Annotated in this window: 55 protein-coding genes and 2 pseudogenes; 6 read left to right on the top strand and 51 right to left on the bottom strand. The window is 33.5% G+C overall.

The genetic code is table 11. From position 1 onward, the window contains the following. Window positions 1-309 precede the first annotated feature (309 nt). The 16 genes from ACXY7N_RS28345 to ACXY7N_RS28420 all read right to left on the bottom strand — a co-directional run bounded on the left by ACXY7N_RS28345 (window position 310) and on the right by ACXY7N_RS28420 (window position 15,292). Window positions 310-1,065, bottom strand: a complete 756-nt coding sequence (locus ACXY7N_RS28345; RefSeq protein WP_488592827.1) for a sulfite exporter TauE/SafE family protein — start codon at window positions 1,063-1,065, stop codon at window positions 310-312. A 98-nt stretch (window positions 1,066-1,163) separates the two neighbouring features. Then, the gene (locus ACXY7N_RS28350) at window positions 1,164-1,310 is read right to left on the bottom strand and encodes a BC1881 family protein (RefSeq protein ID WP_000644411.1); all 147 of its coding nucleotides are present in this window, start codon (window positions 1,308-1,310) and stop codon (window positions 1,164-1,166) included. Window positions 1,311-1,529: 219 nt separating this feature from the next. Next, window positions 1,530-2,096 carry a hypothetical protein gene (locus ACXY7N_RS28355; protein WP_488592828.1) on the bottom strand — a complete coding sequence of 189 codons (567 nt, stop codon included), beginning with the start codon at window positions 2,094-2,096 and terminating at the stop codon, window positions 1,530-1,532. Window positions 2,097-2,102: 6 nt separating this feature from the next. Then, window positions 2,103-3,122 (bottom strand): nuclease-related domain-containing protein, encoded by a 1,020-nt coding sequence (locus ACXY7N_RS28360; RefSeq protein WP_016135170.1) that lies wholly within the window; start codon window positions 3,120-3,122, stop codon window positions 2,103-2,105. 128 nt (window positions 3,123-3,250) lie between these two features. Beyond that, on the bottom strand, window positions 3,251-4,294 hold the full coding sequence (locus ACXY7N_RS28365; RefSeq protein WP_016086762.1) for a GH25 family lysozyme: 1,044 nt from the start codon (window positions 4,292-4,294) through the stop codon (window positions 3,251-3,253). A 131-nt stretch (window positions 4,295-4,425) separates the two neighbouring features. Then, window positions 4,426-6,189 (bottom strand): ABC transporter ATP-binding protein, encoded by a 1,764-nt coding sequence (locus ACXY7N_RS28370; RefSeq protein ID WP_016086761.1) that lies wholly within the window; start codon window positions 6,187-6,189, stop codon window positions 4,426-4,428. Continuing rightward, the gene (locus tag ACXY7N_RS28375) at window positions 6,189-7,940 is read right to left on the bottom strand and encodes an ABC transporter ATP-binding protein (protein ID WP_098986561.1); all 1,752 of its coding nucleotides are present in this window, start codon (window positions 7,938-7,940) and stop codon (window positions 6,189-6,191) included. The genes ACXY7N_RS28370 and ACXY7N_RS28375 overlap by 1 nt, the downstream gene beginning before the upstream one ends. 124 nt (window positions 7,941-8,064) lie before the next feature. Continuing rightward, complete coding sequence (locus ACXY7N_RS28380) at window positions 8,065-8,286, bottom strand: YneF family protein (protein WP_001123315.1); 222 nt, start codon at window positions 8,284-8,286, stop codon at window positions 8,065-8,067. A gap of 78 nt (window positions 8,287-8,364) precedes the next feature. After that, window positions 8,365-8,805, bottom strand: coding sequence for a sporulation inhibitor of replication protein SirA (gene sirA, locus ACXY7N_RS28385; RefSeq protein ID WP_000860645.1), 441 nt, complete (start codon window positions 8,803-8,805; stop codon window positions 8,365-8,367). A gap of 156 nt (window positions 8,806-8,961) precedes the next feature. Beyond that, a complete protein-coding gene (gene tkt, locus ACXY7N_RS28390) occupies window positions 8,962-10,962 on the bottom strand; it encodes a transketolase (RefSeq protein WP_016086759.1) in 2,001 nt (666 codons plus the stop codon). A gap of 223 nt (window positions 10,963-11,185) precedes the next feature. Further along, window positions 11,186-11,461: a hypothetical protein gene (locus ACXY7N_RS28395; RefSeq protein ID WP_016135173.1), complete on the bottom strand. Its 276-nt coding sequence runs from the start codon at window positions 11,459-11,461 to the stop codon at window positions 11,186-11,188. A gap of 179 nt (window positions 11,462-11,640) precedes the next feature. Further along, window positions 11,641-11,814 (bottom strand): hypothetical protein, encoded by a 174-nt coding sequence (locus ACXY7N_RS28400; RefSeq protein ID WP_016086758.1) that lies wholly within the window; start codon window positions 11,812-11,814, stop codon window positions 11,641-11,643. An 87-nt stretch (window positions 11,815-11,901) separates the two neighbouring features. Then, the gene (phnE, locus tag ACXY7N_RS28405) at window positions 11,902-12,705 is read right to left on the bottom strand and encodes a phosphonate ABC transporter, permease protein PhnE (protein ID WP_016086757.1); all 804 of its coding nucleotides are present in this window, start codon (window positions 12,703-12,705) and stop codon (window positions 11,902-11,904) included. Then, entirely contained in the window at window positions 12,705-13,499 is a 795-nt protein-coding gene (phnE, locus tag ACXY7N_RS28410) for a phosphonate ABC transporter, permease protein PhnE (protein WP_016086756.1), read from the bottom strand. The genes phnE (ACXY7N_RS28405) and phnE (ACXY7N_RS28410) overlap by 1 nt, the downstream gene beginning before the upstream one ends. Next, window positions 13,496-14,269: a phosphonate ABC transporter ATP-binding protein gene (gene phnC, locus ACXY7N_RS28415; protein WP_016086755.1), complete on the bottom strand. Its 774-nt coding sequence runs from the start codon at window positions 14,267-14,269 to the stop codon at window positions 13,496-13,498. The genes phnE (ACXY7N_RS28410) and phnC overlap by 4 nt, the downstream gene beginning before the upstream one ends. Window positions 14,270-14,353: 84 nt before the next feature. Next, window positions 14,354-15,292 carry a phosphate/phosphite/phosphonate ABC transporter substrate-binding protein gene (locus ACXY7N_RS28420; RefSeq protein WP_000915052.1) on the bottom strand — a complete coding sequence of 313 codons (939 nt, stop codon included), beginning with the start codon at window positions 15,290-15,292 and terminating at the stop codon, window positions 14,354-14,356. Between the two features lie 185 nt (window positions 15,293-15,477). Here ACXY7N_RS28420 and ACXY7N_RS28425 point away from each other — a divergent pair, with 185 nt between their 5' ends. Beyond that, window positions 15,478-17,061 (top strand): bifunctional metallophosphatase/5'-nucleotidase, encoded by a 1,584-nt coding sequence (locus ACXY7N_RS28425; protein WP_033659750.1) that lies wholly within the window; start codon window positions 15,478-15,480, stop codon window positions 17,059-17,061. 41 nt (window positions 17,062-17,102) lie between these two features. Here ACXY7N_RS28425 and ACXY7N_RS28430 read toward each other — a convergent pair whose 3' ends face one another. Beyond that, window positions 17,103-17,342, bottom strand: coding sequence for a DUF896 domain-containing protein (locus ACXY7N_RS28430; protein ID WP_001190582.1), 240 nt, complete (start codon window positions 17,340-17,342; stop codon window positions 17,103-17,105). A 45-nt stretch (window positions 17,343-17,387) separates the two neighbouring features. Next, entirely contained in the window at window positions 17,388-18,044 is a 657-nt protein-coding gene (locus tag ACXY7N_RS28435; protein WP_016086753.1) for a YneB family resolvase-like protein, read from the bottom strand. Window positions 18,045-18,185: 141 nt separating this feature from the next. On the opposite strand from ACXY7N_RS28435, the gene lexA reads away from it, so the two are divergent. Beyond that, window positions 18,186-18,806, top strand: a complete 621-nt coding sequence (gene lexA, locus ACXY7N_RS28440; protein ID WP_016086752.1) for a transcriptional repressor LexA — start codon at window positions 18,186-18,188, stop codon at window positions 18,804-18,806. A gap of 88 nt (window positions 18,807-18,894) precedes the next feature. Here the strand turns inward: lexA and ACXY7N_RS28445 are convergent, their stop codons facing one another. From ACXY7N_RS28445 to ACXY7N_RS28595, 31 genes and pseudogenes are all read right to left on the bottom strand, one after another. Then, window positions 18,895-19,701 carry a DUF4097 family beta strand repeat-containing protein gene (locus tag ACXY7N_RS28445; protein WP_033659751.1) on the bottom strand — a complete coding sequence of 269 codons (807 nt, stop codon included), beginning with the start codon at window positions 19,699-19,701 and terminating at the stop codon, window positions 18,895-18,897. Beyond that, complete coding sequence (locus tag ACXY7N_RS28450; protein ID WP_016086750.1) at window positions 19,702-20,244, bottom strand: DUF1700 domain-containing protein; 543 nt, start codon at window positions 20,242-20,244, stop codon at window positions 19,702-19,704. Then, window positions 20,237-20,560: a PadR family transcriptional regulator gene (locus tag ACXY7N_RS28455; RefSeq protein WP_001102620.1), complete on the bottom strand. Its 324-nt coding sequence runs from the start codon at window positions 20,558-20,560 to the stop codon at window positions 20,237-20,239. The genes ACXY7N_RS28450 and ACXY7N_RS28455 overlap by 8 nt, the downstream gene beginning before the upstream one ends. A 229-nt stretch (window positions 20,561-20,789) precedes the next feature. Next, complete coding sequence (locus ACXY7N_RS28460) at window positions 20,790-22,589, bottom strand: ABC transporter ATP-binding protein (protein ID WP_016086749.1); 1,800 nt, start codon at window positions 22,587-22,589, stop codon at window positions 20,790-20,792. An 11-nt stretch (window positions 22,590-22,600) separates the two neighbouring features. Continuing rightward, entirely contained in the window at window positions 22,601-23,788 is a 1,188-nt protein-coding gene (locus tag ACXY7N_RS28465) for a nucleotidyltransferase domain-containing protein (protein ID WP_016135174.1), read from the bottom strand. Between the two features lies 1 nt (window position 23,789). Then, window positions 23,790-24,263 (bottom strand): lasso peptide biosynthesis B2 protein, encoded by a 474-nt coding sequence (locus tag ACXY7N_RS28470; protein WP_016086747.1) that lies wholly within the window; start codon window positions 24,261-24,263, stop codon window positions 23,790-23,792. A 36-nt stretch (window positions 24,264-24,299) separates the two neighbouring features. Next, the gene (locus tag ACXY7N_RS28475) at window positions 24,300-24,608 is read right to left on the bottom strand and encodes a lasso peptide biosynthesis PqqD family chaperone (protein WP_016086746.1); all 309 of its coding nucleotides are present in this window, start codon (window positions 24,606-24,608) and stop codon (window positions 24,300-24,302) included. Beyond that, the gene (locus ACXY7N_RS28480; protein WP_033659752.1) at window positions 24,571-25,542 is read right to left on the bottom strand and encodes an aldolase; all 972 of its coding nucleotides are present in this window, start codon (window positions 25,540-25,542) and stop codon (window positions 24,571-24,573) included. The genes ACXY7N_RS28475 and ACXY7N_RS28480 overlap by 38 nt, the downstream gene beginning before the upstream one ends. A 79-nt stretch (window positions 25,543-25,621) precedes the next feature. After that, window positions 25,622-25,747 carry a paeninodin family lasso peptide gene (locus ACXY7N_RS28485; RefSeq protein ID WP_016086744.1) on the bottom strand — a complete coding sequence of 42 codons (126 nt, stop codon included), beginning with the start codon at window positions 25,745-25,747 and terminating at the stop codon, window positions 25,622-25,624. 15 nt (window positions 25,748-25,762) lie between these two features. Beyond that, window positions 25,763-27,700 (bottom strand): asparagine synthase-related protein, encoded by a 1,938-nt coding sequence (locus ACXY7N_RS28490; protein ID WP_016086743.1) that lies wholly within the window; start codon window positions 27,698-27,700, stop codon window positions 25,763-25,765. Window positions 27,701-27,969: 269 nt separating this feature from the next. Next, window positions 27,970-29,133 carry an aminotransferase class I/II-fold pyridoxal phosphate-dependent enzyme gene (locus ACXY7N_RS28495; RefSeq protein WP_016086742.1) on the bottom strand — a complete coding sequence of 388 codons (1,164 nt, stop codon included), beginning with the start codon at window positions 29,131-29,133 and terminating at the stop codon, window positions 27,970-27,972. 30 nt (window positions 29,134-29,163) lie between these two features. Then, a complete protein-coding gene (locus ACXY7N_RS28500) occupies window positions 29,164-29,859 on the bottom strand; it encodes an HAD family hydrolase (protein WP_016086741.1) in 696 nt (231 codons plus the stop codon). 1 nt (window position 29,860) lies between these two features. Continuing rightward, window positions 29,861-30,838, bottom strand: coding sequence for an ATP-grasp domain-containing protein (locus ACXY7N_RS28505; RefSeq protein ID WP_016086740.1), 978 nt, complete (start codon window positions 30,836-30,838; stop codon window positions 29,861-29,863). Beyond that, window positions 30,825-31,430, bottom strand: coding sequence for a sugar transferase (locus ACXY7N_RS28510; RefSeq protein ID WP_016086739.1), 606 nt, complete (start codon window positions 31,428-31,430; stop codon window positions 30,825-30,827). The genes ACXY7N_RS28505 and ACXY7N_RS28510 overlap by 14 nt, the downstream gene beginning before the upstream one ends. 281 nt (window positions 31,431-31,711) lie before the next feature. Beyond that, window positions 31,712-32,788, bottom strand: a complete 1,077-nt coding sequence (locus ACXY7N_RS28515; protein ID WP_016086738.1) for an acyltransferase family protein — start codon at window positions 32,786-32,788, stop codon at window positions 31,712-31,714. A 206-nt stretch (window positions 32,789-32,994) separates the two neighbouring features. Next, complete coding sequence (locus tag ACXY7N_RS28520) at window positions 32,995-35,559, bottom strand: right-handed parallel beta-helix repeat-containing protein (RefSeq protein WP_016086737.1); 2,565 nt, start codon at window positions 35,557-35,559, stop codon at window positions 32,995-32,997. 231 nt (window positions 35,560-35,790) lie between these two features. Further along, window positions 35,791-36,851 (bottom strand): annotated as a pseudogene (locus ACXY7N_RS28525) (glycosyltransferase family 2 protein). Between the two features lie 85 nt (window positions 36,852-36,936). Beyond that, complete coding sequence (locus tag ACXY7N_RS28530) at window positions 36,937-38,496, bottom strand: lipopolysaccharide biosynthesis protein (RefSeq protein WP_016086734.1); 1,560 nt, start codon at window positions 38,494-38,496, stop codon at window positions 36,937-36,939. A gap of 17 nt (window positions 38,497-38,513) precedes the next feature. Continuing rightward, a complete protein-coding gene (locus ACXY7N_RS28535) occupies window positions 38,514-39,782 on the bottom strand; it encodes a hypothetical protein (protein ID WP_016135176.1) in 1,269 nt (422 codons plus the stop codon). Window positions 39,783-39,804: 22 nt separating this feature from the next. Further along, window positions 39,805-40,794, bottom strand: coding sequence for a polysaccharide pyruvyl transferase family protein (locus tag ACXY7N_RS28540; RefSeq protein WP_016086732.1), 990 nt, complete (start codon window positions 40,792-40,794; stop codon window positions 39,805-39,807). Between the two features lie 71 nt (window positions 40,795-40,865). Continuing rightward, window positions 40,866-42,065 carry a glycosyltransferase gene (locus ACXY7N_RS28545; protein WP_016086731.1) on the bottom strand — a complete coding sequence of 400 codons (1,200 nt, stop codon included), beginning with the start codon at window positions 42,063-42,065 and terminating at the stop codon, window positions 40,866-40,868. Window positions 42,066-42,182: 117 nt separating this feature from the next. Continuing rightward, complete coding sequence (locus ACXY7N_RS28550; protein ID WP_016086730.1) at window positions 42,183-43,340, bottom strand: glycosyltransferase family 1 protein; 1,158 nt, start codon at window positions 43,338-43,340, stop codon at window positions 42,183-42,185. 48 nt (window positions 43,341-43,388) lie between these two features. Then, window positions 43,389-44,453: an EpsG family protein gene (locus ACXY7N_RS28555; protein ID WP_016086729.1), complete on the bottom strand. Its 1,065-nt coding sequence runs from the start codon at window positions 44,451-44,453 to the stop codon at window positions 43,389-43,391. Between the two features lie 33 nt (window positions 44,454-44,486). Beyond that, entirely contained in the window at window positions 44,487-45,380 is an 894-nt protein-coding gene (locus ACXY7N_RS28560) for a glycosyltransferase family 2 protein (RefSeq protein ID WP_016086728.1), read from the bottom strand. A 5-nt stretch (window positions 45,381-45,385) separates the two neighbouring features. After that, window positions 45,386-46,495 (bottom strand): glycosyltransferase family 1 protein, encoded by a 1,110-nt coding sequence (locus ACXY7N_RS28565; RefSeq protein WP_016086727.1) that lies wholly within the window; start codon window positions 46,493-46,495, stop codon window positions 45,386-45,388. Continuing rightward, entirely contained in the window at window positions 46,480-47,637 is a 1,158-nt protein-coding gene (locus ACXY7N_RS28570; RefSeq protein ID WP_016086726.1) for a glycosyltransferase family 4 protein, read from the bottom strand. The genes ACXY7N_RS28565 and ACXY7N_RS28570 overlap by 16 nt, the downstream gene beginning before the upstream one ends. Before the next feature lie 33 nt (window positions 47,638-47,670). Further along, entirely contained in the window at window positions 47,671-49,497 is a 1,827-nt protein-coding gene (locus tag ACXY7N_RS28575; protein WP_016135177.1) for a polysaccharide biosynthesis protein, read from the bottom strand. A gap of 289 nt (window positions 49,498-49,786) precedes the next feature. Beyond that, the gene (locus ACXY7N_RS28580; RefSeq protein WP_016086724.1) at window positions 49,787-50,449 is read right to left on the bottom strand and encodes a CpsD/CapB family tyrosine-protein kinase; all 663 of its coding nucleotides are present in this window, start codon (window positions 50,447-50,449) and stop codon (window positions 49,787-49,789) included. Further along, the gene (locus tag ACXY7N_RS28585; RefSeq protein ID WP_016135178.1) at window positions 50,398-51,138 is read right to left on the bottom strand and encodes a YveK family protein; all 741 of its coding nucleotides are present in this window, start codon (window positions 51,136-51,138) and stop codon (window positions 50,398-50,400) included. The genes ACXY7N_RS28580 and ACXY7N_RS28585 overlap by 52 nt, the downstream gene beginning before the upstream one ends. A gap of 822 nt (window positions 51,139-51,960) precedes the next feature. Continuing rightward, window positions 51,961-52,242, bottom strand: coding sequence for a hypothetical protein (locus tag ACXY7N_RS28590; protein WP_016086722.1), 282 nt, complete (start codon window positions 52,240-52,242; stop codon window positions 51,961-51,963). Window positions 52,243-52,332: 90 nt separating this feature from the next. Beyond that, complete coding sequence (locus ACXY7N_RS28595; protein WP_016086721.1) at window positions 52,333-52,716, bottom strand: (deoxy)nucleoside triphosphate pyrophosphohydrolase; 384 nt, start codon at window positions 52,714-52,716, stop codon at window positions 52,333-52,335. Between the two features lie 945 nt (window positions 52,717-53,661). Here ACXY7N_RS28595 and ACXY7N_RS28600 point away from each other — a divergent pair. The 4 genes and pseudogenes from ACXY7N_RS28600 to ACXY7N_RS28615 form a co-directional block, all read left to right on the top strand. Continuing rightward, on the top strand, window positions 53,662-53,919 hold the full coding sequence (locus tag ACXY7N_RS28600) for a hypothetical protein (protein WP_016086720.1): 258 nt from the start codon (window positions 53,662-53,664) through the stop codon (window positions 53,917-53,919). A 190-nt stretch (window positions 53,920-54,109) separates the two neighbouring features. Beyond that, window positions 54,110-54,493, top strand: a complete 384-nt coding sequence (locus ACXY7N_RS28605; RefSeq protein ID WP_016086719.1) for a hypothetical protein — start codon at window positions 54,110-54,112, stop codon at window positions 54,491-54,493. A gap of 94 nt (window positions 54,494-54,587) precedes the next feature. Beyond that, window positions 54,588-54,845 carry a hypothetical protein gene (locus ACXY7N_RS28610; RefSeq protein WP_016086718.1) on the top strand — a complete coding sequence of 86 codons (258 nt, stop codon included), beginning with the start codon at window positions 54,588-54,590 and terminating at the stop codon, window positions 54,843-54,845. A 108-nt stretch (window positions 54,846-54,953) separates the two neighbouring features. Next, window positions 54,954-55,745 (top strand): annotated as a pseudogene (locus tag ACXY7N_RS28615) (site-specific integrase); the annotation flags it as partial. Between the two features lie 114 nt (window positions 55,746-55,859). On the opposite strand, the gene glnA reads toward ACXY7N_RS28615, so the two are convergent. Both glnA and glnR read right to left on the bottom strand, forming a co-directional pair. Next, a complete protein-coding gene (gene glnA, locus ACXY7N_RS28620) occupies window positions 55,860-57,194 on the bottom strand; it encodes a type I glutamate--ammonia ligase (RefSeq protein WP_000135339.1) in 1,335 nt (444 codons plus the stop codon). Window positions 57,195-57,242: 48 nt separating this feature from the next. Then, on the bottom strand, window positions 57,243-57,632 hold the full coding sequence (glnR, locus tag ACXY7N_RS28625; RefSeq protein ID WP_000656779.1) for a transcriptional repressor GlnR: 390 nt from the start codon (window positions 57,630-57,632) through the stop codon (window positions 57,243-57,245). Window positions 57,633-57,671 lie beyond the last annotated feature (39 nt).

The raw sequence follows: 57,671 nt of genomic DNA on the forward strand, positions 1-57,671 counted from the left end.
ATTGGTCAGCTTTCTTATCCGATCATATTTTCACATGAAGATTAGGGGCATCCTCTTTAAGGATCGGGATTTTCCCATTATGTACGTTCCACAATGGTCATCGAACAATATATTTCTATGCAATTAAATATTGAATAGAATAGGGCAAAACTTGTTCGCATTTTTAGAAAAGGGATAGGGATATAATTCAAGTAGTACTTCGAATACTCGAACTTTACACTCATTATATTAAAGCAAATCCTTTTATATGGGAAATATGAATTACTTACATAATTCATTCGTAAAACATATTAGTTTGCTATATTATTTTTATTCCATCAATAACATACATCCAGCTAAAACGGGTGTCATAATCATTGAAAACTTCAAAAGCATACGTGGTGCATAATTTGTAAACTTCGCCCCGATATACGCTCCTAACATCGTCCCAATTAATACTTGCAATAACAATATATAATCTAGATACCCTTCTGAACTATATCCTAGCCCACCTCCAATCGCAATCGGCAATATAACAAGCATTGTTGTTCCTACAGATTGCTGAATCGTTAGTCCTAATAGAACCATTAATCCAAGTTGAATAAACGGTGCAGAACCAATCCCGAATGAACCGGCCATCATTCCAGTGACTAATCCTAGACATATACATTTCATCATGTTCTCTTTTGAAAATTTTTTAACTTCTACTAAAAGTAATTCTTCCCTATTTTGAAACTTAATTAATTTAATAAACATAAAAATTGCCGATAAAAATAGCATACCCGCTGTAAACCAATGAAGAAGATGCGCTGGTATAAGAGCACCGAACTTAGAACCGATATAAGAACCAATCGCGCCAAACCCACCAACAATCCCGCCTATAATAAGCACAACATTTCCTTCCCTGTAATGACTTATAACCCCAGATAATGTCGTAAATGCCATTGCAGTTAAAGACGTTGCGAGCGCAACGTGAATAGGAATATGGAATATTAAAGTGAGCATCGCGATAATAAAACCAGCTCCCCCAGCTCCAACAAATCCTAATAAAATACCCATTACTAACATCGTTATAATAATTGCCACAGTCTTTCCCTCCAGTAAAGCAATTATCCATCATATTCTTCCTTGCATACAAATAAAAAGCATCCTAGATGGATGCTTTTTATTTCAATAATATGTACTTAATCTTGATTAATCAAAATAACCGCAGGGCCAGCGACTACTACTCCAGCTACTTCTATCTTTTCAAATTCTTTTACTGTAATAGATATAACTCCTTCTCTTTCCATTAATTCTTTACTCAGGACATCAGTCGGGATTGCTTTCACCGTCTTACCTCCTTTTCATTTATACAATATGATAAAGTGAAACTTTGAAGTGAGAATCTTATCGCCCGCAAATAGCGAGATAAAAACAACCCAATGCATCTATATATATGCATCACCTCCACTTTCATTCCTTATTCCACTCAAAATCCTTCTCTCCCTTCCGTAACATATTGAAAAATAAAAAAGAAGCTATAACATATAGCTTCTCTCTAAATTTATTTAGTCTCTTAGCACCTCATATTTCATAACTCTACCATCTCTATCAAATTGTAAAACAAGCTGTTCACTATCTATTGGAATAAAGCCACGTTCATTTCCAAGATAGTACGAAGTGATAACCCCGCTTTCTCCATTTCTTGTTTCAGTAGGTGCTCCTAATAATTGTGTAATTTCTTCATTTGATTTCCCTGTTAATTTATATTTTTGTAATAGATCATCTACCATATTTACCCGTTTCTCTTCAGCATGTAACCACCGATCTTGATTAAACTTAGAAGTGTATGTATTCATACTTAATTGCGCAGTGCACACCATTAACGGAATGAGTGCTACTATTAATACTCCCGACATTTGCTTCTTTTCTTCATTACGATTTTTAGAAACATATAAGATAGATTTTTGAATCATGATTAATAAAGCAAATGGCATGATTACTACAAACATACTCTTTACACTTAATGACGTATGAGCTATATCGATAATGTAAATAAACGCAAAATACATTAGTATATACAAACAAACATAAACATACAAAATACCCCTCAATATAGAACTCAGAAATCCCACCCCTTTTTAATTCCTTTTATAATTCATTCGGTTAATGATTTCTCGAAGTTTTTCTAACTCTTGATCTGTATATATTACTTTCCCTGTTAAGATCTCATTTCTGAAGAACGTTACAATTTGCTCTCTATCTTTTAATCTCGGCGTTTTTTCTTCAGAAAGATCTAGCACTTCTTTCCCACTTTCATTATAAAAATATACAATCGGTTTTACGTTTTCTTTAACAATATCAACCTGTATTTCATTCAAACAATTGTATAGAATATGAGATAGTTCTTTCGCTCTATATACTGGATTCCCTTCATTTTTCACTTGTATCGTTAATGAATCTTCACCTGTAATGCATTCAAACGTCTCTTCTTTCTCTACTTCTTGTTGATACTTGCCAATTTCATCAATCATAAATGAATATATACTAGCATTTCCTTTCGTTAAGCCATGAATTAATTTCCCTGTCCATTCTTTCGTCTCAAGTAGATACATACCCGTTTTACTTAAGACAAGATGATGAATTCGAAAATCATTTCCTCCGTGCTGATTTCCAATAAAAACATTCGGCATAATATGAAATTCATTATCTAGTATTATGCCTTGTTCTACGAAGCCTCGCTTCATATAATGTAATGTTTCGTGTGTATTCACTTCAGCTCCATTTTTCGTATACTCTCGCAAATTTGCAATTAACTTTTGAAACATATGTATTTCGTTACTATGTTTATCTTGCATTTCACTACGTTCTTTACTATGTTGCATAGCTAATTGATTCTTCATCATACGCATATTTTCAAGTTCTCTAGCTGCACTTATTTGTAAATCATTGTATTTCTTCTGTTCCATATTTTTCAATGTATTTTGTTGTTCTTTATGCTCTGTAACCGTAGCTGCAATTTCGTTTTCATACGTTTCAATTGCTTGTTTCTTTTCAAATTCTACTTGCTGACTCTCTGATTCTAGCTGTTTATTTTTATAGAACAGCACGAATACTACAGCTAATAATATTAAAACAACACCTATTAGCACATAATCCATATTTTTACTCCTTTATTTTATTTTTTATAAATATACATTATATTATACTATGCTTTCAATATACACTTTGTAAAAATTACATATTTATAATAAAAGGCATCTCAGGCGAGATACCTTCTGCGTTCATTTTATTGTACACCATAATGAATATAACTTGAATCATCGTATATCCATTGATTTCCACCTAGACCAAGCCATCCATCTTGCTTACACCATACTCGATATGCCTCACCATGATGTAATTGTCTTATAACATTTCCATTTAATGATGGAGCATCCCGCAGATTCACATTATCACCAGTAATAGTCGCCACATAATGTTTATACTGAACATAACTTGAATCATCGTATATCCATTCGTTTCCACCTAAAGCAAGCCAGCTACCTTGTTCACTCAAAACTTCATATGATTCGCCACGATTTAGCTGACGGATTACACTAGATTGTAAAGATGGTCCACTCCGTAAATTTACATTATCACCATTAATGACAGCAACACCGTAAACTGCAGTAGCATTAGTAGGAGGTGAAACATTTCCACCACTTGCTCCGCTCCCTTGTAAAGCTTCTATCGAGACGGCTGCTGATACGTCACAATTTCCTACACCTGAAATTTGACCAGAATCTGTGTATTGCCATGCTGTCCACTCTGTCCATCCACCAGCATCAGCAGGCGGTGTACTAGAATATCTAGAAATCCAAAGTGGAATATCACTTAATCCACTAATCCCAAACTCATTAATATACCAAACACCTGTATATAGCATGACATTTTTTCCAGTAGCTTGTTTCACATAATCTATAAAACTTCTTGCCCAATTAGATATAGCGGTACCTGTCAAATTACTATTACTCGGATCTGTTGGTGATTCTAAATCTAGAACTGGAATTAAGTCTGTCTGATTGCTTTGTAATATACTCACAAAATATTTTGCTTCTGAAATTGCATCATTTTGTTCTGGATGCGCAAAATGATATGCACCAATCAATACATTTGCATTTTTTGCAGCCTGTACATTTTGAACAAAAGTCGGATCAATGTAATTCACACCTTCTGTCGCTTTTGCATACGCCGCTTGAATACCTGATGCCTTCACAGCATTCCAATCAATACTTCCTTCCCAATGAGACACATCGATAAACGTAACATTTGAACTAGACCTATCTTGCATATGAAAGCTCCTATCAAATTTTTTCATTTCGTATACATACAATATGTACAACTTTTATAAAGGGTCACGACGTTTATACTATAGATATAAAGCGTCAACATATTTTATATGCAAAATAAAAAGCCTTGTAATTACAAGGCTTTTTGTAAACTTCCTTTATTTTGCAGTAAATACATATTATAATACAACCCTTGCTCACTCAGTAATTCTTGATGTGTTCCTCTTTCTACTATTTCTCCATCATGCATAACAAAGATTTGATCTGCATCTTGAATTGTAGATAATCTGTGCGCAATTGCTATAGTCGTTCTCCCTTTTCTCATTTGCTGTAAGGCTGTTTGAATCGCATCTTCTGTTTCTGTATCAATATTAGCTGTTGCTTCATCCAATACTAATACTTTCGGATTCGTTGCTATCGTTCTAGCAAAAGCAATTAATTGTCGTTGACCACTAGAAAATGCAGCTCCTCTTTCTACTACTTCCGTTTCATACTGCTCTGGTAATTTTTCAATAAACGTATTCGCTTGCACAAATTGTGCCGCTTCTTTTACTTCTTCATCCGTAATTTCTTCATTATACATACGAATATTTTGTTTTACATTTCCCGCAAATAAAAATGCATCTTGCAATACGAGTCCTATTTTCTTTCTAATTTCTCCTTCTTTAAATTTCTCTAAATCTACACCATCTATTACAATATTTCCGGACTTAATATTATAAAATCGCATTAACAAATTCATAATGGTACTTTTTCCGCTACCAGTGTGCCCAACGAAAGCAACTGTTTGCCCTTGTTTCACGTGAAAAGATACATTTTTTAAAACATCACGTTTCCCATCATAAGAAAAAGTAACATTTTTAAATTCAATATCTCCATTAACGACTTGAGGATTTCCATCCCCTTGTTGAACTGGCGCTAAATCTTTCTCATCCATTAAATGAAATACACGTGATGATGAAACAAGTGCCTGTTGGAAAAATGATAATTTCATCATCATCTCATTTACAGGCTGGAAGAAACGATGTATATAGTTAACAAATGCATATAGAACTCCTACTTCAACAGGACTCTTCAAAGCATCAATTCCAAATAAACCAAGTACTAACGCAATAGCCACAATATGAACTAAATCAGTTGCTGGACGTAAAAGTAACGCGTCTAACTTTAACGTCCGCCGCCCTGCACTATAATGTTTATTATTCACTTCTTCAAACTCTTTTCTCATACGCTTTTCTTGTCTGAACACTTGAACAATATTCATTCCTTGAATGGACTCATTTAACTTTGCATTTAACACGCTTAATTGATTACGTACTTCTAAATAAAAGGCTGCACTTTTCCGGCGATATAGCACCATAATCGCAAACATTATCGGAATTAATACGAGGGAAAATAGGGCTAGTTTTACATTTAATAAAAACATCGCTACTAAAATACCTATTAAAAAGACTACGTTTTTGACAAATGTGGATAATACACTGACATAAAAATCTTTAATAGCTTCCGTATCATTCGTTATGCGCGATACGAGCGTACCAATCGGCGTACGATCAAAGAAACTTAATGACAACTTTTGAACATGATCATATACTTCAACACGCATATCTTGAACAATTTTAAAAGCAATATTTTGAAAATACAACAAGTCTAAATAAGTAAATATTACTTTTAATAAGTGAGCAATAAGATACACTACAAATAGAGTAACAAGTGCTGATTGATCAAAGTTACGTGGTACTAAGTGTTCATCAAGAAATTGTTTAATTAAAAAAGGACCCATCATTTCAGTTACAGTTGCACCAACTAAAAAGATAAATGCTAAAGATAGCAACCCTTTATACGGCTTCATATAAGAAAGCAATCTACTTAAATCACTCCGCTTCTTCTCGGTCATCATACGCCTCCTTTCTCGACTAATGCTTCTAACTGCTGGCTCTCATACATTTCTTTATACCAACCGTTTTCTTCCATTAATTGCTCATGTGTACCTCGTTGCACAATTCTGCCTTCATCCACAACAAGTATAAGATTGGCATGTTGAATTGCACTTAAACGATGAGCAGTAATAATCGTTGTTTTTCCTGCTCTTTCCCTCTTTAATGCGTTTAAAATCGTTTCTTCTGTTTTTGCATCTACCGCTGATAAACAATCATCCAAAATTAAAATTTCCGCATCCGTTAATAAAGCACGGGCAATAGAGATTCTCTGTTTTTGGCCTCCAGATAACGAAACGCCTCTTTCTCCTACTACTGTTTCATACCCTTCTGAAAATTGGAGGATATCATTATGAATACAAGCAATCTCTGCAGCGCGGGTAATTTCATTATATGTAGCATCCGCCTTTCCAAAGGCAATATTCTCCCCAATACTCGCTGAAAATAAAAAATGGTCTTGCGGCACGTATGAAATGGCAGAACGGACACCATAAAGTGTTACATCGCGAATATCCCGCTCCCCAACTTTTAATTCACCATTAAAATGATCATACTCACGGATTAAGCATTTTAATAACGTCGTTTTCCCTGCACCCGTACGTCCGACAACTCCTAGTGTCTCACCCTTCTTTAAATCAAAGTGAACATCCACTAGCTGTAACACTTCTTTTTTCTTATATGAAAATGAATCGACCGCAAATGTAACATCACCGCTTGCTATTGTATGCACAGCATCTTCTCTATTTACTACATCTGATTTTTGCGAGAGAATTTTTTCTACACGGTCATACGAAGCACGCCCACGCTCCATAATGTTGAACAACCATCCAAACGCTAACATTGGCCAAACGAGGGTACCTAAATACGTTGTAAATGTAACAAGATCGCCAACAGTTAATTCACCTCTCACAACTAATACTGACCCGTAACATACTGCAATTAAAAAAGAAAATCCAACGATAAGAGAGATTGTCGGATCAAACAACGAATCAATACGTGCGACTAACATATTTTTATGTACGACATCTTCTGACTTTTTTCGAAATGCTTGTAAATCTTCTTTCTCTTGTCCAAGTGATCGAATTACCTTCATCCCACTCATACTCTCTTGTACTTTATCATTGATTTCCGAAAACGATTGCTGTGCTTTATGAAACCGTTTATGTAATAACGTTCCATAATAATTTGTCGAAATCGCTACAATCGGCATTGGAATTAAGCTTAACAATGTTAACTTCCAACTAATTGTAAAGCCCATTGCTACGAGTACACATCCCCCAACCGCTAATGAGTCAACAAGCGTTAAAACGCCCGATCCAGCAGTTTGTTGAATCGCCTGAATATCATTAGTCGCATGTGCCATCAAATCGCCCGTACGACGTGATTGATAGAAAGACGGGCTCATCTTTGTAAAATGCTCATATAGATTCTTTCGTAATTGACGGGCTAGTTTTAACGAAGATCCAAAAATCATAATACGCCATAAATAACGTAGTATGTACATAGTAATCCCTACAATTACTAACAGAATAACCCACTTCAACAATTTTTCAGATGTTAATGTTCCATTATTAATTTCATCTACTACAATACCTAGTACTTTCGGGGCTACAAGTTCAAGAAGCGCGACACCAAATAACATAATAATTCCGATTATGTACGCTCGTTTTTCTTGTTTAAAAAACCACGCTAAATTAATAAATACCTTCATTCTTCTCCTCCTCCCTTAAAATGAGCGATGTTTTCAGTTTACCAAAAATACAGAATTTTTAAAAGTTTTAAACGCTTTTAAAATCCAATAGGAAAGGGCACTCTTATCGAGTGCCCTTTAGCGCTTATTTTGTTTGTTGCTTGTTCATCGCGCTCATCATTTGATTGATTTTCTTTTGGGAAGGTTTTTGTCCCATTTGCATCATCATCATTTTTAACATTTGTTCATTAATTGGTGGATTTTTTTCTAAGTAGTTCATCATGTATTTGCGGGCAATGAAAAATCCTAACGCCACGCCTGCTACTAGTGCTACTACGCCCACTAGAATACCTAACCAAATTGGCATATATTTTCCTCCTTCATGTTGTCTACCTTACAGTGTACTAAAACCTTTTCAATAAGACAAGATAGAATTCGACATTTTTTACACATATGTTCGTACTTGTTTTAAAGGATTCAGCCATCCGTACTTTGTATTTTCATAATCCATAGCTAAAAATGTTAATTCACACTTTCTTAACACCTCAAAGAAAGTCGTTTCCATAGAAACGTTTCCAGAGGTATTCATGCGAATATAGTGCGGTTTCACCATTATTTCGCCGTATTCCGCTCCTGTATAAAGTGTATGTGTATGATGTGTTCGATCATATTTACCAAGAACGCGCAAAGCCTGTTCTAATTTATGATGAATTTTCATTACTTGTAATGGCATCGTTATATACATCATTTGTTTATATAACACTTTTTTCTCCGAAAGGGACCCAGATTCTGAAAATCGAGCAAATAAATCAAAAAACAAATATTCACGACCAAAGTAAGCTTTCGCAATATCCTCTTGAATTAAATACAATTCATACGTTTTCATCTTTCGCCTCCCAATCTGGACAACCTTTTCTCTTCATTATATAGAAGAAATTTTGCAATGATTGTCTGACTGCGGAGAGATAAAAAACTTTTTCTGTCGAAAAAACTCATTTACATAGAAAAATCTCTCCATGCCGGAGAGATTTTTCTAAAATCATTAAAGCATTTCTTTTACTTTACGAACAACGTTCTCTACAGTAAATCCATACTCTTCCATAATCTTCTCACCAGGAGCAGAAGCACCGAATGTATCGATACCTAACACATCTCCTTCAAGACCTACGTAACGGTGCCATCCGAATGTAGCACCCATTTCGATTGCGAAACGTTTTGTTACTGCTTTTGGTAATACAGATTCTTTGTACTCAGCAGTTTGAGCTTCAAAGCGATCCATAGATGGCATGCTGACAACAGATGCGTCAATGCCGTCTACTGCTAGAGCTTTTTGTGCTTCAATAGCTAGACTTACTTCAGATCCAGTTGCAAGTAAGATTACATCAGCTGTTTCTTTCTTGCTTGTAGAAACTACATATGCACCTTTTGCTACTTTTTCATACGTATCCTCTTTTGCACCTTCTAATGTTGGAAGGTCTTGACGAGTTAATACTAAAGCAGTTGGTTTATTTGTAGATTCTAGAGCTAGTCTCCAAGCTGCAACAGATTCGTTACCATCAGCTGGACGAATAACAGATACATTTGGCATTGCACGTAGCGCTGCTAATTGCTCGATTGGTTCATGTGTTGGACCATCTTCACCAACAGCGATACTGTCGTGTGTGAATACATACGTTACTGGCAATTGCATTAATGCTGCAAGACGAATTGCTGGACGTAAGTAGTCAGAGAATACGAAGAACGTACCACCGTAAGTTTTTAAACCGCCATGTAGTGCAATACCGTTCATTGCTGCACCCATTGCGAACTCACGTACACCGTACCAAATATTTTTACCGCTGTAATCATCTCTTGTAAAGTCTTTTTCGTTATTCATGTATGTTTTGTTAGAACCAGCAAGGTCAGCAGACCCACCGAAGAATGATGGCACAGACTCTGCAATTGCATTAATTACAGCACCTGAAGAATTACGAGTTGCTGCTTTTGATCCTAATTCATAAGTTGGTAATTTTTGCTCCCAACCTTCTGGAAGAAGACCGTTCATTGCTGCTTGTAATTCGTTTGCTAATTCTGGGTATGCTTGTGCATATTCACCTAGCATCGTATTCCACTCTGCTTGCGCCGTTTCACCAACATCTTGTACTGTTTTACGGAAGTTGTCATATACTTCTTCTGCTACATGGAAGTCTTGCTCAGCAGTCCAAGCATATGCTTCTTTCGTTAATTTTGTTTCGTCTACACCAAGTGGAGAACCATGTGAAGCTGATTTACCTGATTTGTTTGGAGAACCGAAACCAATTGTCGTTCTTACTTCAATTAGCGTTGGGCGTTTTTCGTCAGCTTTCGCTTCTTCAATTGCTTTTGCGATAGCTTCAATATCGTTTCCATCCTCAACACGGATTACTTGCCATCCGTATGCTTTGTAACGATCTTCTACACTTTCAGAGAATGAACGATTTAAATCGCCATCTAATGAAATATCATTTGAATCGTAAAGCACAACAAGACGACCTAATTGTAAATGAGCAGCTAATGAAGATGCTTCAGCAGAAACGCCTTCCATTAAATCTCCATCACCACAAATAGCGTATGTATAATGATCTACTACATTATACGCATCACGGTTATATTTAGCAGCTAAATGTCTTTCAGCCATTGCCATACCTACAGCAGTTGCAATACCTTGTCCAAGTGGACCAGTAGTTGCGTCTACCCCTGCTGTATGACCGTACTCAGGATGTCCTGGAGTTTTGCTTCCCCATTGACGGAAGTTCTTTAAGTCATCCATTGTTACATCATAACCAGATAGGTGAAGTAGGCTGTATAATAACATTGAACCATGACCTGCAGATAATACGAAACGATCACGGTTAAACCACGTTGGGTTATTTGGATTGTGTTTCATAAATTGAGTCCATAATGTATAAGCCATTGGTGCTGCACCCATTGGCATTCCTGGGTGACCAGAGTTTGCTTTTTCAATCGCATCGATGGATAATGTGCGAATCGTGTTGATAGAAAGTTGTTCGATTGAATGTGACATGCTATTCTTCCCTTCGCTTATATTAGTAAACGTTTTATACATTTATATGATAGCTTCCCACGCAAGATTATACAACATGTATCGACAAATATGTTGATATTTTTTTGGTTTTTTATAAAACAATCAATGATTTCGGGAATGTATGGGCATTCAATATGACATACTTTTTCATTATTTTTATTTTAAAAAGAAAGAGAATTATCTGTATATTTATTCATCATTTTCAAATTCCATAATGCAAAATATATCCTTCCCCATTTTTCACTCTCCTAAGCAAACGAATAAAAGACTTTAAATCTTGGCATAATTTATCTCGATCAAATACGTATCTTTCATATTCTCCATCAGTCTTACTATCATTTTCCCATTGAAACCGCCCTGTCAGTTCGATTGTTTCTGGCGCTAAAGAAAACATGCTAACTAGCGAACAAAATAACTGTTCTGCTATCACTGCCCCTTGTTGTTCAATTTTTGTAATACCATATAATAATGAATGCAAAACCCTTCTGCTCTTTTCGCTGGATAATAGACCGGAATCCAATGGGTAAAGTGAAACTTTAATCAGTGGGGGCATCCCCACTGATTATTAGTTGAACCAATCGGACGTTTACGGGCAGTTGATCTCCCACCTAACTTCTTTGCTCCAGCAGAATTTTGAGGTGGGAGTCTTACTGCCCGTTAATGTGGGGTAAAATCTAATAGATACACAATTAGCTCATCACTTAATACAACATATTCCTCTATCGTCGCCTCTTCTTTATACGAGAAACAATCTTCAATCCAATTCACACCTTCAAGATCCAATCCCTTTTTTTCAAATGAAACAAATACAAATTCATGCTGTAAAGCCAAAAGACCCCTCCTACTATCCAATAATATCCACATTGTTTATTCTCATTATATAAAAGAAGCACCTTTTATAGGTGCTTCTTTTATAAATCATACAATTTTCTTCCGAATCGAACTTGAAATTAAATCAATGATAATTACCATTAAAATGATACCCAATAAAATAATCCCTACACGAGACCAGTTGCGTGAACTCAGTGCAAAAATTAATGGTGTCCCGATACCACCTGCTCCAATAACACCTAAAATGGCAGCAGATCGTACATTAATTTCGAACCTGTATAACGTATACGATAGAAAATCCGGTAATACTTGTGGCAATACTGCATACCAAAGTATTTGAAACCGATTTGCGCCTGTTGCTATTAACGCTTCCGTCGGTCCCTTATCAATATTTTCAATTCCTTCTGCATACAGTTTCCCTAACATCCCGATAGAATGTAACCCTAAAGCTAGTACGCCCGCGAAAGAACCTGGACCGACAGCTTTTATAAATAAAAGTGCCATTACTAATTCGGGAAATGTACGGACAAAACTAAGTACAAATTTCCCAGTTCCTGAAGTTAATTTTCCACTACTCATATTTGTTGCTGCCCAAAAAGCAAATGGTATAGATAAAAAAGCGGAAATAAATGTACCTAATATTGCAATAGCCAACGTATCAATTAAACCATGTAATAAATCTTCTCCATCTGGCAAAGATACATACGACCAATCTGGGTTCAATACCCCTGTCATAATTGCCTTTGTAATTTCTCCTGCGGTATTCTTTATTCCTTCTAACGGAACTCCTGAAAAGGCCCATACATATATAACTGCAAGGGCTATAAAAATAATCCAGCGATATACACTTGGTTTCTTTCGTTTTGGCATGATCATCGTCGATTCACTCATTATAATTTCTCCCGCAACAACGTACTTATATAATCAATTAACAATACAACAACAAGAGTATAAATAATAATAGAAGCAGTTTGTTGATATTGTAAAAATCCAAGTGTACGATCATAATACAATCCAATGCCACCTGCTCCTACTAACCCTAAAACAGCTGCTGCACGTACATTCACCTCAAATGTATAAAGTACATAGGAGACAAAATGCGCTTTCACTTGTGGAATTACCCCATAAACAATCCACTGCACCTTATTAGCTCCTACAGCAGTCATCGCTTCTAACGGACCAGGGTCAATTGCTTCAATGGACTCATATAACAATTTCGCTACGAGCCCAACCGAAAAACAAGTAAGAGCCAAAATACCTGGAAGCGGTCCTATTCCAAAAATCGCCACAAAAATTGCCGCTAATAATAAATCTGGTATCGTCCGTATAAAATTTAAAATCAAACGCGCTGGACTATACAAAAACACGTTAGTAAATACATTACTTGCTGCAAATAATGCAAGTGGAATGGCTAAAATCGCCCCTAAAGTCGTCCCAATAATCGCCATACGTATCGTATCTAACATTGCTGTTGTAATAACTTTAAAATAACTCCAATCGGGTGGCACCATTTCCTTCAATAAATCCATCATATTAGGAAAACCGATTACTAGTTTTGAAAATGATGCGTCGACCTGCACACTACTGCCCCACAACAATATAATAACGAGAATAACCGTTAACATATGTTTCAATTTACTCGGTGGCTTCGGTATCGATTTCGAATATATCGTCACATCATTCATTTAACTGCCACCTCTAATAATTCACTTTTCTGCGCTACGTCTCCATAAATTTCAGCAAATTTTTCATCTGTTGCCTCTTCTACTAAACCATCAAAAACAACTTCACCTGCATGTAGTCCAATAATGCGTGTCGCATATTGCCTAGCTAAATCAATAGAATGTAAGTTTACAATCGTTGTAATTCCAAAATCTTCATTAATTTTTTTCAAATCATCTAATACTTGCTTTGTTGTCAGCGGATCCAAAGATGCAACAGGTTCGTCTGCCAATATAATTTTCGCTTCTTGCGCCAATGCTCTAGCAATCGATACACGTTGCTGTTGTCCTCCTGATAGTTCATCAGCCCGCGTATATGCTTTTTCTAAAATATTCACCCTTTTTAACGATTGAAAAGCAAGCTCCAAATCTTCTTTTGGAAATAGACCTAACGTTGTACGCAATGTCGAATGATACCCAACACGCCCAGCTAATACATTCTTCAATACCGTTGATCGTTTTACAAGATTAAAACTTTGAAAAATCATACCAATATCCCGGCGCATGCGGCGTAATTCTTTTCCTTTCGCAGCAGTAATAGACTCACCTTCAACCAAGATTTCCCCTTCTGTAATCTCATGAAGGCGATTTACCGATCTGAGAAGTGTAGACTTTCCAGCTCCGGATAGCCCTACCATTACAACAAACTCACCTTTTTGAACTTTTAAGTTTATATTATTCAATCCTTTTGTACCATTCGGATACACTTTGGAGACATTTCGAAACTCTATCACAAATCTTACCTACCTTCTATGTATTCAAAACGGCAAACTAACTGAAAACACATCCCTTCCAGTTAGCTGCCATTTCCATATGTATTATTGCGTTTTTACTTTCTTCCCATATTCACGAACGATATCAAATTTACTATCATCAGATTTAACATATCCTTCATGTGAATATACTTCTTTAATGATTTTATGACCTTCTTCATTTTTTCCTATCTCAATGAAAGCATCCTGTAATTTCTTGCTCCACTCTTCATCTAAATCAGAGCGTACCGAAATCGTATCGTTTGGAATTTTCTCCGTGAATTTCACTATTTTCGTTTGATCGAATATATTCGGATAATCTTTTTTCACAATATTACGAGCATCTTGGAATACAACAGCTGCATCTACATCACCATTTAAAAGCGCAATAAGCGACTGATCGTGACCTTTTAATGTAACAGGTTTCACATCTTTTAACGGATCAACGCCCTCTTTTAATAGTACAGCCGCAGGCCACACATATCCCGCTGATGACGTTACATCTTGATAACCAATTTTTTTACCTTTTAAATCTTTTACACTATTAATATTTGAATCTTTCTTAACTACAAACTCAGATTTATAAAAGTCTACTAAATCCTTTGTAGGAGCTCCCGTTTCATCATCTACTCCAAAACGTTGTGCTTGTAAAATTACGTTTGCAGCCTTTTTCTCATGTGCTAGCACATACGCTGTTGGGGGTAAAAATCCTACATCTACTTGCTTAGATGCCATCGCTTCTACAATTGTATTGTAATTCGTTGAAATACTAACTTTTACTGGAATATTTAACTTATCACTTAATAGCTTTTCCAATGGTTTTGCCTTCGCCTCTAACGTATCTGCATTTTGAGAAGGAACAAATTGAACATTTAAAGTCTTTGGTACATACCCTTTTTTCGTATCTTCATTTTTACTTGCACTTGATTCCTTCGTTCCACAGCCACTTAATAATCCCGCTGCTAGTACAACTGTTGTGCTCATTGCAAAAACTTTTTTCAACATGTTAATGCCTCCATTTTTCATTGTTATAAAATAATCTTTCATAAACATGAAGAAATATATCACACATTTTTACAAATAATTGATTATTTACAGAATCTTTACACATTCTATACACTCACATTAAAATTCTCTTCATATTTTTGATATGATTAACTTGAAGATAACAATAGAAAAGGTGAATGATGTTGAATCAAAATCAAATTGTAACTTTAAACATCTTATTAACAAGTGATATACATGGTACTGTTTATCCAATTCACTACCAAGACAATTCCAAAGCAGAAATTGGTTTAGCTAAAATTTCTACTCTTATAAAAAAAGAACGTTCTAAAAATAAAAACGTTCTTTTAATCGATAATGGGGACTTCATTCAAGGAACACCATTTACTTACCATTACGCTACATACGAAAAAGATAAGAAAAACCCAATGTCCTTATTAGCCAACTATATAAGTTACGATGCTGCAATTATCGGAAATCATGAATTTAATTATGGAATGGATATATTAAATCATGCTGTAGAAACTGCAAACTTCCCGTACTTATCAGCAAACATTTTAGATAAAAACATAAAAGAACCCTATTTCGGGAAACCTTACATCATCAAACATATTGAAGAGAATATAAAAATTGCGATTTTAGGAGTAACAACACATTACATCCCAAACTGGGAACAACCCCTTCATATTCAAGACTTACATTTTGAAGACGCACTGGAAACTACAAAAAAATGGGTTACTTACATCCACCAACACGAAAAACCTGATTTACTAGTCGTAGCCTATCACGGAGGATTTGAACGTGATTTACAGACCGGAGTACCAACTGAAGTGTTAACAGGCGAGAACCAAGGATATGCAATGTGTCATGAAATTGAAGGTATAGATATTTTATTAACAGGACACCAACACCGAGAAATTTCTCACACAATGGCTAACGGTGTAACAATTTTACAGACCGGATGTAATGGGCAATCAGTTGGAAAAATAACCGTAACCTTCGAAAGAATGGAACAGAAGTGGCTAAAAAAAGAAAGTTATTCAGAGTTGTTGACGGTGCAAGGAATTGAGGCAGATTCAGATGTTCTTTCCTTAGCATCTGATTATGAAGAGAATACACAAAAATGGCTTGATCAACCTATTGGAATCATTCATGGGGACATGCAAATTTCAGATGTTATGCAAACTCGTTTACAAGACCATCCTTTTATTGAATTCATAAATAAAATACAGATGGATATTGCCAATGTTTCCATTTCTTGTACAAGTTTGTTCCATAATACATCTCCAGGTTTCCCAAAATTTGTAACAATGCGTGACATCGTTTCTAATTATATTTATCCAAATACATTAAAAGTAATTAGAATAACTGGAGCAGATATAAAAGATGCTCTCGAACTCTCTGCTTCTTATTTCACATTAAAAGGAGATGGAACCATCATCGTAAACCCTAGCTACATAGAACCAAAACCGCAACACTATAATTACGATATGTGGGAAGGAATTTCGTACGTATTAAACATTTCCAAACCAATTGGCGAGAGAGTAGAATCTTTACAGTATAAAGGCGCTCCTCTAAATATGAAGGAAGAATATGACGTCGTTATGAATAATTATCGCGCAAGCGGCGGAGGGAACTTTTTTATGTTTCAAAATAAGCCCGTAATAAAAGACATACCAACAGATATGTCTGAACTTATCGCTAACTATATATGGAAACATAAAAAGATAGAAGCAACGCAAAATAATAACTGGAAAGTTATTAAATAACGAATTTAACAATAAAAAAGATGGGCAGCTATGCCCATCTTTTAATTTAATTTTGCATTATCTTGCTTTTTTAAAGCTTTTAATTTCGCCGGTGTAACATCAGTACCTTCTTCGTTAACAACTTTAATTCCTTTAAGTTCGTTTAACATATTTTGACGAAATCCTTTTAAATATTGTTCACGTAGCGATTGGCGCTCACGTTGTTCTTCTTCAGTTAAGCCTTCAGCTTTTGCTTTTTTCGCTAAGAAGTTAATGCGTTCAATGAGTTCGTGACTTTGCATCTCGAATCCCCCTTTTACTCAAAACTGATTATTATCATACAATAGTTAGTCCTCTTTATCAAGCAATTGCTTTGTATATTCTACATATCTTCGATGTACAGTTGCTTTTGAAACATTATGACCAAATCCACGAAGCGTGGCCGCAATTTCTTCGAAAGTAAGTTCACTTTTGCGTAAGCGCACAATTTCTTCAATTGGCACCTCTTTTTTCTCTCGGCCTACGCTTAAATTACGATTTTTTAAATTATTTTCGGGACGATAGCCCTTTTCTACTGCGCGTTGCATGCCACGTTTAATTTTCAAGTTATGAATCTTTCTTTGATACTCTTCAACAATGCCAATAATATCTAAAACCATCGAATCAGAATCCGACAATTGTAATTCTCCATTATGCGTATGCGTATATACTTTTATTCCCTCTTTATGTAAACAGTGCATTAATGCAATTTTCGCATTCCCCCTACCAAGGCGCGTTTCATCTTGTATGAGTAGCACATCGATTTGTTCGTCTCGAATTGTATCTAGCACTTCTAATATGCCGTCACGTTCAATTGTATAGCCACTAGCCTGCTCTTCAATCACCTTAATAACATTCATTTGATAGCGCTCAGCTAAATGCAATAATTCATCTTTTTGACGTAATAATGATGTTTCTTGTGCTTCTTTTGTTGTACTCACACGCGCATAAATAATTGCATTCATTATGAACCCCTCTTTCTCACTATTATTTCCCTCCAGTGTAACATAAATTCGCCTTTTGTTCGAACTTATGTTTGTAGAATGTTTTTTCGCATGTTATACTTATTAATAAGAAAAATGAAAGAAAACGAGGTGTTAGAAAACATGGAAAAGTTAACGAAACGCCAGCAAGACATTCTCGACTTTATTAAGCTAAAAGTACAAGAAAAAGGATATCCACCTTCCGTACGTGAAATCGGTCAAGCAGTCGGCCTCGCTTCTAGTTCTACAGTGCACGGACATTTATCACGACTAGAAGAAAAAGGATATATTCGACGCGATCCAACAAAACCACGAGCAATTGAAATTTTAGGTGACGATCGAATGGATGCAGAAACACAATCTGTTATTCAAGTTCCTATTATCGGAAAAGTTACTGCTGGATTACCGATTACAGCAGTTGAAAGTGTAGAAGATCACTTCCCACTTCCAGCTAGCATTGTTGCTGGAGCAGATCAAGTGTTCATGTTACGTATTTCTGGAGATAGTATGATTGAAGCTGGTATTTTCGACGGGGATTTAGTTGTTGTTCGCCAACAACAGTCTGCATATAACGGTGAAATTGTAGTAGCTTTAACAGAAGATAACGAAGCAACTGTTAAACGTTTCTATAAAGAAAAAGACCATTTCCGTCTACAACCGGAAAACTCTTCATTAGAGCCTATTATTTTAAAACAAGTGTCAGTTATCGGAAAAGTAATTGGTGTATATCGTGATTTACATTAAAAAATAATAAAAAGAAGATAATCACCTTATTTATATAGGTGACTATCTTCTTTTTTGTATTTTGATAGATTTTCATACATTCTATTTCTTATGAACGAATTTCAATCGTCACATCGCCAGCAGTTGTTTTACCACTAATCTTTTTACTACCATTGCCAATTGTTATATTTTTATTTTCTTCATTAAAAATCATCACGTCTCCAGCAGCGCTTTGCCCAGTTATAACTGCATCTTGTGGTTTTTCCAATAAAGTAATATCTACATCCCCAGCGGTTGAACTTGCCTCCACATCATATTTAGGATCATGATCCATAATATGCACTTCCCCACTAGCCGTCTTCGCTGTTACTTTCCCTATTACTTTTTTAAAGTTCAGCTCACCAGCTTTTGTAGATCCCTCCACACTCTTAGCTGTGACATGTTTCAAATCTACTTCTCCAGCAAGCGTTTCAACACTTACACGATCACTTTTCACATCACTTATTTCTATTTGTCCAGCAGATGAATTTACTTTTATCTCTTGGTAAGAACGTTCAGGCACTAGTATAGTCATTGTAGACGTTTGAAACTTGAAATTGTAAAAAGAAAAATCAAATGAAGCACCTTTTTCTCTTTCCCCAATAATTTTTAATGTGTCACCATCTTCGGCAATACGAATCTCTTGTTTACGTACAGCTCCTGATTGCTTTACATAAAAAGAAGAATCGGGAGATTTTTGGACAACAATATCCCCAGCATCTAACTTAACTTCTATATTTTTTAGTGTTTCGTTTTTTATTACGTCTTCTTTGTTTCCTTCTTCTGCAGTTTGTACTGCTTTTTCATATGTTTGTGAAATCCCTATTACTCCAATAATGATACAAGTGATTGCTACTAACAATATTTTTTTCATCATCTACTCCCCTTTTATCATTTTGAAGTTCCATACTACATAACGTACGCATAACCTTTTAAACCACTTCGTACTATAATAAGCGATAATACATAACAACAAACCTACTCCAACAAACGTTATACTAACGAATACATCCAACCATATAAAAGTACCCATAAATACTTTTGCAATAACGAAAAATGGTGTCACTACACTAGCAATCCCACCGACCCAAAAGGAAAATATAAAAGCGATAATTGCAACTAACGGGCCTAACACAATAATAAAATTAAACAAACTAAGTCCAATCGCTGCCATGACAGCCCTTGTTATATTCGAAGTAGATGGGTCCTTTTTCATTTCATCAAAGCGATACAAAGCAAGTAAATCTTTCGCAATTACTTTCGGAGAGCCAAGCCCCTTTATTATTTCCGATTCAGTTTTCCCCTCTTCTCTCCCAAACTGAAAATGCTCTTCATAATCAAATAAAATATCTTTCCTCTCTTCTTCCGGTAACTTTCTAAGATGACTTGATAATTCTTTAAGGAACTGTTCTTTACTCATCCCATTCCACCCCTTCAATAATTTCTTGTACGCCTTTTGCAAAATCACGCCACTCCGTTACTAACAAATTCAGTTGCGTCTCCCCTTGCTCAGTTAGTTGATAATATTTACGAGGTGGCCCCTCTGTAGATTCTTTTAAATACGTTTGAAAATATCCTTCTTTCGTTAAACGACGTAATAAAGGATACACTGACCCTTCCGATATTAAAAATTTATTTGAGATTTGCTGAACAAGTTCATAACCGTAACAATCCTTACGTTTCACAAGTGCCAAAACACACAGTTCTAACACACCTTTTTTAAACTGAACGTTCAAGGACAATCCCCCTTTCTCATTTCAGTACTGTTCAATACATGGTACCTGTTTTATCCATAATATACCACTTAGTATTGTTTATTGCAAGGTACTCATTTATATTTACTCCCTAAATGTAGAAACCGCACAAATAAAAGCCCGAATAATGTCCTATTATAACTGACCATTACTCAGGCTTTTATTCGATTCGAACTGCTTGAATACAAAACTTCATTCACTCTTTTCTCCTCTAAGAACCAACTTCCATTTGTGACCCTAATAAATTTCGAAATACACCTTTTCTCTCTTTAGCCAATTGATTAAATTCACCTTTTTGGACAATTTCACCTTTTCCTAAGACAATAACTTGATCTGCATTGCGTATAGTAGATAAACGATGTGCAATCACAACAATAGTCATTGTTCCTTTCAATCTTTCTATTGCTGATTGAATTTTCACTTCATTTTCAGTATCCAATGCACTCGTAGCTTCATCTAATACTAAAATCGACGGCTTTCTTAAAATAGCCCGGGCTAGTACAAGTCGCTGACGTTCACCACCTGAAAGCCTCACCCCACGATCTCCAATCAGTGTATCCAGCCCATTTGGAAACGTTTGTACAAATTCAGCGGCGGCCGCAAAATCTAATGCATCCCAAATTTGTTCTTCACTTGCATTTGGCTCAATCATCAATAAATTTTCCCTTATACTTGCATTAAACAAGAAGGGATCTTGTGGTACATAGCTAATAGCACGTCTTAATGGCAATAAATTATCTGTTGTAAGAGGCGTACCATCTATTAAAACTTGACCTTTTTCTGGCTGGATCAAGCCCATTAAAACATCAATTAATGTACTCTTCCCAGCACCAGAATGCCCCACAATAGCCGTCATACTATTTATTGGAATTTGCACATTAATATTTTGAAGTGCGTATAAAGATTCTTGCTTATTATAACGAAAGTAAACATCCTTACACTCAATACCTCGCTCTATACAAATCGGCGTTATATGTTTTTGCTGATGTATATCCTGCATTTCAATTGCTTCCTTACATTCCTCTTGTAATTCCCACAATGACTTAAAAGCAGGAATACTTGCAGCCAGTTGTTCTAAATTTGATTGAATTGTCATGAATCTCGGCCATAGTCTAGAAAAAATGAGAATGATTAATAGTAATTGGGTGGGTTGCGATTGAAACATACTTACTGACAATAATAAAAAAAATGCAATTAATATAGCCATTGAAACTTTATAAAACAATTGCGAGCTCGATCTTATTCTCATATACTCCATTTGCTCATTACTCATCTTTGTTGTTATAGATTGTAACCAGTCTAAACGTGATGCTTCCAAAGTATTACTCTTTATATCTTTAATTCCATTAAATTGATCTGTTATACCAGAAAGGTAGTCTTTTGCCAATTCTGAGGTCTTACCGCCTAGTATTCGGGCTTTTTTTATAAAAACACGAGAAGCTACCAAGAATAATAAGCCAAAGACCAAAACAAATATAGTTATTTGAGGAGATAATAAAAATGCAATTCCCACCTGTATAAATGTAAACAGAATAGCAGCTAACAATTGTAAAAATAAATTAACCCCATAACTTACACGAGCTAATTCTGTAGTTAATATATTTATTAGATTTGTTTTCCTTTTCTCTAAAAAAAAACTCCACTTTGCTTTTAAAATCACACTATATGTTTCTATTCTTAAGTCTCGTACAAAAGCTTGTTGCGTTCTCGCATCCCTTAGCGTTATATTTCTTTGTAGTAAATTTTGCCCTAACACTATTAGTATATATATACCTAAAATAGAAACTAGACTTGTTGTTTTAGGAAAATCCTGCAAAAATCTAGAGACAGGTGCAATAAAAGTAGTCTCCTCGCCTATATTCATTATTCCAGTCATACTTATCATAGGAATTAATAAAATAATACCTATCCCTTCAAGTAAACTTATTAAAACCATACCAAATAAATTCACATAGAGTATTTTTCCCGCTGAAGAATATAATTTCTTCATAAAATATATAATATGATTCATCGATGTTCCCCCTATAACAAAGCAAGCTTCTTTGTTTTCCTCCAAAGGCATAAAAACGGACGTAAAGGAAAATATAAAAAATGAAGAAATTTAGGTAACGGTAATGTTTTTGCATCAATTGGATAAGGATATAATTGGCTCATAATATATAAAATCTTTTGCTGATTAGACATTAGTGAAAATAAGTGTCGACTATGATAGATAAATACTTCTTCTGGGACAGGTTCGGTATGCAAATTTATCATTTGCTTGAAATAAAATAGTGCCTCTTGAGCTAACTGCTTTGAATGTTTTTTCTCTACTAATTCCATCATCCTTTCATCTAGTCGTACACCTAGCAATTGAGTTGCTAAAATTAGTGCTTGTCCTCCTAAATGAAGCACTTGATATTTTCCCATTAATTTATGAATCTCACTCCAATTAAGTTCTTGATCGACAATTTTTTTTATATCTACTAACCAACGTAATCTGGACCAACCATGTCTTGCACCATGAGATACAAGAAATAAAAATAAATCTTCCTTCCCTAACATATATACAGAATTACTCGTAAGGGTACTTTTTCTCTTTCGCTTCCAAAGCTCTTCAAACCCAGGTTCCTTACCAGGTCCGGGATTTAACCTCCAATGAATCTCAAGCTTAATCTGCTTTGTTGGATGAAAAAATGTTATATGATGATGCCTCCATTTCCAATCATTTAATATCGTTTGAATATAATCATCTTTTACATACCCCTGCTCTAAAAGTAGCATTTCTACTTTTTCTAAATTTTGCATCGGAATTAGAACGTCCAAATCACAGGATGTTCGTAAAGAAATATCCCCATATAAGTCCTGAGATAGTACAGGTCCTTTTAGAAAAATCATACGGATTTCATTTTCATTACATAGTTTATTTATTCGTTCCATTTCAGCACTTAAATACAGCATGTGAAATGTATTTTTTTTATATTTCCTATTCAAGGTTTGTACAATATGTGAAGGAATTAGTTCCTCATCCACTTGTTTAAGTTTTTGATATATCACCGGATAAACACGATGATGCACAGCTTGCTCAAGAAATACCTCCCAATCAATATCCGAAAACCATTCATTACTGTAAGTTTGTACTGTTTCGTCATCTTGTAACTTCAAAATTGCAAAAAGAAGTTTCAATTCCTTAGACATGAACTCTACATTCAGACCAAAATCTTTCTCCATTTTATTCTCCTTTAATAGTGTCCTCACTTAGCCTCTTTGCAAATGATCCAACGACAGTAAATTTCTCCATTCCTTCTGATCCAGTAACATAAAAAGAACCGCTCCGTAACCATGCATGCGCAATTAATTCCCCATGACTATCCTTAGCAGTTCCTAAATAAAGAGTACTCTCAATGTGACGTTTTTCGAGCATTTTCATCCCAGCTATAGCTTTAACAAGACACTGACTTTCCCAAAAAGTATAACGACTCATAATAGAAATAGCTTCAGACACCTTCTTTAGTGTATCCCCGTGTCGGTGAATTTTGGCAACTGATGTTTCGTTCATGTAATCCCCTAAAGAAGGTGCAACTTTGGAAAAGGTAATACTTTTTAGTACACGCGCCCACCCTAAAAAAATAAAAGCCTCTAAAAATAAAAGCTTTGTCTCCGTGTTCAGTAATAAAAATACCCTTATTCTTTTCACAATATTCATTAATCCCCTCCTAATAGTTCTCTTGAAATTACGAATCTATCTATTAGATCGATCTTTTATTTGAATTAAACCTTCTTGAAATAAGCACTCTACAAAGGAAAGAACTTGTTCTTCACAATCTTTTTGTTCAATATCATAGTTAGATACTAACATAGTAACAAGCTGCTTAATTTTTATCGGCTTTTCAATAAGCTCCCATATTTCTCCACCTATTTCACCTAAGTTATAATAATTTCCTTTTTGGACATTTAACATAACTTTTTCTCCATCCATATCGCTTACTATATTGCCTTCACTCTGTACAACGTTATGTTCTAATGATATGTTTCTCGAATGAACAACCATCAACCATACTCCCTTTCTGTATAGTATTTAAAATTACTTGCACAAGCTCATGGGCTGTAAATCTCGAAGCCGGGCGTCTTAATTGAAACATTTCCATTCCACTTGCAATATTAGATGAAGTTTCAAAATGCCATTCCATCAATCCTAATTTAGAAATCAAAGAATTCCTAAAAGTATGTTGGTATAATTTACACAAGCGTGCGAGACCTTCAATACGGGTCATCTCAATATCTTCTCCCTGCGTTTTTACTAATTCAATAACACCAGCAAGAGGTAATGGCTCGGGGAAAAATTGAGAATTCACAGGAACAGCATACTTCGTTTCTCTTTCAAACAAAGGGCTAAATTGTGCTACTTCCATTCCTAACTCATTTATGCTCTCTTGCCATAATTTTTGTTGTGCGTAAGAAGGATGAACTATTGCAGTATTTTTATTCAAAAGAGACACAGTAACTATATCATCACTTAAAAGCTGATATCCTGCATTCAAAAAAGCCGAGGCTAACGTTGATTTTCCTGCTCCTGAATCACCAATTAATGCATATGCTTTCCCATCTATGGCAATTACACTTCCATGCAATGGAAGTATTTTCCGTTGCATTAAAAGTGCCCCCATACAAGTTCCCAGAATGTATAATCGAATTTTATCTTCTTTCGCCTCTGGCATAGGTGAAAAAGTAATTTTCTCTCCCGCTTGGATAGAAAATATTGCAGTTTGAGGAACATGAAACATCACTACATCATCTTCCACTACAATGTTTTTTTGCTGTGATTCGTCATATCTACCCCATCGTTCAGATAAATCAGTTATTTCGATTTGAATATCTGCCATCTCTTTCTTTTCATTCAGCTGAGACAACTCGGGTAATGGGACTTCACTTACTATTTTTAACCCGAAGGCTTTGTATAACACATTTCCCATCGAATCGATCATCCTATTCACCCCACATTGTCAATTTTTTTGAAAGCTCTTATATAATAAAACTATATAAGAGCTTTATTTTTCCAATGACTTAACTATACTTCACTGGATCATCTGGATCAGGTTGAACTGCGTCAGGAATTTTATGTCCTGGCCCCGCCATAGTCATATTAATATTAAGTACTTCTAATACAGGTTGTTTCCATTCCTTTTTCATACATATCACCCCCTTTCATATTAAATTTTTTATAAATCGATAGAAGATTAAGCTACGCATTAAAATTCTAAAATCTAAATCAAATGCATACTCTGGTCGAGGTTCTTTACATATTTTTGAGATAGCTTTCTTAATTACCTCTACATTTAGAAATTCAGAGATTATTGGATCTACACTAAGTTCTTGAACTTCCTCAATAAATTCATTCCAAAAAGGAGTCATACGATAAACACCATCTGCACCCTGAACACCTCGAACGCGTTGATTTAATCGTACTTTATCCGGAAGGAAATTTTTTGTGGCTCTCCGAATAAGAGATCGATCTAAACCATTTTGAACATACTGTTCTTCTGGGACTGACAAACAAAATTGAATAATCCGTAAGTCATTTGTAGGATCACGATCCCATAAAGCATAACGTAACGATAATTTCGTTTCATACGTTCCATTTATGCTCCAATAATATGGTTTTTCAAATTGTTCTCTTTTCATATCATATGCATTTGATATAAAGGTACCTGTTATATCAACATCCTGTTCTTTGAGCCTATCAAAAACATTCATTTTTTTTGCAAATTCCGGATTGATTATTATAGGAAAAGCATCTTGTTCCTCTGAAGAAAGTAACTGATGCAAAAACGGAAATGCCTTTCTTCTTACCACTTCAAAAACACGTGCTTTTTTCACTCCTATATTTCTACTATATAAATATAGTTCACGATAAAACCGAATCCAATGTAGCTTTTTCAATAACATTGCCTGGTAATCAAAAATAGGTCCCCATGATACTGTCCAATTACCTCTTTGACCACTAAGGAGTACTCCTATGTCACGCTGAGATGCTTTTTCATAAACTCCCCTCAACCAAAAGGTATTCTCAAAAAATTTATACGGCATCTCCATTGTTTCCAACCAATCATCAATTTCCGATAATGGGCTTCTTTCCGGTAATTCTAAATAATAATCCTGTATATTCCCTACATATTGTACAGTCGATTGAATAAATGGTCTTTCGTCAGCTATCCTACCTTTGTGTGTCCAATCTTTAAATCCTTCTGCCGGGACATAACTAAACGTATGTAATTTTTTATTTTCAGCACGTAAATCTTTTGCAGCAAAGCTAACGACAGACCCTGAGTCTAGCCCTCCGCTCAAATGAGCACCTACTTGGTGATGTGTTCGTAAACGTACCTTCACTGCCCTTTGATACACCTCTCGAAACGCCTCTTCATACTCTTCATTTGATTTTAAATTAAGCATTTTCCCAGCAGTTGGTGTATAGTATCGCGAAATCTTGACTTTGCCATCCTTTACCAAAATAGTGTGTGATGGAGGCACCTGTTCTATATATTTATAGACTGTTAATTGTGGATCTACTGATTCAAAATTTACAGGTATAGCTAGAAATTCAGCAAGCCACTGCTCATTCAATTTTTTATCAACATATGGTAGAGTAAATAACGGTTTTATTAGGGTGCAAAAAGAAAATTTTTCCTCGTCACGATAAATATAGAGTGTCCGGCTTCCAGAAAAATCTCTAGCCCCAAAAAGAATTTGTTTTTTCTCATCCCAAATCATAAAAGCAAAATCGCCTACCAAATATTTAGGAGCCGCTTCCTCCCATTTCTGATAAGAGAGTAAAATTAACTCGCTATCTGTCATGTTTTTTCTATCCGAATAATCCACTTGCAATTTTTCAAATAACTCATCACGATTATCGATAATAGCATCTGCTGTAATTGCCAGTTGCTTTTCATAATTATAGAAGGGCAATTGTTCACCAACTGACTCTGGCGTAATCCATTGTGCGTGACATCCTAGAAAAGCATTTTCTTTGTGCCATATTTGAATATCATCAGCAGGGTACCTTTGTAAATCACTCATTAATCGTGTGCCATGTTCAATTGATACAGGTTCATTATTAAAGTGAATAATACCAGTTATAGCGCTCATTTCTTCCTCCTAATATATGAAAAGTTACTACAAATACTATTTACATATTAAATTCGTTAAACATAGCCCTTTATCATTCTTTTTAAAGAACGAAATTATTTGTTTTTATTACTTTCTCAATTACATGCTTTAATTTACTTTCAAACTTATATATTATAGATATTTTCAAATTTATAATCCTCTTTTTTTTTATATAAATTGAAACTGAACGCCAAAAAAATTCATTATAAAGAACAATTAGTGTTACGTATACAACACTTACTTTTCATTTAATTCTTCCATTCTACAGCTTTTACAATACTTTGAATTACCCTTTGTTGATCTTCTGCTAACATATTAGATCCTGAAGGCAAACAAATTCCACTTTGAAATAGGTACTGCGACACATCTTCATTTTTGCTATGCGGATAATACTGCTTCTCTTTAAAGAGCGACTGCATATGAAGTGGCTTCCACATAGGACGCGCTTCAATATTCTCTTCTGCTAAAATTCTCAACAATTTCCCAATAGAGATCCCGGATTCCTTTTCATCAATTGTCAATGTAGTAAGCCAACGATTAGAGCGAGTATTTTCTAATTCAGGCATAAAATAAAACCCTGGCATGTGAGATAGCGCTTCGTAATAACGTTTATATATAAATCTTCTAGCTCTCACCCTATCTTCTAATACTTCTAATTGTCCCCTACCAATACCAGCTAAAATATTACTCAGTCGATAATTATACCCTATCTCACTATGCTCATAATGTGGAGCTGGATCCTTTGCTTGTGTCGCTAAAAATCTCGCTCTTTCCAATGCTTCTACATCATTAGAAACTAGCATTCCACCACCTGAAGTTGTAATAATTTTATTTCCATTAAATGAATAAACACCAAATTTTCCAAATGTACCACTTGCTTTTCCTTTATATGTAGATCCAAGAGATTCTGCTGCATCCTCAACTATAGGAACATTATATTGATGACAAAGTAAGAGAATTTCATCTAGTTTAGCACTCTGACCATATAAATGAACAAGAATGATAGCCTTAGGTAAATTTCCCATTTTATTAGCTTCATATAATGCATGTGACAATGCACTCGGTGACATATTCCAGGTTTCCGGTTCTGAGTCAATAAATACCGGTTCAGCTCCCAAATAAACAATCGGATTTGCACTCGCTACAAAAGTAAAACTAGAACAAAATACTGTATCTCCTTTTTGAATACCTAATAACCGCAAAGCTAAATGAATAGCAGCAGTACCTGAACTAACTGCAGTACCTCCCCTAACTCCTACAAAAGATGCAAATTCCCGTTCAAACTCATCGACATTTGGTCCAAGAGGAGCAACCCAGTTTGTATCAAATGCATTTTGGACATATTTTTGTTCATTCCCACTCATGTGCGGAGAGGATAGGTAAATTCGCTTTTTATGCTGAACTGTGTGCATGTAAACACATCCTTTATACATATTTAAATACTATGTATCTAAAAACATATGCTTTAATACAGATATATCAGATAATCTCCTTAAATTATCAATTGTATAATGTGCTTTATAAGCTTGCTCAGCTATAAGATTATGGTAAATTCCATCTTCTCTATTAATATGAATCGTTAACCATTTCAATTTCTTTGCCGTTATAAAATCCTTACTTAAATTATCTCCTATATAGACACATTGCTCATGAGGAACCTGTAATTCCTTACTTATTTTTTCATAAGGAATTTTGCTTGGTTTCCAACATTCTTTTCCTAGCTTATCAGTGAGAACTATTGAATGAACCCTCTCTTTTAACTTTAATGCATTTATTTTTCTTTCTTGAGCAACTAAATACCCATCCGAAATAAGTCCTATTTTAACGGTATTAACTAAATTATTTAGTACCCAATCCGCTTCATCCAACAATTGAATATCTGGTTTATGGAACCTATACTGTTCTATCAAATTACTAATCAATTTTTCATCATAATATATGTCTAACTTTTCAAGTGTTTTATTAAACACAAGCTTTCTTTCACCTAAATTGAATAATTGAATTGCGATATTATAAAAACCAATTTTTCCATAGTTATCTTTAATCCAATCATCCACTGCCTTAAAGCCACTTACGACATAATCTTTCTCTTTATATAAAGTATCATCCATATCAAAAATAATTGCTTGAATCACCATATTAAACAATCTCCATAAAAACCGCTTCATCGTATCTAAGCATTGTTAAATTTCCTCTCCAATTAAAGTCTTTATCTATAAAGACTTCCCCCTGACACATTTTAATTGTCCAAAGTGGAAAATTCGCTCCTGCTTCTATTGATAGTGGTATTCCTCCTCCAAAACGAGGGTTTATTTCAATAAACGTAATTTGCCCATCCTCCTTTTTAAAACATTGTAAAGTAATACACCCAATAGGATTAGGAAGAGCTTTTATTACAGTTTCTGCTGCTTGGATGATTTCAAAATCTTTCTTGGTCACACCTTTACTTACCTCACCTGCTCGTGTCTCTATACGCAATCTAGGAACGATCGTTTTTATATTCCCATAGAAATCTACCATGACATCTATAGTGTATTCCTCTCCTGAAACGTACTCTTGTATCATAGCGTTAGGTATATACTCCTTAAAAAATTCCAATTCCTTTTCATTCATTATTTTTGTTACACCTTTACTAGAACTGCCATCATAAGGTTTAATTAATAGCGGAAATTGATATTCCTTTCTTCCAATCTCTTCATCACTATACACTCTAGGAGTTGGTATATTATTAGAGACAAAAAAGTTATATGTGTATTTTTTGTTATTAGCAATTTTATTTAATTCCATACTAGAAACTAGTACTTTTACACCAATACCTTCAAAAACCTCCGAATTATTAGCCATAAGGATTAATTCTGTATCAATTAACGGAATTATTAGATTTATCATTTCAGATCTACATATTTTTAACAATTCATTTATATATCCTTCTTCATTTACACGCGGAACAATAAAATGCTTATCGCTAAAGTAAATGGTAGGAGCAGTTTCTTTTAAGTCTGCAGTAAAGATTTTCCCTTTGATTCCTACTTGTTCAAATACCTCCTTAAATTTTTTAATTAAAGTGACCCTCCTACCAGAACTAGTAAACAAAATGTTCATTTTATTCCCCCCCATGCTCGATTTCCCCCTTAAAAGCTGGCATAGTAACATGCTTATTATTTGTTATTCCTTCCGATTTTAAAACCTTACTAAAAGTTAGATATAAAATTTTCAAATCTAAAAGAAAATTTTGATTCTCAACATACCATACATCTAATTTAAATTTCTCATCCCATGAGATACTATTTCTTCCATTAATTTGAGCCCATCCAGTGATTCCCGGTCTAACATTATGCCTTTTAGCTTGCTCTTGCGAATATAAAGGCAAATATTCCATTAATAATGGCCGAGGGCCCACCAAACTCAATTGACCTTTTAGTACATTTATTAATTGTGGTAATTCATCTAAACTATATTTTCTAAGGGATTTTCCAAATTTAGTTAATCTAACGTGATCAGATAGCAGCTCCCCATTACTATCTCTAGCATCAGTCATCGTGCGAAACTTATAAAGATAAAAAGGATGTCCATGTATACCTGGACGTTGTTGTTTAAATAGGATAGGTGAGCCTATTTTGAACTTAACTAGGACCGCTACTAAAAGAATAACATGAAAGAAACACAATAATAATAATAAAGAAATAAGTATATCAAAGAGTCTTTTCATTAATAATCATACTCCTTGCTAATATTTTTACGAATGCCGTTTTCAAAGATAAATATATAAACCAAAAGACATTTGTTACAAACTTATCTCATTTCACTATACATCTTAGAAAAAAATGTAAGCCTTGTATTTTTCAGTTCCCTTTTTTATTTATACATTTAGCTCCCCTTTAATTTATTGTAATTTTTTAATTATTAACTTATTCCATTCACTTATTATTTCATATAAAACAACTACTTCTATTAAATAGACAATTGTCCCATTTATTTCAATGAAAAAAGCTATCCAATCGCTCTTTGATTATTACGTGCAATAAAACTCCTGTTATCAATCATTCGCTCTATAGGTTTATATATAAAATTTATTACATACGATGAGGCAATACATAACGTTATCAACCAAATAAAAATTATGATTGGATATCTAGGCGCAAATATAAGCCCTGGAAAAATTGACATATAAAAAAACATATGAGTCAACCATATGTTTGTCGAATGCTCCCCCAAAAGGGCTAATATATGTTGTATAACACTACTCTTATTCATAAGAATAAAGAAACTAATAAATGCAATAGCGATAAAAGGAGCGATAATCATAGATTCATAAAAAGCATGTAAAACTATTAACATAATAATCCCTATAGTACAAAGTATATTCTTATAAGGCATGTAATAAAATTTATTATATAGTTTTGAATAAATTTTTTCTTTCGCAAAAATAGTACCCACAATAAATGGAAGTAAAGATGTACCAACCAATACCACGGCATTTACTGACATGCCTAAAATTGTATGATGCCCAACATCCAAAACATTTTTTATACGTTGAATATAGCTCACTAAATATATGATCCCAAAAACCAGTAACAAACTTAATGAATTATATCTCCTCACCAATTTAGTCAATAGTGGCGCTAAAAAGACAAGAATAATATATGTCTGTAAAAACCACCATGCACCATTATATGAAGATGACAGTACAAAGACGTTGAGAAAGAACTTTATTATACCACCTGAGAAAACCTCTGATTTACCTGCAAAAAATCCAACAACAACAAATAGAACAAGCACTATCCAATAGTTCATTAATAATTTTAGAATACGTATACGGTTTCTACTTACATTTAATCTTTGCTCTTTATAAAAAATTACATATAAACCATAACCACTTATAAAACAATATATAGGTACACATGCATCTCCAAATAATGCTAAGTAGTAAACTAGCGGTGTTCCGTTGATTGTTAAAAAGTTTTCATACATCCCGTTAACTTCTTTCCTAGCAAACAAGTGAAGTAACAACATGAGTAATATAGCTGCTCCTTTTAACATTTTTGTATCACTTTTTGAAATTTCCATACAATCAAATCTCCTCCTTTCATATCTGCTGGTTTCTTGTTATGTATTCCATATCAGTTATTTTATTTAAATCGTATATATTTAATTTTAGCTATCGTTATATGGCACTTCTTCCTAAAGTTCTAAAAACTCAGCATAAATAAAAAGCCACTATGCCTATGAAAACATGGTAGCCTTTCTCTTTTAATATTAATTAATTAAACACATCACACATTCATTTGACCAAACGTTACAAACACCGCCAATGGACCAATTTCCTTCCATACAATATCGTTATCAGTAATAGTACCACTGGAAATTGTAGAAAACGTGGGTGAGATTGTATGTGACGTACCATTATTTAAAGCTTCATATACATGGTTACCAAAACTAATTCTACTTCCTTTCACATAACTTTTAGATGCTGTCCACGTTTGATTATTTGCATATCCAGCTTTAGAACAAATCCAACCAATATATCCTCCTGCAATTGGATTTGAATTTCTCACTTCTTGTCCTAATCTGTAATACCCTGTTGTTGGGATAGTTGATATTCGATAGTATGGATCTAGCACACCGTTCACAATATTTCCTTGTAAAAATTCTTTTCCTGTAATCATCATTGTTGCATTATTTAACATGTTATTCTGCATTACAACTTGAAGTGTATTACTCGCTGTCCTATTGTCTATTCCAACTTGCGTTAAATTTATTGCAGTTATATTATTATTTTGGATTACTGCCTGCTTACCTGCAAATTCCCCATCTAAAATAACAATCGTTCTTTGAAGAGTATCATTTGTAATTTTTATAACATTTCCACTTAGCACTATATCATCAGATACATTTTGAACATTTAAGACTGTTCCATTCGGTTTTTCAATATGACAATTAATCATCTTGAACGATTTGAGGTTATTTAATGTAAGAAACGTATTGTTTTTATCCTTACTAATGAACTTACAATCTCTTAATTCTAAAAAGTTTGTATTACTTGTGATACCCAACAAATCAATTTCCTTAAAAAAACAATTTGTGTATGTTCCTGCAAATAAGGTTGGGTTTTTAACATTATTAAATAGTGTATTTTCAAATATCCATCCTGATTTAAATGTTCCTGCTGTTACATAATTTAAATACAACACATCTTGTCCTTCAAACACGCAGTTTGAAATTATTTGTGGCTCATTTTTCACCTCTAAAGTCCATTGATACAATGATGACAAAGAAGTTAGTTTATCAGCATCGTTAAAAAAACGACATGAATCAACTTTAACCACATATGGAAAAGGTGTATCAATAATCATCTTACTATTGCAAAAAACATTACTTAGTATGTTAATAGACCTATTCGCATATGCACCCTGCGTGTTTATTTGTGTGCCATAAACGTAATTATTAGAGAAAATAACATCTCCTGACAAAGCAATCTTTGTTAGTCGAATATTATTTCCTGCCACTATTACCCTATCCGCACCACCATTAATAGCTACCCCAACATAAGCATTTGATACTGTATTCATAATAGAATTATCTAATACATAAATAAATTTCCCATTTACAACAATAATATTATAATTTTTATTATCATGAAAATTATTTCTTTCAATATAGATATATTGGTTTAAATCATATCCATCTTCAATATCAATTCCACTTTGTGGATTAGTACCTGCAATATGATGAATATTATTATCTCGAATGTATACATTCTTTGCACCACATACACTGATTCCTTGTCTACGACAATCATGTAAATCACATTTCTCAATATACGTATATTGAGGGAACGAAGGCACTCGAACATTTATTAAGCAATTTGTAGGAACAGGCACATTACCTTGATGCAGAACGATTTTAGCATAACTTGCTCCTTTAGGAACCTCTACTTCATCAAAAAATTGCACATTAATTTTTGAAGATATAAATACATTACTTAGAGTATAAAAAATCACATCATAATAATCGCATTTTATATCAGAGCCCAATGCTCCAAATCCATTTCCATATAAACCGAAGTAACCATACTTTACAATAGCCACTTGGGTCATATTAATTTTCAACTTGGAACGTATCTTTGTTGTACTACTTATTAATGAACCATCTGTTGCATTAATTGCTCCCTGTTCAAATGAACTTGCTAATGATGTAGGAAAAGGTGAAATCTGCCCAAAAGTACTGTTCAGTGTAATGGCATCTCCTGTACAATCTAAAATATCTAGATTATCTAAAGATAGAAACCTTATATTGTTCCCCCCATCGGCAGGCGGAGTAAAACTCCCTACTTCAATTCCATACCCTCCCTCATGTGTTCCTCCACTTGAATAATCATGCGTATCTCTATCTCCTTGGATAACACCATTTGTAACCCTAGAATAAATCTGATTTTTACGGAAACTGATAATTGCATAACCTGTCAATTTATTTGTTTCCATTTTTAAGATTGAACCATTTAAATTCAGTGTAAGGTAGCTTTGAGGTTCAATAGGATTTTGTTTATCAATTAAATATATACCTTTTGGTAATACAACTTCTGTATATCCTTGTTGCGACGCCCAAACTAAAGCATTATTAATCCCTTGAGAAGTATTAACGGCATCAGTTCCATCATTCTTAACATTCCACCTATCTAATTCTAATGTATATATACTTGAAGAATTTAGAATCCCTAACGATTTTGGTATCCATTTTGACTGATTACTATCATAAGTCAAAATATCTTCATTAGAAGGCGGTTTGGTTACAAAATTCAAATCACTCAAACTTCCAAGATTCGCCTTTCTGATCCACATCAATTTTCACCTCTTTTTCACTTTTCTATATATTATGTTCAGTAAGGTAAATTGATTGGATATAGTAGAATTAATTGCACTTTATAAATATCAATACAGAAATTCACTATTCAGAAAGACCTTTTATAATCCCTTTCTTCTTTCCTAAAAGATTTTCTCCAACTCATTATTTTCAGTATACTTACCAAAAATCGGAGAATATTTTCTATTTTCATAACGAATCACAATTAGTTAGATTACAGGAATCTTAGCAATAATATTTTTAATACCCCTTTTGATTTTCCCCTTTCTATACATTTTTTCATCTAGTACGTATAAATAAACTATATTTTTATATTCGATAGCATCTAAATATTCCTTTGAAAAGTAGTCCCTAGAACCCTCGTTATGCAAACATTCTATTACCTTTTCATTCGAAACATACTTTTCTATTAATTCTCTAATGTGCATTTCACCAAGGTTGCTATTAAATAAATTATATAGACATGTTTTAAATGTATTTAGAAACATTATACTAATTCCATTGTATTGCTTTTGTTGAGTATCTAAATAATATTTATTAATAACTTCTTTTTGTATTTGATAGCCATTGACCATATCCTCAAATAAATACGGCATATATTTACTTGTTAGTCCACCCATCCTATAATAATATAAAGCCTGATCAATAATTGTTATCCTATTTGATTTTATAAACATTTCCAAATTATAAAAGAGATCGCCACCCAGAAAATGTATTTTATTCAAATACTCCCCACAACTTTCGAGTATCTCCCTTTTATATAGCTTTGCATATAACGAAGGTGGGAATGGGTGTCCCCAAAAGTATGCCACTACCAATTCTTTCCTTATCTCCTCCTTATCATAAATTCTATTATTATCGAAGTATTCACTTTTATTTTTTTTCTTAATCAACACACCGTTACCTAAAACTTTATACGTATTACAAACTTTAATATCTGCAGAACTTTCAACAGATTGTTTATATAATATTTCAACCATTCTTTTGTCAATCCAGTCATCTGCATCTACAAACATGACATAATCAGAACTCGAAGCTTCTATGCCTTTTTTTCGAGTTGTAATACTCCCCTCATTTTTTTATTCATTACAATGATTCTTTTATCTTGTCTTTCATATTTCCTACATATATTCAAACTACTATCTGAGGATCCATCATTCACCAAAATCAATTCCAAATCCTCAAATGTCTGATTAAGAATAGAATTTATACATTTATCAAGTTTTTTCTCTGCATTATAAATAGGTCTTACTATACTTACCTGACTCATAAACTTCACCTCCCTTTGTAGATATCATCTTCACTATTTTCTCTCCATTATCTAACATTTCAAGTGGTGAGATTCAAAAACTTATTCATAAATAGGTCTTACTTGAATTTTTATGTGCTAATCGTCTAGATATTATTTTAATGGTAAGTGTTTTGAATATATCGATTAAATATTCAAACTCTTTAGTTTTTCTGAAAACCAATAAGAAAATTGCATTTGGAATAACTAAACATAAAACGCTACGTATTACTATATTAATGACCATAGAATTATTAAAGATATTGCCCAAAATATCCGTTATTATAACAGCAACTAACACCAGTACTATAAACAAACCATATCTGGCAAAATATAATTTCACTGATTTTTTGAAAACTAAGTTATATATAATATAAGGATCGTACCAGAAGTAAGTACACAATCTACTGATGATGGTTCCAAAAAACACACCTGCAATTCCTATGTGTTTCGCGAGAATTATAGAAACTATAATATTTATAACAGCCGCTATAATAGGTCTATATTTTCCTTTTTTAAATAAACCAGTGGTTTCTCTAAAAGTCGTGGCCGCATTTTGCATTCCAGCAGTAAAAAAATTTAGTATTATGGCAAAAACTATATATTTATCAAACACATAATTTTCACCTAACCATAAAGTTATAAATGGATTCATTAAATTCCAAAGACAAACCGTACAAAATCCATATATCCAAAAATTAGCGAAATTAATCACACGAAAAATAAAATATTTTTTTTCTGCATCTTCTTTAACATTTAAATTTCCGACACTGGCAGTAATAGAATAAAAAAGATACCCTAACAAGGTATTTAATGTGTTTAAAATCAACAAATAGTTCGAATACATACCAACCCAAATAATTCCAACGAATTTAGAGATAACAATATTATCAGTTCCGTTAATTACTACACCACTAATTTTGTATAATAATAACGCATATAAATTTTCAAAAAATATCTTTCTATCCTCTTTGGATAGTTTTGCATTATTTTTCTCTTTTAAATATGGATATAATTTATTTGCCGTATTTGCAATATATATATTTTCAATTACTCTTAATGCTAATTGAACTATTAGCACCATAATATAATTACCTGTAGCTACCAATAAAAAAACTTGTAAAGAGTGAGATATAATTATGAATATACTGTGTATTTTAGATATAATATGATTACGTTGATCAGCGATAATAATTGATTGCTTATACACAAAATAATATGATGAAACTGAACTTACTAAAAATAAGAGATAGATAATGTTAATATTTTCAATTGTAGTATGAGCATTCGTTATATAAGGAAGAAATGGTAATAGTGCTAATCCTATCAATAAAACTATTAATCCTATTAATCTGTATGCTTTTTGGTATAAGTTCATTAATGCCTGTATTTTATAAATATCCTTTTCAGCTAAAGGCCTGTATAAACTATAAATTATAGCAGTATCAAAACCCAAATTAGCTAGCGAAAACATAATTAATATACTTGTAAAAAGTCCATCCACACCTAAATATTCTATGCCAAGTATATAAATAAAAACAGTTCTAACAATAACCCCCATACCAGTACTAATTATTTGTCCAGACAAACCGAATAATATATTTTTTAGGGAATTTTGTATCCTCATAATAATACCTTCTATTTTTAATTGTTTTGTTTAAGTATTGCATTTACTTTAATACGAATCTTTCTTTTTAAAATAGGAAAAAATTTTGTTACTCTATATTTTAGTAATGCTTTTCTTCGCTGCGCTTTAAAATCATAATCTAAAAACCAATCTAGTAAATCTTTATCTAATATATAAGTGTAGTTTTGCTTCATCCGAACTTGAATTAGATTCCAATACATAACAATAAACGTATTTGTAAAAAACTTCACCTCATTATTTAAAGATGTTTTGACGTACTGAAAAAGATTATTTGGGATATTGAATCCATATTCACGCGGATCTTTTCCTTCAGCAATAATTCCCATAATAGTTCTTAAACATTTTTCACATTTACAACAATTTTCTTCATTTTTAAAACATACCCTGATATTAACCGACTCCTTATTAGTTGAATAATGATCAACAACTACTTTAACCTTATCCTGCCTAGTAAGTTCGTATCCATCGTGAAAAACCTCACCCGATGCATATTTTATTTCGTTGTCCACTGTTGGATCAGATGCACAAGTAACTTGATATAAAGGGGAATTAGAACTTGCAATATATATGCATTTTATCTTAAGTTTGAAAGCTATAGGAATAGCTGCAGATATTATTGCTAATCCATGGTGTAATCCATGCCACCATGTATCTTCTAATTTATTTCTAAAGTCATGATCAACATTCCCCGCAATTATAAAAGTACCATAATTAGATTGTATAAGAATGTTTTCTAATCCATTATCTTTTGCAAAATTTATAACATTCTCTTTATCTGCATCCCACACATTACTGCTCTCTATACCATCTTCATGCCATCCATATTCAGTAACCAATAACGGCTTTTTATCCTTTATTCTTATAAAAGTAGTAAGTGCATCAAGGCCTCCACTAAATAAAGATGCTGCCTCTAGTCTAGGAATATAAGTATTTTCAACAATTTTATCTACAACAATAGAACCCATAAATTTGACATTAGGAAACATGTTTTGATATGCATTCTTTATATTATTTAGACAGACATAAAAGGATTGATCTAATTCTTTTATCACTATCGTTGAATCAGTAATCCATATAAGAGGGACTACATTTGCAACAAATGGAATAGCTAAAATGCTATTTGGAATATCAGATAAATCATAGTTGTATTCAAGAAACATATGATTACTTGTCTTAAAATACTTTTGTAAATTCCCCTTGATACTAAAAAAGTAATCAACTCTGCTATGTTTTACGATAATTTTATCAAGAATTATACTATTCATTTTTTCCTCCTTATAAATCGCCTCATTTACCATAGAATTTTGGTTGATTGGAGAATTGTTTTAACCATAGATTTACCACATCAAAATCTACCTTAACATCTGTTATTATTTCTGAATTAATCATTTTTTCAAGATTAATAAAGTCAGCTCTATCGATTAAATTTAAATTGTATGTCTCGCCCATCCCCTGGGCTCTTTCATCTATTGAAATAATTATTGTACGTTTTTTATGTCGCATTGCAAATATACCGCCATGTAAACGCGTTCCGATATAATCCACCTCTGTATTAAGTATTTTTTCGTATTCTTCTATAGTAGGTGGCACAATTTTTATTCCTTGTATATCTTTTAATTTTTTAAAATATTCAAAATCACCCGCATCTTGTATCCAAAAATAAACGTTTTTATAATTTCTATTAAGTACATCTATCAATAATTGATCCTTTACAAAATCCTTAGAATGATGAGTAAGTGTAAAAACTACTGAGTCTGATTTTTTTGTTGGGATTTCCTTGCAAAACTCAGGTGTAAGGGACCATAATGTTGCACAGCCTGTATTTAAAGCTTTAAACCCCATTTCTTCTAAAAACCTTTTCGTTCTTTCGTCCCTAACACTATGTATATATTCATGTGATAGCACTTTCTTATATAACAACTTGGTATATTTATTTATCTTATTTCCTTTCCCTGCACCAACACCAACTAGAATACTCCCTTTTAAAGGACCACAATTAAACATATTAATATTCCATTGAGGAAAGTGAGTAAGCATATCCATCACTAACAAGTTTGAACCGCCTACAAACTTATATTTAGCACTACTATAAATCTGTACTCGATGTGATTTTCTTGCTACTTGATACCAATGAAACGGTGAAACATGGGTGGGTAATGTTAAAACATATGCATTTTTAGTTATATCAGATAGCTGGTACTTTACACACTTCATTATTATGTCATCGCCCTTATTAAGAGAACCTACCGACGTATCTAACACTAAAACATTATCCATGAAAACACTTCCTCCAAATATCTTTTATACATATAATAAAAGATTTTTTAGTTTTATAAATTAATCAATTATCACTCAATTAATCTATATATCTTTTCCACTTCTCTTTCATTACCATAATTTCGTTGACTAACATTATTCACAATTTCAGTTCTGAATTCGACATCATCAACCAGCTTTTTTATTCCCTCTACAATCCCATCTACACCCATTGGACAAATATATCCATCTACACCATTCTCTAACTGGCTTTTTGCAGTTGGAAAATTAGTTATAAGTACTGGTTTATTAAGGATCTGTGCCTCACGTACTGTCACAGCCTTCCCTTCATATCTGGATGGTTGTACATATATATCACATGCCTTTATGTACGGATATGGATTAGTCTTCTTGCCTAGTAGAAAGAATCTACCTTGAAGCTCTAGTTTATCTATCATTTTTTCAAGTTCAGTCTCTTGAGGTCCATATCCAACAATGTACCACTCAATATCGTACCCTTGATCCAATAATTTCCGAAAGGCATATATAGCATCATCGATTCCCTTAGCATATGAAAGTCTACCAACAGTAACAAGTTTGATCCGTTCAAGGCCAACTGGTATTTCATGATTAACATCTTGATTAGATTGCTCACATATAAACTCGGGAGATATTATATTTTCAATAACCTCTACCTTTTTATTAATATAAGGAACGTTACTAAGAAATGTATCTCTACAACTTTCAGAGACAGCCACAATATCATCTATTTCTTTCCACATTTTATATTCCATACCTTTATTTAGCTGTATATTCGAATAATCAGTATGAATCCATCCAATTTTTCTTTTTGCTCGAACTTTATTACCTATGAAATAATGTGGCCACAAAAAACTAATCGCAACATCATACTCTTCTTCCAATTTCGGAAGAAATGGAAGAGACATTCTCCATCCATATTGAATGACAAAGTACCCTGGTTCTTCACTTTTCACATATCTGCCATGCACAGTACCCATAACTTTCCCTATCAACCTTGTTATCCCAATAGAGATATGCCCCTCTTTTACTATCTGTTTAATTGATTTTCTAAAAGTAGTGTATTTTTGTAATTCCTGTAATAAATTTGGTTCTTTCGGTAGTAAAGTGAAAAATTCTCCTTCATGTTTTAATAACATTAAATCTACATCATATCTACTGTAATCAATTGTATTTAGTAAACCAATCAAACTTCTTTCTACCCCACCAATTGCCAAATCAAAAGATGTAATCAATATTTTTTTCTTTTTCATCCTCGAATACCTCACAAAATCTATTGTGGATTTCTATTATTTCATATGACTTTTTTTGCTATCTCCGGCCAACAAATCACCATATGAATCCAGTGTATAAATTAGCAATAAACCAGATTACCTTATAACTTCCTTATCCTCTATTCCGTACAAAGTTAACCAATCAAGAATATTATTATTAATATCAAAACCTAATTTTGAAATGTTATTAATTATAACTCCCTTTTCAGGTCTTTCTTTTAGTAGCGCTTTATAAATTTCTGTAGACCATATTTCAATTTTTTCATCTAAGCCAACAAACGACATTATACCTAACCCCATATCAGTATTTTTAGGTATTGTATCCGCCACAACACAAGGTACGCCTGCACACTGTGCTTCCAATGTCACAATACCAAACCCCTCGAATAAAGAAGGAAAGATAAAAACATCTAAAACATTCATAATTACCGGAACGTCCGATCTCACTCCTAAAAATCTAATATTTTCATAAATACCTAGTTCTTTTGCTTTCAATTCAATAGAAGCTTTTAACGGACCATCCCCTGCTAAAATAGCGATAAAATTCGTATCCCTCTTTAAAATCTCCTTTAATACTTGTAGGATAAAAATATGGTTTTTCGATTCTGAAAAACGACCTATATGCCCAATTAATTTCGCAGCATCCGGTATACAAAGTTCTTTTCTTACACCGTCAATATCCCCTATATCCACATCAATAAATTGATTAATATCTAGTCCGTTTTTAATCAACTGCACCCTATTATCGTTAAGCATCCTTTCACCAAATAAAAAACGGGCCGCTTCAATACTACACGCACAATAATCTGTTCCAGCATATTTAATAATAGATTGCAGAACTTTTAAGGTAACTCTTGCTGCGACTCCAAATCCTTGCGGCCAATTATTACTATGAGAATGACAAATTCTCCTATTTATACCAGCCATCTTTGCAGCCACAGCTACAAAACCACCTTGATAATCCGTATGTGCATGTACAGCCACATATTGACCATTAGACATTATCTTTATAAGTTCTTTAATATATACCAGAGGCCCTACTTTTCCTAGACTCGGTATTCTATATACACTCCCACCTAACGCTGCTATTTCATCTTCATAATCACACTTCCCGCTTCCATGGGATACAAAATCAAATTGGAGTTTCTGTTTATCTATTTTTCTGTATATACTCATCAATAAAGTTTCGGCACCACCCCGATTCATAGCACTGACAATGTGCAAGACTCTTTTGTTTTTTTCAGTCTTAACCATTGAAATCTACCCCAATCTTACAATCAATTCCCTATATTTAATTCTTTATTATCCAAGCAAATTGCTCTTATAGATAATCCCCAAAGTAATTACATGTTCATATACAAAATAAATAAAATAAAATACTAAAACTGCATAATAAATAAGCTTTTGATCTTTATCAGTAAATAACTTTACAACCCAGGAAATTAATATTAATTGATATAATCCAAAATAAATCGAAAACCTTGCAAAAATCCAATTTTGAGTTGAAATAATCATAAAGACTAAACCTAATAATGCCATGTTTACGATATAATCACTTTTCGGAAAAATCTCTCTTAATTTATGTCTTCCAATATAAGCAAGGATAAGCGGAGTTGCTTCCACAGCAACTCGAAGAATATTAGCTCCGCCTTCTTGAAAATCCTTATAGTGACCATATTGTGTATCCCCTATCGCTGCAAAGAGCACTTCTGCAAATTGATTAAACCCGATTACAATAAGCACTGCAAAAAAGAGAAGTATAAATGTTATGGCCGACCAAGCTTTTCTTCGAATTACAAAATAAATCGGAATCAACACAAGGGCGCTTTGATGAAAAGTAGATGCAAACAAAACTATTAAAAAATATTTTTTCCAATTCCCATCTAAAATATATTTTGTGGCTGCAAAAATAATAGCTGCTGTTAAATACTGTCTCACCCCATTCATTGAAACTAAGTACATACCCGATGCTATATATACATATAAACTTAACTCAATCATTCTTGAATATTTATATAAAACCGCTACTATTAATATATTTGTTATTAACGCTGTTATTAAAATTAGAACTTGAGGATCATTCGTATACATTTTTAAAATCATTTGCAAAGTACTAAATCCGATATTCTGGCTATCCTGAACATTCCCCCAATTAAAATCAGAAACTTTAAAAGCGTGCATATAAAAATACGTGTCTCCAATATTATTTCTAAAACCAGATACTACTACAAGAGAAATAGTCGCCATTAAAATCAATAATCGATTCGGCTTTAACACTACGATTTCTGAAGTTACTGGCATAGCAAAATACCGTGCGAAAAACGCTAGTATGAACACTATAAAGAAATTCATCCAAAGTATAGTCATTATTCTTCCCTCTTATCAATCCTAAGTAAATTCCTATATATTTACTTTCATTCTTGTTTTTAATGTAATGTAACTATATAGAATAATTCCAAATGGCACTGCACAAAGGGTAAGCACTTTGCATGGTGACTCTTTTATAAATTTTTTATTCTTCGCAATAATGCTACTTGATACATAATGTACAGCTTGTCTATATTTAAATAATCTATTTGCAAATGGTAGCTTCATCAGTTCCTTACGATAAAAAGCAAAACCTTTTGGATTTTTACAATACTGACTTAGCATATTCATCGAAGAACCATCAGGCATATATTCAACATAACAAAGTGCTTCGTTCATGAGTAACATCTCATGTTTCTGATCCAACATATAGTATTTATATGCCAAACCTACATACTTTTCATTTTTAAAAACCGGATAAGGATACTTCCTAGTTAGTTCTGTGCGATATACTAATTTCTTATCTCCAGTTACACCATGTTTATTGTAAAGATTAAAAAGTGTAGAACGGTCAAGATTGACTGGTAGCTTTGAACCAATTACTGTCCCATCTTTATATAAATCAAGAGCAATAATTCCACTTACTTGGTCATTTCCATTTTCATCCCAAAATGAAATAATTTTCTCTACGGCGTCACTAGGCATTGAGTCATCTGAATCAATGCATACATTAAGTTCTGTATCAATCATCTCGTAAGCTGCATTATGAGCACCATGCATCCCTTGATTCTCTTGCCAGTAATACCGTATGCTTATGCAATCTTCAGAAATCCAAGATTGCACTAACTCCTTTGTATAATCATCAGACCCATCATCTATAATTAACCATATAAAATCTTTACATGTTTGCTGCTTCAAACTTTCATAACACCCCTCAAGACAATATGCTCTATTATATGTAGGGGTAAAAATTGTTAGCTTTTTCAATATGCTCACCTCGATACTGCTACATAAAATTTTTGTGTAAACCCTGTAATATTTTTTATATCGTATCCTTTTTCAGCTAATACATTTTGTTCCACACTTCGCGATACTTGCTTATTCGCTATACTTCGCAATTCCTCTACCCATTTTCTTACATCTAACAAAGAACACTGTTCAACTAAATTCAACCCTAAATCCACATCTTGTGTAATAGTATCTGATATAATACATGGCAAACCCGCCCCTTGTGCTTCAATGAGAGTGACTGGTAATCCTTCATAAATAGACGGAAATACAAATGTATCAAATGCTTGTAATAAGCGATTAATATCACTGCGTATTCCTAAAAATTTAACTTTTTCTGTTAAGTTCAGTTTCTCTACTTTTTTCTCCATTTCTAATCGAAGCGGCCCATCTCCAACTAATAGAAGAATAGAGTTCGGCCTATATTCTATTAATTGAGCAAAAATATCAATTAAAAAAGTATGATTTTTTGGATGTGCGAATCTTCCCACATGTCCAATAACAAAAACATCCCCATGAAGTTTCAGTTCTTTTCTTACGCGCTCTCTAACGTCTGGATTAAATGTAAATTCATCACATTCAATTCCATTTTTCAGTATTTTTGTTGTACTTTCTCTATCGGCAAACAACCATTGCGCTGCAGATACTGAACACGCTAAAAAATGTGTAGCACACGACATAATAAATGCTCCTGCATACCATTTATATAATTTGGCTATAGCCCCACCCTCACTGCTTGTACTATGACTATGCGCAATCCTAACTGGCACCTTCGCTTTTTTAGCTGAACGAAGTACAAAACCGCTCATTTTATCCATATGTGAATGAACGATTTTATATTGTGGATGAGCGTTAAAGAAAGTATCTAGCGCTTTTATATAGCCTCTATGACCAACATCTGTAACGTATGGAATTCGATGAACTTTTCCGCCTAATGTTACTACCTCTTCATCAAATACCCCCTCTTTACAAGTTAAAAAATCAAATTGTACTTTTGAGCGGTCTATATTACGATACAAATTCATAATTAAAGTTTCGGCTCCGCCCCTATTCATATTTACGACTACATGTAATACTCTTAATGGAGTACCCAATTTAAATCCTCCATTTCATCCATATAACTTGTATAAATTTCTTTTTTCTCTTTCAACACTTCATTAACTGAATATTCATTCGTAATACTAGTACGTCCATACTGTCCAAACTTTGCTTGTAATTTAGTATTTTTAGAAATAGTCTCTATTCTTTCAGACATCGCCTGTATATCATCGTGATCTATAATCCAACCATTTTTATTATTAATAATTAACTCCCTATGCCCACGGTTATCAGTAGCTACAACCGGAAGTCCACAAGCCATCGCTTCCATAATATTAACGGGTAAACCTTCTCGGTAACTCGATGCAACTGCAAGATCACATATTTGTAGTAAAGAGGCTATATCATTTCTATAACCAAGAAAGTGCACCTTATTACTCACCCCAAGTTGAGTAGCTAGTTTTTTGCATTCTTTCATTAACGGCCCTTCACCAGCAAGTAAAAGCTTCGCATACGGAATTTCATTTTTCAATTGTGCTAATACACGAATTAAAAAACTTTGGTTTTTATTCTTATTAAATTCAGCAGCATAAAACATTAAAAAATCTTGTGGATTATAGTTAAATTTTAGCTTTAATGCTTGTTTTTCCGTTTCAGTTACTGGGGTAAATCTTTCTATATCTACCCCTACACCGTGAACGAATTTAATATCTTTCGCTTGAAAGCGATGTTTAACTGCTAAATTGTAATCTTCTTGGTTAATTGTTATAAGACAATCTGTATTGATCGCTAAACTTCTTTCAATTGGATAATATAGAAGCCAATTTATGAATGATGCTCCTTTACAAAAGTGGAATCCATGCGCCGTATATATGACCTTCGTTCCTTCCCTCCGTTCCTTCCGAGCAGCTAGACGAGCAATCGCCCCTCCCATAGGCGTATGACAATGAATGATTTTATATTTATTTTGATGAATAATTGATTTTAGTTTTTTATATGCGTGAAGGTTTTGTATGCTAAGAGGTGATCTTTGAATAGGAATATTATATTTTTGAGTAACGTACGGAAGATGTATATTCCCATTCGCTGCAACATGTACTTCCCATCCTTGGTCTGCAAACCATTTCAAATACGGTAAATGAAAAGCTTTAAAATGATAATCCACAGTTGCACAAAACAGAACTTTTTTAGACACCATCCCACGCACCCGTCTTATTATAAATTTTTGCCGTTAACCTGATACTGGTATTAGTAGCTTTAAAGTTTTACGCTGATTCACTAAATTTAACAATCGCTTTCTTAGTTCAAATTCATTTAAATCTGTATATTCAGAAATTATCTTTTCTATTTCTTCTATACGAACATTCATTTCTTTCCCTACATAAATTCTCGGGTGGACTTGCTTCTCATTCATTTCATCTTCTTTTAGTAATTCTTCAAAAAGTTTCTCTCCAGGACGTATACCAGTAAATTCTATTCCTATTTCATCCACGGAGTTCCCTGATAATCGAATGAGGTTTTTAGCAAGATCAACTATTTTTACTGGTTCTCCCATATCTAGCACAAAAATTTCTCCACCTTTGGCTAACGCACCAGCTTGTACTACAAGTCTAGATGCCTCCGGAATAGTCATAAAATAACGAATCATATCTGGATGCGTAACTGTAACTGGTCCACCCTTTTGGATTTGCTTCTTAAATAACGGGATTACACTCCCTCTACTCCCTAACACATTTCCAAATCGTACAGTAACAAACTTTGTATGACTCATTTTATCTTTATGTTGTATTACCATCTCAGCTAATTTCTTTGTCGCTCCCATAACACTCGTTGGGTTCACTGCTTTATCAGACGAAATCATAACAAACGTTCCTACTCCATGTGTTCTCGCCGCCTCTGCTACATTCATAGTCCCAATCAAATTATTTTTAACAGCCTCTTCAGGATTGTTTTCCATTAATGGTACATGTTTATGTGCAGCAGCATGATATACAACATCAGGAAGATGTTTATTCATTATTACATGCATCTTCTTTTCATCTTGAATATCTGCAATTTCTGGAATAAACATGACTTTTTTATCATTGTATTTTTCATGTAACTCCATTTCTATTGAATATATACTGTTTTCTCCATGCCCTAATAAAATCAATTTTTTCGGCTTAAATTTCGCAACTTGTCTACAAATTTCCGAACCAATGGATCCACCTGCACCAGTAACTAAAATGACTTTATCCGTTATATAATCTGAAATGATATTCACATCTAACTCTACAGGGTCTCGTCCTAATAAATCTTCTACTTGAACATCCCTGAATTCATTCACTGACACTTTACCTGTTACTAAGTCTTCTAACATTGGAAGAATTTGTGTTTTTACTTGAGTTTTTAAACATTCTTTTAAAATAGCATTTCGATTTCGCTTGTTTAAAGAAGGAATTGCTAAAATTATTATTTCAATATTCAGTTTTTTAGCGACGTACTCGATTTGATTCATACCACCAATTACTGGAATTCCCCAAATATCAAGATTATGTTTTTTGACATTATCATCAATAAACGCGACTGGCATTAATTCAGTAGCATTATTTTTCAACAATTGTCTTGCAACCATTGTCCCAGCAGATCCTGCCCCAACAATTAATGTTCTTTTTTTATCTCCCTTTTTCACATAATAAATATCTCTGTACATTCTCCAAATAAAGCGAGAACCACCAATTAATAAAATGTGAATCATCCAAGTTACAACTAACAATCGAAAATACATTTTCCCCATGACTAGTTGCTGCACAGCCGCTGTAGTAAGTATAGAAAATGTAACAACCTTGCATATAATTAGCAATTCTCCTATACTTGCATATTCCAAAGCTTTTTTATACAACTTATAAATAAAAGCAAACAAATGATGACTAACTAATAAAGTGATAGAGCTAATAACTGATGATAAGGTGATAACACTGAAGCTAGCATTTACAAAAAAATAACTAAAAAAAATAGCACTTAATACAATCAGTGAATCCATTAAAAGCAATAACGATATCCTCCGTCGATACGTCATATAACTTCCTCCTTTAATCAATTCCATACATAACTCTTTCAAATTTAAAGTTTCTAACTATATTCTCTTTATTAAAAGCATATAGTTAGAAACTTTAATAAAACAATGGGCATCTAACCCTCCCTCACATTACACTCTTGATGACTCGCATCTAAGGCTGTTTTCACAACCCACAGCATAATCGAGTGCCTCCATTGATAGTGGTAAGGAGACATCACCCAATCTTCATCCTTTATAAAGAACACCTATATATATGAATCTTATTTTTTTTAAAACTTATTTATTTTATTCATACTTTCCCATTCAAAATTGCACCCAATATTCTACTTTTCGTAAAACTTAACGCTCTTTTCGTTTCAAGCGCATCTTCATTCACAGTACGATTATAGCGAATCACCAATAATACTCCTTCACACTTATCAGCTAATACACTCGTATCTGTCACTTCTAATACAGGAGAAGAATCAAATAATACGATGTCGTACCGTCCCATCGCCTTTTGAATTAACATATCCAATCCATCTGAACTAAGTACTTCAGATGGATTGAATGGTATCGGCCCGCTAGTTAATACATCAAGATTTTCCACCTCTGTTTTTTTCACAGCACCTTCTAAAGTTGTTTTTCCGTTCAATATATCAGTTAATCCAATTGCATTTTCTATTCCAAACATTTCATGAATCGTTGGCGTTCGTAAATTTGCATCTATTACCAATATCTTTTCACCCTTTTGTGCTATCGAGACTGCTAAATTAACTGTAATCGTTGATTTTCCTTCACCATATCTTGGAGAAGTAATAACTATAGTTCTACTTTTATGAATAGACGAAGACAATTGAAGGTTTGTTCGAAGCGAACGATACTGCTCCGAAATTTTCGATCTTGGAGCGGTATAAGCAACTATACTTTCTCCTTTAACTTTATTTGTTTTTCGTCTATTTTTGTAAGCCACTCTGTTCCCTCCCCCAATAATGCTTTATTTTTTTCAATGAATTTGTCTTTCACATTTTTTCTATTCATTTTAGATATTCCGCCCAAAACAGGGACATCTAACAATTGCTCTATTCGCCGTTCCGATTGAATTCTCTCATCAAGTGAATCCAATAAAAAAATGAAGCCAATACTGAATACCATACCTATAGAAAATGCAATTAAGATCGTCTTAGAGTGATTCACATTTATAGGCATATAATTTTTTTGAAATGAGTCTTCTGGTAATATACTCACATTATTGAAATTCAGTATATTCGCTACTTCTTTCTTATAAACAGTGGCTGTAGTATTTGCAATTTTATGAGCAAGAACAGGATCTATATCCACTACATTTATTCTCATAATCTGAGACCCTTGTACACTTTCTGTACTTATTTGTCCACTTAATGCACCTGCAGATCTATTAATATTCAATTCAGCAGCCACTTTTTCTAATATTACAGGCTCATTTACCATCGCTTTTAATGTATTCATCGTTTCAGCATTTGCTTGAACAATAACCCTTGCTGAGGAGGCATACAAAGGTGTTTTCATATACATACTATACAGGGCTCCTCCTACCGTTGTAAGAGTCGTAAATAATAATAGTATCCACACCCTTTTCCATATTACAGTAAATAGATTTTTTAAATTTATTTCCTTATTCATTACTTCTCCCCCTCATTTAATACCAATGAGATTTCAGTTAAAACTCCCATAAAAACCATAAATAAAACACATGTTTTTTATTTTTAATATATAAACATTACTAATTACTGTCATTTTAGTTCTTTATATAGAACGAGTCAATATAATTTATTTTTGTTTAATCACTTCTTAATTTCAACTCAAAAATTACGACAATATCCTTCATAATTTACTGTAGATAAATGACGAAAACGCCCTGATACCGTAGTATCAGGGCTGTTTTTCTTTGTATTGAATCGTATTTCAGCAAAGTATTTTTCCCCATCGAAATAGATCGTATATATTAAATGCATTGGTTTTTCAAATGATGCTCATTTCTCATAGGTATTAGTAAATCCGTTTGTGAATTTGTTAGCACCTTTATATTCCTACTAGGAAAATGCCCGATAAATTCAAAAACCTCAACACGTTATATTTCCGGATTTGAAAAGTACATGAACAATGTTTTAGAATAAATTTTCTTGTGGCTGTTTTTCATTTTGCAACCACATGACGTTATAACAAAAGAGAAATAAAAAACCCTTGATACCAGTTGTATCAAGGGTTTAAGCCTCTTAGTATAGAGACATATATTGATCGCGTTCCCATTGGTGTACTTGCGTGCAGAATATATCCTCTGAATTCATCAAGTTTTCAAGCTTGCCAAAAACGTTGACTTATCAAGATTTTATAAAAGTGATGTTTCATAGCGATTCATCACTTTTTTTATTTTTTGTGGGTGAATTGTGGGTGGGTTCGTGGGTGAATTATAAATTATTTTGATTCACCCACAAAAACAAACGGTCATTCATTTATTTCTTCCTTGTCGGTCACGACCTTTTTCTTCTTTTCATATTCCCCTTCCTCAACTCCAAGTTCAAGAAGTATAGCATTTAATTTATTGTAAAGGTCATTCGCACCCCGAACGGAATTTTTGCCCCTATCATTGATCGAAGTTAATTGTCCATTAAATTCGAATGCAATTCCGTCTCTGTGGCGAAAGATTTTTATACCGTCCAAATAAGCCGTCTTTTCATTATGATATGTAGCTTTAAAACGTCCATTTTCAATTGTTTTTTTATCCATTATTAAAACCCCCTTTTAGTTTTCAAGTTTCCCCGCCTATTACATTTTAAAAATACGATGCATCTATTTTGCTGTATCTTATATTTATAACTACAATACCTCTACTGTCGGAATGTCAGCTGGTGCCCATTTCAATTTCTTTAAACGACCAATACTAATCCATCTCAATTCTGAATGTTCAAGGGCCTTAGGTATTCCTGACTTTATACGCGCTTTATAAGTAACTAAGTGAACAATTATATTCTCGTATTCATGTTCAACTGCTTTTAATTGTTCCTCTACAGTAATAAAACAATCCAATTCTTCTTTAATCTCACGTACTAAAGCATCTCGCGGATGTTCCCCTTTATTTATCTTACCACCTGGAAACTCCCAATAATTTGGAAGTGACATCTTTGGGGAACGTAATGCACAAAGTACGTGATTATCATTATTTAATATAACTGCACCAACGACTGATATTTTTTTCTTCATTTTTGATCGCTTCCTTATGCGAATTATTGTAATTTAATCATTATCTTCCTTACTATTTATTTCTTTCATTTATTACCGTATCTTAACACTTAATTCCTAGCAAGATATAAATTAGGAAATTTACACCTTAATTCATCAAAAATATTCCTACTCAAAACTTCTCTTAAGGACGAAAAATTTACATATCTTATTTATATAATTTTTGTTATGGTTCCATATGTTAATCAGGTACAATATTACAGATAGGACGAGCTGAAAAACAAACCACTAGGTCTGGAACGATATTTAAAGGTGATGAAGACCAAATACTATTACCATTTGGATATCCATCCGAATGGATCAAAGAAGTTAGGGAAATTCCAAATAAATAGGAGGACAATATATATGTCTAAAAATGCAAAGGTACTATTAATTATATTACCTTTATTATGTAGCCGACCCGATTAAGAGTCGGCACTTTTTTTATTTCACTTTTGCTAAAGGTGCTAAGACTAAAGCTGTAAATACAGGTAAAAAAGCAACACACACTTCAAAGATAACCATTCAATCAGTAGGAAGATATGGTAAGGTTTCTCCTGATGAACTCTTTATTTACAAGAAGAAAAGTACCTCTGATGTAAGAGCGATAGCAGAGAATACGGGTTTTAATGAGCACCGTATTCAAAGAGCAAAAGATTATGTGTTTTTTAAAGAACATGTACTAAAAGATGGTAGTAAAGGTTACTTTGATCCCGATTATCCAATGTCATTAGCGTAGAAACGATTAGAATCAGGTAAGCACCTTCCAAGTGATATAGATTTATTACACCATGAAATTTTTGAATCTCGATTTGAAGGGATTTTCAAAACAGATTACAAAACAGCACATGCAGCAACTGTAAAATCAGGTCGCCCTTGGGAAATACCTGAAATTGATAGAGAATAAAACAATAAAGGAGATAAATTATGGCAATTCATATTACAATGAATAAAGAATTTGAAGACAAGGAAATAGTTGTATATCAATTTTATCCCTCAGAATATCCAGATAAAGTTGGAAAAATGTATTTTCATAAAAAAGATCGAATGTTTCATGAAATAGATCCAGTTCCGGTAAAATCAACTGCAACAAGTGAACATTACTTTTATTGTGCATGTAGCAGAATAATGCAATGTATCAAGAGTGGTGGAGAATTTTTGGAAGAAATGACATACGGAGTATAACACAACAAACAAGGATATAAAAAAACGGCTCAAATAAAGAGCCGATTTCTTTTTCATACTGCTACTAGGTTAATAGACGTATACATAGACTTCATTTACAGTAACATCTATCCCCTACCTAAAAGGGGTATAATTGAAACATAGATTATTAACCTTAGTAACAACACGCTTAATAATAGGAGAAAAAAACATGAAATATATGGCATATGTAGAAAAAAACAATAAACTAATCGAAGAGGAAGTTACAATAAATATTAACGGTGTAGTATTTACAGGATTCTCCACTGTTTGTCCGTATATAATTGAAGAAGGGAAAAGTTATCCTGTTATTCTCAATATTACGATTTTTGATGATTTCGAAATAAATGAGGGCATAGCTGGAGTTAAAAGTTTAAAAAGAATTGATGATTCTTTTAAATATCGTATTAGCGGGATATTAAATCGTGAATTTATTGATGCAGGGATCATTATTAAAGACGAAGATGAAAGTTTTCCAGAACATAGCGAATACTTTAATACGTTCGTTGAAATTGAAGTTGATAGAATTAATATTGAATTTTTAAAAGAAGACTAGTCATCCTCAATAATTTCAAACTAGAAATCAGGAGATCATTTTTCTCAGACAACTCCAAACATAAAATTCAGTATAAATAAAAGGGGCTTTATTTATGGCAATATGTTTATTAATGACTAAAGAATTTGAAGATGAAGAGATTGTTGTTTATCAATACTATCCTTCTGAATCACCCGATAAAATAGGAAAAATGTATTATAATAAAAAAGAACGAATGTTTTATGACTTAGAGCAAGCTCTAGTAGATTCAGAAACAATGAGAGAACATTATTTTAATTGTGCATGTACTAGGATTGTTCGATGTCTAAAAAGAAACGAAGACTTTCCTGACAGCATGGCATATGAAGCATAATGAAATGAACAAATATATAAGCCGATTCCTTTAATAGGAACCGGCTTTTCCTATTACTTCACATATACGTAGGTTTCATTTACAGTAATATAGTATGTTCTTCCTTTGCTAACTGATCAGGAATACAGTAAGCGAACTGTTCAAATTATCCACGCTACAATGAACAATGCTATGAAAACGGCTGTTAGCTTAAAAAAAATCGAAAACACTCCTTGTGAAGAAGTAGTTATTTCAAATAAGAACAATAAAGAAAGAGAATGGCTAAAATACATGCGAAGTGAAGACATTCCTCTTTTCTTAAAAACTTCTTATCAATACAACTATATTTATTACATCTTTTTCAAAGCACTTCTGAATACTGGTATGCGTAAAGGTGAAGCTGCTACTTTACAATGGAAAGACATAAATTTAAAAGAACATACTATTACTATTTCTAAAACATTGGATTTTACAGCTAAAACAAAAGAAGAATTATTTGGAGATACAAAAACATTTACTTCTAAACGTACTATCATGATTCCTAAAACATTAGTCGATGAATTGCTGGCACATAAAAAATGGCGAAATGCTAATAAGCTTGTTTTACAAGATGCATATGAACATGAATTAGATTTAGTTTTTTCAAGAGTAGATGGAAATTTCTTGCCGAAGTCAACATTGTTCAATGCATTCTCACGCATACTTAAGAAAGCAAATTTACCTAGACTAGAAATACACTCATTACGACACACCCACGCGGTTCTTTTATTAGAGTCTGGTGCAAGTATGAAATACATTCAAGATCGACTAGGACATAAGAGTATAGAAATCACTGCTAACGTTTACTCTCATATTAGCGACAAAATTAATAAGGATTCTATTTCAGGGTTTGAAGCTTATATGAATAACGTATTGGGGTAAGTTTGATTTTTTTGTGGGTGTTTTGTGGGTGAATTACTCTCCTTTCAAATAAAAGTGTTTTACCCACAAAATAAAAAAACCCTCAACACGTTGTGTGTCAAGGGTTTAAGCCTCTTAGTATAGAGACATATATTGATCGCGTTCCCATTGGTGTACTTGCGTGCGGAAAATATCCCACTCAATCTCTTTCGCTTCGATGAAGTGCTCAAGTAAATGCTCTCCTAGTGCACCGCATACTACTTCATTAGATTGTAATGTAACTAATGCTTGCGCTAATGTTGCTGGTAAGTCAACGATACCTGCTTCTTCGCGCTCTTCTTTTGTCATTACATAGATGTTACGGTCTACTGCAGCTGGTGGAGTTAATTTGTTTTTAATTCCATCAAGACCTGCTGCTAATAATGTAGCCATTACTAAATATGGGTTTGCAGCTGGGTCAACACTACGTACTTCTACGCGTGTACTAATACCACGAGATGCAGGGATACGTACTAATGGGCTACGGTTTTGTGCAGACCATGCTACGTAACAAGGAGCTTCATATCCAGGTACTAAACGCTTGTAAGAGTTTACAGTCGGGTTTGCTACCGCTGTAAATGCTGGTGCATGTTTTAAAATACCTGCGATGAAGTGACGAGCATCATCACTTAATTGTAATTCACCGTTTTGATCGAAGAATACATTCTCACCATTTTTGAATAGTGATAAGTTACAGTGCATACCTGAACCGTTCACACCGTATAATGGTTTTGGCATAAATGTTGCGTGTAAACCATGTTTACGAGCAATTGTTTTTACAACAAGTTTGAATGTTTGAATGTCATCACATGAGCGAATTGCATTTGCATATTTAAAATCAATTTCGTGTTGCCCTGGAGCAACCTCATGGTGAGACGCTTCAATTTCAAAGCCCATTTCTTCAAGTTCAAGAACGATATCACGACGACAGTTTTCCCCTAGATCCATCGGCGCAAGGTCGAAGTATCCACCGTTATCGTTTAATTCTAATGTTGGATTTCCTTTTTCATCTACCTTAAATAGGAAGAATTCTGGCTCTGGTCCAAGATTGAAATCTGAGAATCCTAATGCTTCCATTTCTTTTAATACACGTTTTAAGTTGTTACGTGGATCACCATCAAATGGAGTGCCATCTGCATTGTAAATATCACAGATTAATCGAGCTACTTTCCCTTTTTCAGCTGTCCAAGGGAAAATTACCCAAGTATCCAAATCCGGATATAAATACATATCCGATTCTTCAATACGTACGAAACCTTCAATAGAAGATCCATCAAACATCATTTTGTTATCAAGAGCTTTTGTTAATTGGCTCACTGGAATTTCTACGTTTTTAATTACTCCTAAAAGGTCCGTAAATTGTAAGCGGATATACTTTACATTCTCTTCTTTCGCCAAACGGAAAATATCTTCTCTTGTGTACCTAGCCATTATAAATTCCTCCTTAGTCCCTCTAAACACCTTCAGAATCAGTTATCTTTAGTGAAAAAACCTTGAAATGTCACCTTGTCGCAATGAAGTTCGATTAAATCTACCTGTATGTTGTAGTTCGTCTCGAAGTATTTTGCGAAGCTCAGTTTTTGAAATTTCTTTCGTTTCTTCTTTTACTTTCACTGCTTCTGTTTGATTTTCTTTCATTAGTAACACTTGTTTAATACCAGCCATATTCAAGCCTTGATCTAATAAATCTTTAATCTCTAACAACTTATCTACATCGTTAAATGAAAATAATCTACGATTCCCCTTTGTACGGGTTGGAGAAATAAGATTATGCTCTTCATAGTAGCGAATTTGACGTGCAGATAATTGTGTTAAATCCATAACAATACCAATAGGAAACAGCGGGGCAGAACGTCTATCTTCTTTCATTGTTTCAGTTCCTCCTTCGCCTTAACTGCTTCTCATTTT

The organism is Bacillus sp. 5w2, assembly GCF_054353775.1.

What these genes read in the sequence shown, in the direction of transcription:
- ACXY7N_RS28360 (WP_016135170.1), bottom strand. Translation starts at nt 3,122, where the DNA reads ATGGATTATGTGCTAATAGGTGTTGTTTTAATATTATTAGCTGTAGTA.
- ACXY7N_RS28505 (WP_016086740.1), bottom strand. Translation starts at nt 30,838, where the DNA reads ATGGGGGGGAATAAAATGAACATTTTGTTTACTAGTTCTGGTAGGAGG.
- ACXY7N_RS28545 (WP_016086731.1), bottom strand. Translation starts at nt 42,065, where the DNA reads ATGAAAAAGAAAAAAATATTGATTACATCTTTTGATTTGGCAATTGGT.
- ACXY7N_RS28445 (WP_033659751.1), bottom strand. Translation starts at nt 19,701, where the DNA reads ATGATGAAAAAAATATTGTTAGTAGCAATCACTTGTATCATTATTGGA.
- ACXY7N_RS28420 (WP_000915052.1), bottom strand. Translation starts at nt 15,292, where the DNA reads ATGTTGAAAAAAGTTTTTGCAATGAGCACAACAGTTGTACTAGCAGCG.
- ACXY7N_RS28515 (WP_016086738.1), bottom strand. Translation starts at nt 32,788, where the DNA reads ATGGAAATTTCAAAAAGTGATACAAAAATGTTAAAAGGAGCAGCTATA.
- ACXY7N_RS28520 (WP_016086737.1), bottom strand. Translation starts at nt 35,559, where the DNA reads ATGTGGATCAGAAAGGCGAATCTTGGAAGTTTGAGTGATTTGAATTTT.
- ACXY7N_RS28590 (WP_016086722.1), bottom strand. Translation starts at nt 52,242, where the DNA reads ATGGATAAAAAAACAATTGAAAATGGACGTTTTAAAGCTACATATCAT.
- sirA (WP_000860645.1), bottom strand. Translation starts at nt 8,805, where the DNA reads ATGAAAACGTATGAATTGTATTTAATTCAAGAGGATATTGCGAAAGCT.
- ACXY7N_RS28480 (WP_033659752.1), bottom strand. Translation starts at nt 25,542, where the DNA reads ATGATCGATTCGATGGGAAATGTGTTATACAAAGCCTTCGGGTTAAAA.
- ACXY7N_RS28510 (WP_016086739.1), bottom strand. Translation starts at nt 31,430, where the DNA reads ATGAAAAGACTCTTTGATATACTTATTTCTTTATTATTATTATTGTGT.
- lexA (WP_016086752.1), top strand. Translation starts at nt 18,186, where the DNA reads ATGGAAAAGTTAACGAAACGCCAGCAAGACATTCTCGACTTTATTAAG.
- ACXY7N_RS28570 (WP_016086726.1), bottom strand. Translation starts at nt 47,637, where the DNA reads ATGGTGTCTAAAAAAGTTCTGTTTTGTGCAACTGTGGATTATCATTTT.
- ACXY7N_RS28485 (WP_016086744.1), bottom strand. Translation starts at nt 25,747, where the DNA reads ATGAAAAAGGAATGGAAACAACCTGTATTAGAAGTACTTAATATTAAT.
- ACXY7N_RS28530 (WP_016086734.1), bottom strand. Translation starts at nt 38,496, where the DNA reads ATGAGGATACAAAATTCCCTAAAAAATATATTATTCGGTTTGTCTGGA.
- ACXY7N_RS28610 (WP_016086718.1), top strand. Translation starts at nt 54,588, where the DNA reads ATGGCAATATGTTTATTAATGACTAAAGAATTTGAAGATGAAGAGATT.
- ACXY7N_RS28495 (WP_016086742.1), bottom strand. Translation starts at nt 29,133, where the DNA reads ATGCACACAGTTCAGCATAAAAAGCGAATTTACCTATCCTCTCCGCAC.
- ACXY7N_RS28490 (WP_016086743.1), bottom strand. Translation starts at nt 27,700, where the DNA reads ATGAGCGCTATAACTGGTATTATTCACTTTAATAATGAACCTGTATCA.
- ACXY7N_RS28375 (WP_098986561.1), bottom strand. Translation starts at nt 7,940, where the DNA reads ATGAAGGTATTTATTAATTTAGCGTGGTTTTTTAAACAAGAAAAACGA.
- ACXY7N_RS28600 (WP_016086720.1), top strand. Translation starts at nt 53,662, where the DNA reads ATGGCAATTCATATTACAATGAATAAAGAATTTGAAGACAAGGAAATA.
- glnR (WP_000656779.1), bottom strand. Translation starts at nt 57,632, where the DNA reads ATGAAAGAAGATAGACGTTCTGCCCCGCTGTTTCCTATTGGTATTGTT.
- ACXY7N_RS28500 (WP_016086741.1), bottom strand. Translation starts at nt 29,859, where the DNA reads ATGGTGATTCAAGCAATTATTTTTGATATGGATGATACTTTATATAAA.
- ACXY7N_RS28585 (WP_016135178.1), bottom strand. Translation starts at nt 51,138, where the DNA reads ATGAATAAGGAAATAAATTTAAAAAATCTATTTACTGTAATATGGAAA.
- ACXY7N_RS28380 (WP_001123315.1), bottom strand. Translation starts at nt 8,286, where the DNA reads ATGCCAATTTGGTTAGGTATTCTAGTGGGCGTAGTAGCACTAGTAGCA.
- ACXY7N_RS28550 (WP_016086730.1), bottom strand. Translation starts at nt 43,340, where the DNA reads ATGGTTAAGACTGAAAAAAACAAAAGAGTCTTGCACATTGTCAGTGCT.
- ACXY7N_RS28555 (WP_016086729.1), bottom strand. Translation starts at nt 44,453, where the DNA reads ATGACTATACTTTGGATGAATTTCTTTATAGTGTTCATACTAGCGTTT.
- phnE (WP_016086757.1), bottom strand. Translation starts at nt 12,705, where the DNA reads ATGAGTGAATCGACGATGATCATGCCAAAACGAAAGAAACCAAGTGTA.
- ACXY7N_RS28450 (WP_016086750.1), bottom strand. Translation starts at nt 20,244, where the DNA reads ATGAGTAAAGAACAGTTCCTTAAAGAATTATCAAGTCATCTTAGAAAG.
- ACXY7N_RS28575 (WP_016135177.1), bottom strand. Translation starts at nt 49,497, where the DNA reads ATGACGTATCGACGGAGGATATCGTTATTGCTTTTAATGGATTCACTG.
- ACXY7N_RS28605 (WP_016086719.1), top strand. Translation starts at nt 54,110, where the DNA reads ATGAAATATATGGCATATGTAGAAAAAAACAATAAACTAATCGAAGAG.
- ACXY7N_RS28540 (WP_016086732.1), bottom strand. Translation starts at nt 40,794, where the DNA reads ATGGATAATGTTTTAGTGTTAGATACGTCGGTAGGTTCTCTTAATAAG.
- ACXY7N_RS28470 (WP_016086747.1), bottom strand. Translation starts at nt 24,263, where the DNA reads ATGAATATTGTGAAAAGAATAAGGGTATTTTTATTACTGAACACGGAG.
- ACXY7N_RS28435 (WP_016086753.1), bottom strand. Translation starts at nt 18,044, where the DNA reads ATGAATGCAATTATTTATGCGCGTGTGAGTACAACAAAAGAAGCACAA.
- ACXY7N_RS28535 (WP_016135176.1), bottom strand. Translation starts at nt 39,782, where the DNA reads ATGAATAGTATAATTCTTGATAAAATTATCGTAAAACATAGCAGAGTT.
- ACXY7N_RS28460 (WP_016086749.1), bottom strand. Translation starts at nt 22,589, where the DNA reads ATGAATCATATTATATATTTTATGAAGAAATTATATTCTTCAGCGGGA.
- glnA (WP_000135339.1), bottom strand. Translation starts at nt 57,194, where the DNA reads ATGGCTAGGTACACAAGAGAAGATATTTTCCGTTTGGCGAAAGAAGAG.
- ACXY7N_RS28370 (WP_016086761.1), bottom strand. Translation starts at nt 6,189, where the DNA reads ATGACCGAGAAGAAGCGGAGTGATTTAAGTAGATTGCTTTCTTATATG.
- ACXY7N_RS28595 (WP_016086721.1), bottom strand. Translation starts at nt 52,716, where the DNA reads ATGAAGAAAAAAATATCAGTCGTTGGTGCAGTTATATTAAATAATGAT.
- tkt (WP_016086759.1), bottom strand. Translation starts at nt 10,962, where the DNA reads ATGTCACATTCAATCGAACAACTTTCTATCAACACGATTCGCACATTA.
- ACXY7N_RS28475 (WP_016086746.1), bottom strand. Translation starts at nt 24,608, where the DNA reads ATGGTTGTTCATTCGAGAAACATATCATTAGAACATAACGTTGTACAG.
- ACXY7N_RS28365 (WP_016086762.1), bottom strand. Translation starts at nt 4,294, where the DNA reads ATGCAAGATAGGTCTAGTTCAAATGTTACGTTTATCGATGTGTCTCAT.
- ACXY7N_RS28430 (WP_001190582.1), bottom strand. Translation starts at nt 17,342, where the DNA reads ATGCAAAGTCACGAACTCATTGAACGCATTAACTTCTTAGCGAAAAAA.
- phnE (WP_016086756.1), bottom strand. Translation starts at nt 13,499, where the DNA reads ATGAATGATGTGACGATATATTCGAAATCGATACCGAAGCCACCGAGT.
- ACXY7N_RS28465 (WP_016135174.1), bottom strand. Translation starts at nt 23,788, where the DNA reads ATGGAGAAAGATTTTGGTCTGAATGTAGAGTTCATGTCTAAGGAATTG.